Origin of the sequence: Streptomyces sp. NPDC004539 (genome assembly GCF_040610055.1) — a bacterium.
In the GTDB taxonomy this organism is placed as follows: Bacteria; Actinomycetota; Actinomycetes; order Streptomycetales; family Streptomycetaceae; genus Streptomyces.
In genome coordinates, this window is sequence record NZ_JBEXLS010000029.1 from 1 (window position 1) to 55,742 (window position 55,742).

General features: G+C 71.7%; 53 protein-coding genes (1 of these 53 running past the window's edge). 27 read left to right on the forward strand and 26 right to left on the reverse strand.

Annotation, left to right across the window (positions count from 1 at the left end):
- Positions 1 to 660 precede the first annotated feature (660 nt).
- Positions 661 to 2,691: an LCP family protein gene (locus ABZX85_RS40670; protein WP_355880967.1), complete on the forward strand. Its 2,031-nt coding sequence runs from the start codon at positions 661 to 663 to the stop codon at positions 2,689 to 2,691.
- Here ABZX85_RS40670 and ABZX85_RS40675 read toward each other — a convergent pair.
- Complete coding sequence (locus tag ABZX85_RS40675) at positions 2,681 to 3,709, reverse strand: glycosyltransferase family 2 protein (RefSeq protein WP_355880969.1); 1,029 nt, start codon at positions 3,707 to 3,709, stop codon at positions 2,681 to 2,683. The two genes, ABZX85_RS40670 and ABZX85_RS40675, sit on opposite strands and share 11 nt — an antisense overlap.
- 122 nt (positions 3,710 to 3,831) lie before the next feature.
- On the opposite strand from ABZX85_RS40675, the gene ABZX85_RS40680 reads away from it, so the two are divergent.
- The 4 genes from ABZX85_RS40680 (at position 3,832) to ABZX85_RS40695 (ending at position 10,499) form a co-directional block, all read left to right on the forward strand.
- On the forward strand, positions 3,832 to 5,256 hold the full coding sequence (locus ABZX85_RS40680; protein ID WP_355880970.1) for an LCP family protein: 1,425 nt from the start codon (positions 3,832 to 3,834) through the stop codon (positions 5,254 to 5,256).
- A gap of 135 nt (positions 5,257 to 5,391) precedes the next feature.
- A complete protein-coding gene (locus ABZX85_RS40685) occupies positions 5,392 to 6,714 on the forward strand; it encodes an LCP family protein (protein WP_355880972.1) in 1,323 nt (440 codons plus the stop codon).
- Complete coding sequence (locus ABZX85_RS40690) at positions 6,707 to 7,333, forward strand: HAD-IA family hydrolase (RefSeq protein WP_355880974.1); 627 nt, start codon at positions 6,707 to 6,709, stop codon at positions 7,331 to 7,333. Before ABZX85_RS40685 ends, ABZX85_RS40690 begins: the two co-directional genes overlap by 8 nt.
- Before the next feature lie 121 nt (positions 7,334 to 7,454).
- Positions 7,455 to 10,499 carry a S8 family serine peptidase gene (locus ABZX85_RS40695; RefSeq protein WP_355880976.1) on the forward strand — a complete coding sequence of 1,015 codons (3,045 nt, stop codon included), beginning with the start codon at positions 7,455 to 7,457 and terminating at the stop codon, positions 10,497 to 10,499.
- 61 nt (positions 10,500 to 10,560) lie between these two features.
- On the opposite strand, the gene ABZX85_RS40700 is transcribed toward ABZX85_RS40695, so the two are convergent.
- On the reverse strand, positions 10,561 to 11,352 hold the full coding sequence (locus tag ABZX85_RS40700) for an SAM-dependent methyltransferase (RefSeq protein ID WP_355880977.1): 792 nt from the start codon (positions 11,350 to 11,352) through the stop codon (positions 10,561 to 10,563).
- 258 nt (positions 11,353 to 11,610) lie between these two features.
- Between ABZX85_RS40700 and ABZX85_RS40705 the strand changes: the two genes are divergently transcribed.
- Positions 11,611 to 13,044, forward strand: coding sequence for a DUF4157 domain-containing protein (locus tag ABZX85_RS40705; protein WP_355881280.1), 1,434 nt, complete (start codon positions 11,611 to 11,613; stop codon positions 13,042 to 13,044).
- Positions 13,045 to 13,062: 18 nt separating this feature from the next.
- Here the strand turns inward: ABZX85_RS40705 and ABZX85_RS40710 are convergent, their stop codons facing one another.
- Positions 13,063 to 13,422, reverse strand: coding sequence for a VOC family protein (locus ABZX85_RS40710; RefSeq protein ID WP_355880979.1), 360 nt, complete (start codon positions 13,420 to 13,422; stop codon positions 13,063 to 13,065).
- A 197-nt stretch (positions 13,423 to 13,619) separates the two neighbouring features.
- On the opposite strand from ABZX85_RS40710, the gene ABZX85_RS40715 reads away from it, so the two are divergent.
- Positions 13,620 to 14,117 (forward strand): CGNR zinc finger domain-containing protein, encoded by a 498-nt coding sequence (locus ABZX85_RS40715; RefSeq protein WP_355880986.1) that lies wholly within the window; start codon positions 13,620 to 13,622, stop codon positions 14,115 to 14,117.
- 291 nt (positions 14,118 to 14,408) lie between these two features.
- Here the strand turns inward: ABZX85_RS40715 and ABZX85_RS40720 are convergent, their stop codons facing one another.
- On the reverse strand, positions 14,409 to 15,752 hold the full coding sequence (locus ABZX85_RS40720; RefSeq protein WP_355880988.1) for a UDP-glucose/GDP-mannose dehydrogenase family protein: 1,344 nt from the start codon (positions 15,750 to 15,752) through the stop codon (positions 14,409 to 14,411).
- A gap of 168 nt (positions 15,753 to 15,920) precedes the next feature.
- On the opposite strand from ABZX85_RS40720, the gene ABZX85_RS40725 reads away from it, so the two are divergent.
- The 3 genes from ABZX85_RS40725 (at position 15,921) to ABZX85_RS40735 (ending at position 17,925) form a co-directional block, all read left to right on the forward strand.
- The gene (locus tag ABZX85_RS40725; RefSeq protein ID WP_355880991.1) at positions 15,921 to 17,084 is read left to right on the forward strand and encodes an acyl-CoA dehydrogenase family protein; all 1,164 of its coding nucleotides are present in this window, start codon (positions 15,921 to 15,923) and stop codon (positions 17,082 to 17,084) included.
- A 67-nt stretch (positions 17,085 to 17,151) separates the two neighbouring features.
- Positions 17,152 to 17,535, forward strand: a complete 384-nt coding sequence (locus ABZX85_RS40730; RefSeq protein ID WP_355880994.1) for a VOC family protein — start codon at positions 17,152 to 17,154, stop codon at positions 17,533 to 17,535.
- A gap of 12 nt (positions 17,536 to 17,547) precedes the next feature.
- Positions 17,548 to 17,925 carry a VOC family protein gene (locus ABZX85_RS40735; RefSeq protein WP_355880997.1) on the forward strand — a complete coding sequence of 126 codons (378 nt, stop codon included), beginning with the start codon at positions 17,548 to 17,550 and terminating at the stop codon, positions 17,923 to 17,925.
- Here ABZX85_RS40735 and ABZX85_RS40740 read toward each other — a convergent pair.
- The 4 genes from ABZX85_RS40740 to ABZX85_RS40755 form a co-directional block, all read right to left on the reverse strand.
- Positions 17,873 to 19,117: a dipeptidase gene (locus tag ABZX85_RS40740; protein ID WP_355881000.1), complete on the reverse strand. Its 1,245-nt coding sequence runs from the start codon at positions 19,115 to 19,117 to the stop codon at positions 17,873 to 17,875. The two genes, ABZX85_RS40735 and ABZX85_RS40740, sit on opposite strands and share 53 nt — an antisense overlap.
- Positions 19,118 to 19,315: 198 nt before the next feature.
- On the reverse strand, positions 19,316 to 20,512 hold the full coding sequence (locus tag ABZX85_RS40745) for a dipeptidase (RefSeq protein WP_355881283.1): 1,197 nt from the start codon (positions 20,510 to 20,512) through the stop codon (positions 19,316 to 19,318).
- A gap of 32 nt (positions 20,513 to 20,544) precedes the next feature.
- Positions 20,545 to 21,069 (reverse strand): 5-(carboxyamino)imidazole ribonucleotide mutase, encoded by a 525-nt coding sequence (gene purE / locus ABZX85_RS40750; protein ID WP_355881003.1) that lies wholly within the window; start codon positions 21,067 to 21,069, stop codon positions 20,545 to 20,547.
- On the reverse strand, positions 21,066 to 22,205 hold the full coding sequence (locus tag ABZX85_RS40755) for a 5-(carboxyamino)imidazole ribonucleotide synthase (protein WP_355881006.1): 1,140 nt from the start codon (positions 22,203 to 22,205) through the stop codon (positions 21,066 to 21,068). The genes purE and ABZX85_RS40755 overlap by 4 nt, the downstream gene beginning before the upstream one ends.
- Positions 22,206 to 22,402: 197 nt before the next feature.
- Between ABZX85_RS40755 and ABZX85_RS40760 the strand changes: the two genes are divergently transcribed.
- Positions 22,403 to 22,930: a GtrA family protein gene (locus ABZX85_RS40760; RefSeq protein ID WP_355881009.1), complete on the forward strand. Its 528-nt coding sequence runs from the start codon at positions 22,403 to 22,405 to the stop codon at positions 22,928 to 22,930.
- A gap of 40 nt (positions 22,931 to 22,970) precedes the next feature.
- Here ABZX85_RS40760 and ABZX85_RS40765 read toward each other — a convergent pair whose 3' ends face one another.
- A complete protein-coding gene (locus ABZX85_RS40765; protein ID WP_355881012.1) occupies positions 22,971 to 24,245 on the reverse strand; it encodes an ATP-binding protein in 1,275 nt (424 codons plus the stop codon).
- 72 nt (positions 24,246 to 24,317) lie between these two features.
- Positions 24,318 to 24,995, reverse strand: coding sequence for a response regulator transcription factor (locus ABZX85_RS40770; RefSeq protein ID WP_355881015.1), 678 nt, complete (start codon positions 24,993 to 24,995; stop codon positions 24,318 to 24,320).
- 281 nt (positions 24,996 to 25,276) lie between these two features.
- On the opposite strand from ABZX85_RS40770, the gene ABZX85_RS40775 reads away from it, so the two are divergent.
- Positions 25,277 to 26,782, forward strand: a complete 1,506-nt coding sequence (locus ABZX85_RS40775) for an oligopeptide:H+ symporter (RefSeq protein WP_355881018.1) — start codon at positions 25,277 to 25,279, stop codon at positions 26,780 to 26,782.
- 51 nt (positions 26,783 to 26,833) lie between these two features.
- Here the strand turns inward: ABZX85_RS40775 and ABZX85_RS40780 are convergent, their stop codons facing one another.
- The 5 genes from ABZX85_RS40780 to ABZX85_RS40800 form a co-directional block, all read right to left on the reverse strand.
- Positions 26,834 to 28,039 carry a hypothetical protein gene (locus tag ABZX85_RS40780; RefSeq protein ID WP_355881286.1) on the reverse strand — a complete coding sequence of 402 codons (1,206 nt, stop codon included), beginning with the start codon at positions 28,037 to 28,039 and terminating at the stop codon, positions 26,834 to 26,836.
- 62 nt (positions 28,040 to 28,101) lie between these two features.
- Entirely contained in the window at positions 28,102 to 29,106 is a 1,005-nt protein-coding gene (locus ABZX85_RS40785) for a hypothetical protein (RefSeq protein WP_355881021.1), read from the reverse strand.
- Positions 29,096 to 29,743: an LPXTG cell wall anchor domain-containing protein gene (locus tag ABZX85_RS40790; RefSeq protein ID WP_355881024.1), complete on the reverse strand. Its 648-nt coding sequence runs from the start codon at positions 29,741 to 29,743 to the stop codon at positions 29,096 to 29,098. The genes ABZX85_RS40785 and ABZX85_RS40790 overlap by 11 nt, the downstream gene beginning before the upstream one ends.
- Positions 29,744 to 29,749: 6 nt before the next feature.
- Complete coding sequence (locus tag ABZX85_RS40795; protein WP_355881027.1) at positions 29,750 to 30,316, reverse strand: ATP-binding protein; 567 nt, start codon at positions 30,314 to 30,316, stop codon at positions 29,750 to 29,752.
- Positions 30,313 to 30,627, reverse strand: coding sequence for a recombinase family protein (locus ABZX85_RS40800; RefSeq protein WP_355881030.1), 315 nt, complete (start codon positions 30,625 to 30,627; stop codon positions 30,313 to 30,315). Before ABZX85_RS40800 ends, ABZX85_RS40795 begins: the two co-directional genes overlap by 4 nt.
- Before the next feature lie 55 nt (positions 30,628 to 30,682).
- On the opposite strand from ABZX85_RS40800, the gene ABZX85_RS40805 reads away from it, so the two are divergent.
- Both ABZX85_RS40805 and ABZX85_RS40810 read left to right on the forward strand, forming a co-directional pair.
- On the forward strand, positions 30,683 to 31,477 hold the full coding sequence (locus ABZX85_RS40805; RefSeq protein ID WP_355881033.1) for a helix-turn-helix transcriptional regulator: 795 nt from the start codon (positions 30,683 to 30,685) through the stop codon (positions 31,475 to 31,477).
- Positions 31,474 to 31,671 (forward strand): DUF397 domain-containing protein, encoded by a 198-nt coding sequence (locus ABZX85_RS40810; RefSeq protein WP_355881036.1) that lies wholly within the window; start codon positions 31,474 to 31,476, stop codon positions 31,669 to 31,671. Before ABZX85_RS40805 ends, ABZX85_RS40810 begins: the two co-directional genes overlap by 4 nt.
- 54 nt (positions 31,672 to 31,725) lie before the next feature.
- Here ABZX85_RS40810 and ABZX85_RS40815 read toward each other — a convergent pair whose 3' ends face one another.
- Together ABZX85_RS40815 and ABZX85_RS40820 are read right to left on the reverse strand one after the other, a co-directional pair.
- Positions 31,726 to 32,190 carry an ATP-binding protein gene (locus tag ABZX85_RS40815; RefSeq protein WP_355881039.1) on the reverse strand — a complete coding sequence of 155 codons (465 nt, stop codon included), beginning with the start codon at positions 32,188 to 32,190 and terminating at the stop codon, positions 31,726 to 31,728.
- Between the two features lie 144 nt (positions 32,191 to 32,334).
- Entirely contained in the window at positions 32,335 to 32,718 is a 384-nt protein-coding gene (locus ABZX85_RS40820; RefSeq protein WP_355881041.1) for an STAS domain-containing protein, read from the reverse strand.
- Positions 32,719 to 32,990: 272 nt separating this feature from the next.
- On the opposite strand from ABZX85_RS40820, the gene ABZX85_RS40825 reads away from it, so the two are divergent.
- Positions 32,991 to 33,881: an RNA polymerase sigma factor SigF gene (locus tag ABZX85_RS40825; RefSeq protein WP_355881044.1), complete on the forward strand. Its 891-nt coding sequence runs from the start codon at positions 32,991 to 32,993 to the stop codon at positions 33,879 to 33,881.
- 44 nt (positions 33,882 to 33,925) lie between these two features.
- Here the strand turns inward: ABZX85_RS40825 and hutI are convergent, their stop codons facing one another.
- The 4 genes from hutI to hutU all read right to left on the reverse strand — a co-directional run bounded on the left by hutI (position 33,926) and on the right by hutU (position 39,661).
- Positions 33,926 to 35,158, reverse strand: coding sequence for an imidazolonepropionase (hutI, locus tag ABZX85_RS40830; RefSeq protein ID WP_355881047.1), 1,233 nt, complete (start codon positions 35,156 to 35,158; stop codon positions 33,926 to 33,928).
- 23 nt (positions 35,159 to 35,181) lie between these two features.
- Positions 35,182 to 36,519 (reverse strand): formimidoylglutamate deiminase, encoded by a 1,338-nt coding sequence (locus tag ABZX85_RS40835; protein WP_355881050.1) that lies wholly within the window; start codon positions 36,517 to 36,519, stop codon positions 35,182 to 35,184.
- Positions 36,516 to 37,733, reverse strand: a complete 1,218-nt coding sequence (locus tag ABZX85_RS40840) for an allantoate amidohydrolase (RefSeq protein WP_355881289.1) — start codon at positions 37,731 to 37,733, stop codon at positions 36,516 to 36,518. The genes ABZX85_RS40835 and ABZX85_RS40840 overlap by 4 nt, the downstream gene beginning before the upstream one ends.
- A 263-nt stretch (positions 37,734 to 37,996) precedes the next feature.
- Entirely contained in the window at positions 37,997 to 39,661 is a 1,665-nt protein-coding gene (gene hutU / locus ABZX85_RS40845; RefSeq protein WP_355881052.1) for a urocanate hydratase, read from the reverse strand.
- A 151-nt stretch (positions 39,662 to 39,812) separates the two neighbouring features.
- Between hutU and ABZX85_RS40850 the strand changes: the two genes are divergently transcribed.
- The 5 genes from ABZX85_RS40850 to ABZX85_RS40870 all read left to right on the forward strand — a co-directional run bounded on the left by ABZX85_RS40850 (position 39,813) and on the right by ABZX85_RS40870 (position 43,530).
- Complete coding sequence (locus ABZX85_RS40850) at positions 39,813 to 41,219, forward strand: diaminopimelate decarboxylase (protein ID WP_355881054.1); 1,407 nt, start codon at positions 39,813 to 39,815, stop codon at positions 41,217 to 41,219.
- A 170-nt stretch (positions 41,220 to 41,389) separates the two neighbouring features.
- A complete protein-coding gene (locus ABZX85_RS40855) occupies positions 41,390 to 41,785 on the forward strand; it encodes a hypothetical protein (protein ID WP_355881056.1) in 396 nt (131 codons plus the stop codon).
- Entirely contained in the window at positions 41,785 to 42,582 is a 798-nt protein-coding gene (locus ABZX85_RS40860) for a transcriptional regulator (protein ID WP_355881059.1), read from the forward strand. The genes ABZX85_RS40855 and ABZX85_RS40860 overlap by 1 nt, the downstream gene beginning before the upstream one ends.
- A gap of 34 nt (positions 42,583 to 42,616) precedes the next feature.
- A complete protein-coding gene (locus ABZX85_RS40865) occupies positions 42,617 to 43,141 on the forward strand; it encodes a roadblock/LC7 domain-containing protein (protein WP_355881062.1) in 525 nt (174 codons plus the stop codon).
- Positions 43,142 to 43,155: 14 nt separating this feature from the next.
- Complete coding sequence (locus ABZX85_RS40870; protein WP_355881065.1) at positions 43,156 to 43,530, forward strand: hypothetical protein; 375 nt, start codon at positions 43,156 to 43,158, stop codon at positions 43,528 to 43,530.
- A gap of 112 nt (positions 43,531 to 43,642) precedes the next feature.
- Here the strand turns inward: ABZX85_RS40870 and ABZX85_RS40875 are convergent, their stop codons facing one another.
- Positions 43,643 to 44,227: a hypothetical protein gene (locus ABZX85_RS40875; RefSeq protein ID WP_355881068.1), complete on the reverse strand. Its 585-nt coding sequence runs from the start codon at positions 44,225 to 44,227 to the stop codon at positions 43,643 to 43,645.
- Between the two features lie 107 nt (positions 44,228 to 44,334).
- On the reverse strand, positions 44,335 to 45,177 hold the full coding sequence (locus ABZX85_RS40880) for a MurR/RpiR family transcriptional regulator (RefSeq protein ID WP_355881071.1): 843 nt from the start codon (positions 45,175 to 45,177) through the stop codon (positions 44,335 to 44,337).
- Between the two features lie 248 nt (positions 45,178 to 45,425).
- On the opposite strand from ABZX85_RS40880, the gene ABZX85_RS40885 reads away from it, so the two are divergent.
- The 3 genes from ABZX85_RS40885 to ABZX85_RS40895 are packed head-to-tail and all read left to right on the forward strand — an operon-like array spanning position 45,426 to position 48,297.
- Positions 45,426 to 46,106, forward strand: a complete 681-nt coding sequence (locus ABZX85_RS40885; RefSeq protein WP_355881074.1) for a carbonic anhydrase — start codon at positions 45,426 to 45,428, stop codon at positions 46,104 to 46,106.
- 46 nt (positions 46,107 to 46,152) lie between these two features.
- Positions 46,153 to 47,823 (forward strand): SulP family inorganic anion transporter, encoded by a 1,671-nt coding sequence (locus ABZX85_RS40890; protein ID WP_355881077.1) that lies wholly within the window; start codon positions 46,153 to 46,155, stop codon positions 47,821 to 47,823.
- A 36-nt stretch (positions 47,824 to 47,859) separates the two neighbouring features.
- Positions 47,860 to 48,297, forward strand: coding sequence for a hypothetical protein (locus tag ABZX85_RS40895; protein ID WP_355881080.1), 438 nt, complete (start codon positions 47,860 to 47,862; stop codon positions 48,295 to 48,297).
- Here ABZX85_RS40895 and ABZX85_RS40900 read toward each other — a convergent pair.
- Together ABZX85_RS40900 and ABZX85_RS40905 are read right to left on the reverse strand one after the other, a co-directional pair.
- Entirely contained in the window at positions 48,251 to 48,643 is a 393-nt protein-coding gene (locus ABZX85_RS40900) for a hypothetical protein (RefSeq protein WP_355881082.1), read from the reverse strand. The two genes, ABZX85_RS40895 and ABZX85_RS40900, sit on opposite strands and share 47 nt — an antisense overlap.
- A gap of 380 nt (positions 48,644 to 49,023) precedes the next feature.
- Positions 49,024 to 50,412, reverse strand: coding sequence for a cystathionine beta-synthase (locus ABZX85_RS40905; protein WP_355881085.1), 1,389 nt, complete (start codon positions 50,410 to 50,412; stop codon positions 49,024 to 49,026).
- Between the two features lie 141 nt (positions 50,413 to 50,553).
- Here ABZX85_RS40905 and ABZX85_RS40910 point away from each other — a divergent pair, with 141 nt between their 5' ends.
- Both ABZX85_RS40910 and ABZX85_RS40915 read left to right on the forward strand, forming a co-directional pair.
- On the forward strand, positions 50,554 to 51,591 hold the full coding sequence (locus ABZX85_RS40910; protein ID WP_355881088.1) for an SGNH/GDSL hydrolase family protein: 1,038 nt from the start codon (positions 50,554 to 50,556) through the stop codon (positions 51,589 to 51,591).
- A gap of 186 nt (positions 51,592 to 51,777) precedes the next feature.
- Complete coding sequence (locus ABZX85_RS40915) at positions 51,778 to 52,527, forward strand: maleylpyruvate isomerase family mycothiol-dependent enzyme (RefSeq protein ID WP_355881091.1); 750 nt, start codon at positions 51,778 to 51,780, stop codon at positions 52,525 to 52,527.
- A gap of 236 nt (positions 52,528 to 52,763) precedes the next feature.
- On the opposite strand, the gene ABZX85_RS40920 is transcribed toward ABZX85_RS40915, so the two are convergent.
- Entirely contained in the window at positions 52,764 to 53,252 is a 489-nt protein-coding gene (locus tag ABZX85_RS40920) for a GNAT family N-acetyltransferase (protein ID WP_355881094.1), read from the reverse strand.
- A 225-nt stretch (positions 53,253 to 53,477) separates the two neighbouring features.
- Between ABZX85_RS40920 and ABZX85_RS40925 the strand changes: the two genes are divergently transcribed.
- Together ABZX85_RS40925 and ABZX85_RS40930 are read left to right on the forward strand one after the other, a co-directional pair.
- Positions 53,478 to 54,698 carry an acetyl-CoA C-acetyltransferase gene (locus ABZX85_RS40925; RefSeq protein WP_355881097.1) on the forward strand — a complete coding sequence of 407 codons (1,221 nt, stop codon included), beginning with the start codon at positions 53,478 to 53,480 and terminating at the stop codon, positions 54,696 to 54,698.
- Between the two features lie 292 nt (positions 54,699 to 54,990).
- Positions 54,991 to 55,742 carry the 5' portion of a hypothetical protein gene (locus ABZX85_RS40930; RefSeq protein ID WP_355881099.1) on the forward strand. Its footprint extends 37 nt past the window's final position, so only the first 752 of its 789 coding nucleotides appear in the window; the start codon lies at positions 54,991 to 54,993; the stop codon falls past the right edge of the window.

Genomic DNA, 55,742 nt, shown 5'->3' on the forward strand with positions numbered 1-55,742 from the left:
CCACCCCAGCGGGGGGGCCCCCCCCCCTGCCCCCCGGCCGGGGTACCGCCCCGGTGGCCCACGCCCAAAATCCCCGGCCGGGGGGGGGGGGGGGGGGCCGGGGTGTGTGGGGCGGGGGGGGGTGTTTCCGGGTGCCGTTCTCGGGTGCTCTCAGGTGCTGCTCGGGTGTCCGTTCCCGGGTCCGCCCGGGTGCCGTTCCCGGGTCCGCCCAGGTGCCGTTCCCGGGTCCGCCCGGGTTCGCTCGGGTGCCGTTCCCAGGTCCGCCCAGGTGCCGTTCCCAGGTGGCGGGGCTGCGGACGGGGTCGTGTCGTGCTCGTGTCGGAAAGTGTTGGCACGGGCGGGGTGCGGAGGCTGGCGGCTTGGGCTTGGCACCGGGGGAACTGGAGGTCCGGAGCCGCCGGCTTCGGCGGGGTCTCGGCCGGTGCGGTCGGTCGGTCCGTGATCCGTCGGTTTGCCCGGGAGCTGTGTGGGCGTGGGGTTCGCCCATGCTCTCGGTAAGAGAACGGTAAAAGGGTCGTGGTGTCGCCAGGGGTGGGAACCCGGGGCGCTGTCGGCCGTCTTGTACAACGCGCGGGCGCTCCCGTGTGTCTCAGAAGGTGACGCGGGCGACGCACCGGGTCGGGCGGGCTCGGGGTGGTCTCGGGCCGGGGAGGGCAGGGGATGGCGCAGAGCAGTGCGGTAGAGGGGGAGGCGTCCGCGGAGGAGACGCCGTCGGAGAAGGCGGCTGTCGCCGAGGGCATCGCCGGAGGGGCGTCCGCGGAGGAGACGTCTTCCGAAGGGGAGTCCGGGGGGAAGGGGTCCGCCGGGAAGGAGTCCGCCGCGGAGGTGTCCGGGGCTGAGGTGTCTCCCGAGGATGCCTCCTCCGAACACGCCTCGGCCAAGGGTGCCACCTCCGAGAACGCCCCGGCCAAGGACGCCTCCTCAGAGAACGCCACCTCCGAGAACACCGCCTCCAAGAGCACCTCGGCCCAGAACGCCGGCTCCAAGGGCGCCACCTCCAAGAACACCTCGGCCAAGGCCCCCTCCTCCAAGAACGCCTCGGCCGAAACCGACGCCCCCGACGCCGAGGCGGTCTCCGGCAAGGGCGCCCCCGTGGCCTCCGCCGTCGCCAAAGCCGTACCGCCCAGCAAGTCCACCCCCGCCGACCCGCCCCCCACCTCCAAGCGCCGGACCCGGCGGCGGCGGATACTTCGCTGGTCCGCCAGCGTGCTCGCCGTCGTCATACTCGGCACCGCCGGCGCGGGCTACCTGTACTACCAGTACCTGAACGGCAACATCCGCAGCGAGGATCTGAATCTGGGCGATGCCAAGGACAGAGCCGCGACGACGAAGGCCAACGCCGCAGGGCAACGCGCGTTGAACATCCTGCTGATCGGGTCGGACGCGCGGGACACGGCGGAGAACCAGAAGCTGGGCGGGGCGAAGGACACGTTCGGGGGGCCGCCGCTGGCGGACGTGCAGATGCTGCTGCACGTGTCGGCGGACCGGAGCAACATGTCGGTGGTGAGCATGCCGAGGGACACGCTGCTGGACATCCCCAAGTGTTCCGATCCTGATGGCAAGAAGACGTACGAGGCCAGTACGCGGGCGATGACCAACGAGTCACTCGGGCGAGGCGGGCCCGGCTGCACCGTCGCGACCTGGGAGAAGCTCACCGACATCCACATCGACCACTTCATGATGATCGACTTCGCCGGCGTCGTATCGATGGCGGACGCGGTCGGCGGCGTACCCGTCTGTGTGGACGCGAACGTCTACTCGCACACCTCGACCGGCAAGGGCTCGGGGCTGAAGCTTCCCGAGGGCACGCACTCCGTGAAGGGGCAGCAGGCGTTGCAGTGGCTGCGGACCCGCTACGGCTTCGAGGACGGCAGTGACCTCGGCCGGGCCAAGGCGCAGCACATGTACATGAACTCGATGGTCCGCGAGCTGCGCTCGAACGCGAAGCTGACGAACCCGAACACGCTGCGCAAGCTCGCGGAGGCCGCGACGAGCGCGATCACCGTGGACACCGGCCTGGACAGCATCACGAAGATGTACGACCTGGCGACGGAGCTCCAGAAGGTCCCGACCGACCGGATCACGATGACGACGATGCCGAACCGGTACGTCGGCGCCCGCGTCGAGCCGACGGAGGACGCGGACAAGCTGTTCCGCCTGGTCCGCGAGGACATCGCGCTGGACGGCAAGGACACGGCGAAGGCGAGCGGCTCACCGAGCCAGAGCGCGAGCCCGAGTCCGAGCGCCCCCGCCGTCACCCCCGTCTCCTCCCCCGACGGCCAGATCGCGGTGCAGGTCCACAACGGCACCCGTACCGACATGCTGGGCTCCGTCCGGGGCCGGGCCACGGCGGTCACGCAGACGCTGACGTCGAAGGGGTTCACGCAGGCCGTGGCCGACCCGTCCGCCGCGACCTCCGAGCCGACGACCGTCGTCCGCTACCCGAGCGCCGACCTCCAGGGCAACGCGCTGCGGATCGCGCAGGCGCTGGGCATCCCCGCGAGCGCCGTACAGAAGTCCACCGACGTCTCCGGTGTGACGCTGGTCGTCGGGGCGGACTGGCGGACGGGGACGACGTACCAGGCGCCGAAGGCCGAGCCGGTGGACAACACCGCGCCGGACACGGCCCAGGCGATCAACGCGGCGGACACGAGCCAGTGCATGCACGTGGACCCGTCGTTCAGCTGGTGAGGACCGCCGGTCGGCGGGACGCGATGACCTTCCTGGCCAGCGATTTGGGGCTGGTCAGGAAGCCGAGGCCCCAGCACATGTGCATGGTGGCGAGGGCGACCGGGATCTGCGCGCGGGCCTTGAGCCCGAGCCCCTTCCCGGCGGGCAGCGACCCGGCAACGATCGCCGCGAGGTAGGCGCCGGGGACCGCGAGGGCGTACGGGGTGACGAGGGCGCCCAGCACGACGCCGAGGGCGATCGCGACGACGGCCGTGGGCGGCGCCAGGTACCGGAGATTGATGGAACCGGCGTGGTAGCGGGCGACGACGTGCCGCCAACGGCCGTAGTCCTTGTACTGCTTGGCCAGCGCCTTGACCGACGGGCGGGGGCGGTACGACACCCTCAGCTCCGGCGAGAACCAGATCAGGCCGCCCGCCTCGCGGATGCGGAAGTTCAGCTCCCAGTCCTGGGCGCGGATGAACTCCTCGTTGTAGCCGCCCTGTTGCTCCAGGGCCTCGCGGCGGAAGACGCCGAGGTAGACCGTCTCCGCCGGGCCCGCCTGACCGCCCGTGTGGAACGCCGCGTTGCCCACGCCGATCTTCGACGTCATCGCGGCGGCGACGGCGCGCTCCCAGTCGTTCTCGCCCTCGGCGTGCATGATCCCGCCGACGTTCTGCGCGCCGGTCTCCGCCAGCAGGCGGACGGCGGTGGCGATGTAGTTCGGGGAGAGCATGCCGTGGCCGTCGACGCGGACGACGATCGGGTGGCGGGACGCCTTGATCGCGGCGTTCAGCGCGGCGGGGGTGCGGCCGGTCGGGTTCGGGACCGTGTGCACGCGCTTGTTCTTGTTCGACGCGGTTTCGGCGACGAGCTGGGCCGCGATCTCGTCCGTACGGTCCTGGGAGGGGCCGAGGGCGATCACGACCTCCATCTCACCGTCGTAGGCCTGGGCGAGGATCGCCTCGACGGCGCCACGCAGGTGCCGCTCCTCGTTGAGGACCGGCATGATCACGGACACAGCGGGGGGCATGGCGTTCATAGGGGGCTCACGTTACCGCGAACGGGGGACAGCGATGCGCGCCGCCGTCGTCCGAAGATCGTATGGGCCTACGGTGCTCACGGCTCCCCCACGTACGGCCGCCGCCCGGAGGTGTCCCCCACATGCCCGCTTCCCCCCGCCCCCGTCGTCGCCGCCCGCCGCGCCGCCGTACGCGTCCGCGCTGGGCGCTGCGGCTGACGACCACCCTGTCCGTCGTCGTGCTGGCCTCGGCCGGGATCGGGCACTCGGTGGTGGCCACGCTGGACGCGGACATCGCGCGCGTGGACCCGTTCAAAGACATGAAGAACCGGCCGCGCGCGGGGCACGGGATGAACGTGCTGCTCGTCGGGACCGACGGGCGGGACAAGATCAGCGAGGACGAGCGGCGGAAGTACCGGCTCGGCGGGGCGCCCTGCCACTGCACGGACACGATCATGATCGTGCACATCTCGGAGGACCGGGACCGGGCCAGCGTCGTCAGCCTGCCGCGCGACAGTTACGCGGAGACGCCGCCGCACACCGACGAGACCACCGGGCAGCACCACAAGGGGCACCCGATCCGGATCAACGCGGCGTACGCGGAGGGCGGGCCGCAGCTGACCGTGCGGACCGTCGAGCACATGACGGGCGTGAAGATCGACCACTACATGGAGGTCGACTTCACCAGCTTCATGAAGACGGTGGACGTTCTCGGCGGGGTGAAGATCTGCACGTCGGAGCCGTTGCGGGACTCCTACACCGGGCTGAACCTCTCCCCCGGCACGCACACCCTGCTCGGCGGCGAGGCCCTCCAGTACGTCCGCTCCCGGCACGCCGACGCCTCCTCCGACCTCGGGCGGATGAAGCGGCAGCAGCGGTTCCTGGCGGCCCTCGTGGACCGGACGACGTCCTCCGGCATCCTCTTCAACCCGCTGCGGTTCCGGGACGTGACGCGGGCGGTGCTGGGGTCGGTGCGCGCGGACCGGGGGTTCGGGACGGACGAGCTGATCGACCTCGGGCGGGCGATGCGGAACTTCTCGCCGTCGTCCTCGGAGTTCATGACCGTCCCCATCGGGCAGATGGGGTTCGCGGTCAAGGGCATCGGCTCCACCCTCAAATGGGACCCCGTCCGCTCCGCCCGCGTCTTCCAGGCGCTGCGTGACGACAAGCCCCTCGCCACCGCCCGCCCCCGTGCCGCCGCCGTCCCCGTCGTGGACGTCGCCCCCTCCGAGATCCGCGTCCAGGTCGAGAACGGGTCCGGCACCGACGGCCTCGGCCGGCGCGCCGACACCGCCCTCTCCTCGGCCGGCTTCCACACCACCGGCAAGCCGGTCACCTCCGCCTCCCGCGTCACCCACACGGTCATCCAGTACGACCCCCGCTGGGACCGCTCCGCACGATCGCTCGGCGTCGCGCTGCCGGGCAGCGAACTGCGCGCCGTGAAGGGGCTGGGGGCGACGCTGAAGGTGATCGCGGGGGCGGGGTTCGAGGTGCGGAAGGTGCGGGTGCGGGAGGGGGAGGTGGGGGTGGTCCGGGGGGACGAGGTGGGATGCGGGGGTCAGGGGTGATTGTCGCGACCGTCACGTTGCCCCCTGTATGAACCCGTGAACGAAGCGGGACTTTGTGTCGGCTTGGCAACAGGGGGGGTGTGATTTTCCGACGGGTCTTGTATGGGGTGCGGGACCGACCGGCAGACTGTGCGTATGAACGATTGGCCCGAGGGATGGTCCGGTGACGACCGAGGTGGCCGTGGTGGCGCCGGTGGCGGTCACGGTTACGGCAGTGCGAGCGCACAACCCGAGGGTGCTCGGGTGATGCGGCAGGTGCGGAGGGGCGGGCAGTCGGCTCCGCCGCCGCCGGGGTACGGGGTACCGCCTCAGCAGCAGTCGTATCCGGGGCAGTCGTACCAGGATCAGTATCAGGGGCAGGGGCAGCCCCAGTACCTCGATCAGGGCGGGCCCCAGAGCGACGGGTACGACGGGTACAACACCGGCCAGGTGTACGGCGGTGGCGGCGGCGGTCAGGGTGCCGGGAGCGGGCGGCCCGCTCCCAACTGGCGCAAGCGCGTCAAGTGGGGGGCCATCGTCGTCGTCGGCGTGCTTGTCGTCACGACTGTTGGGACGTACTTCTGGGCCGATGGGAAGCTTCGGCGGGAGGTCGATCTGTCGAAGGTCATCGACCGGCCCTCCGGCGGGGACGGGACGAATTATCTGATCGTCGGGTCGGACAGCCGGGAGGGCATGTCCGCCGAGGAGAAGAAGAAGCTGCACACCGGGTCCGCCGAGGGGAAGCGGACGGACTCGATGATGATCCTGCACGTCGGGGGGAACGGCGACACGCTGATCTCGCTGCCGCGCGACTCGGACGTGGAGCTGCCCTCGTTCGTCGGGTCGGAGTCCGGCAAGACGTTCCCGGGGACCGGCAAGCGCATCAAGCTGAACGCCGCGTACGCCACGGACGGTCCCGAACTGCTCGTGCGGACCGTGGAGTTCAACACCGGGCTGCGTATCGACCACTACGTCGAGATCGGGTTCGCCGGGTTCGCCAACATCGTCGACGCGGTCGGCGGTGTCGAGATCACCATCGACAAGGCGTTCAAGGACAAGTACTCCGGCGCCGACTTCCAGGCCGGCAAGCAGAAGCTGAACGGCGAGGAGGCGCTCGCCTTCGTCCGTACCCGGCACGCGTTCGCCGCCTCCGACCTCCAGCGGACGAAGAACCAGCAGAAGTTCCTCGCGGCGCTGGCGCACGAGGTCGCGACGCCGGGGACGATCCTGAACCCGTTCGCGCTGTACCCGACGCTGGGCGCGGGGCTGGACTCGCTGATCGTCGACAAGGACATGTCCCTGTGGGACCTCGGCTCGATGTTCTTCGCGATGAAGGGCGTCAACGGCGGCGACGGCACGTCCATGAACATGCCGATCTCCGGCTCCTCCGGCGGCAACCTCGTCTGGGACAAGGCGAAGGTCAAGCAGCTCGTGCAGGAGCTGAACAACGACGAGAAGGTCACCGTCACCAGTGAGTGAGGCCACCCCCGGCAGACCGTTCGACGCGGTCCTGTGCGACGTCGACAACGTCGTCCGACGCTTCGACAACTCCGGCGTCCACGCCCTGGAGCGCGCGGCGGGCCTGGCGGAGGGGACGACGTTCAAGGTCGCGTTCGCCCCGGAGACCGCCCGCCCGCTGGTCCTCGGCCACATCACCGGCCAGGAGTGGGTCGGCGTCATCGCCGAGGGGCTGACCGGTCTGGTCGACGCGTCGACCGCCTGGGATCTCGGCCGCGCCCTCCTGGAGTCCCCGTTCCAGGCGGACGACGCCGTCGTCACCCTCCTGCGCCGCGCGCGCGTCCACGTCCCGCTGGTGCTGGTCACCAACGCGTCGGTGGAACTGGAGGCGGACCTCGCCGAGATGCAGCTCACCGACCTCGCCGACCACGTCGTCAGCAGTGCGCGCGTCGGTCTCGCGAAGCCCGATCCGCGGATCTACCACCTCGCCGCCCAGTCGGCCGGAGTGCCCCCGGAGCGCTGCCTGTTCGTGGACGACACGCTGGAGAACGTCGAGGCGGCGACGGCGCTCGGGATGTCGCCGGTGCACTTCCGGGAGGCGGCGGACCTGGAGCGGGCGCTGGAGCCGCTGTTCGCGTGAGCTGTGAAACTCCTGTGAAGCTCTTGAGTTCTCAAGATTATCTGCTTTCCCCGCCAGCTCCCGCGTAACAGGATGACGGTCGACTCGGGGGACTCGACCACTCCTAGGGGGAAGGCACACCTTGTCCCAGCACCACCCCGGCCGGCGCCGCAGAGCGGCCCTGCTGGTTCCTCCCACACTCGTCGGCGCCCTCGTCCTGGCGTCCGGCACGCCCGCACTCGCGCAGCCGACGCAGGATCAGCCCGTCGCCGGCGCCGCGCAGAAGTCGTACTCGGCCGGCATCTACTTCGTGCAGCTCGCCGAGCAGCCCGTCGCCACCGACCCGGCGACCGCGGCGAAGCCCGGCACCCGGCTGAACACCGCGACCGCCGCCGTCCGCGACCACGTCCGCAAGCTGAATCAGGAGCGCGACGAGGTCCTCGACGCGGTCGAGGGCGTCAAGCCGCTCTACAGCTACCACCTCCTCCTCAACGGCTTCGCCGCGAAGCTGACGGCGAACCAGGCGGCGGAACTCGCCCGCACGCCCGGTGTCCTCGGGCTGACCCGGAACGTGATGAGCCACCCCACGGCCACCACGACCACCGGCGCCGGCGCAAAGGCCGGTGCCAAGGCCGGTGCCCTCCCCGCCGCCGACACCGCCGACTTCCTCGGCCTGAAGAAGCCCGGCGGCCTCTACTCGAAGATCCCCGGCGGGCAGGCGAACGCGGGCGCGGGCGTCATCCTCGGCGACCTCGACACCGGCATCGACACCGCCAACCCGTCCTTCGCCGCGCTCCCCGAGCCCCGCCCCGACCAGGCGGTCATCGACGCGAAGTGGAAGGGCGTCTGCGACCCCGGCCAGGACCCGGCGCACCGCGTGACCTGCAACAACAAGGTCATCGGCGCCCAGTACTTCAACAAGAGCATCACGGACCCGAAGGAGAACGACTGGCCGTCCCCGCTGGACGGCGAGTCGCACGGCTCCCACACCGCGAGCACCGCCGCGGGCAACGCGGACGTCGCCGCGAGCGTCCCCGACAGCGGGATATCCGGCACGGAGATATCCGGCATCGCCCCGGCCGCCCGGATCGCCGCCTACCGCGTCTGCTACACGGACGGCTGCGGGACCGTCGACATCGTCGCCGCCATGGAGAAGGCGGTCGCGGACGGCGTCGACGTCATCAACTACTCGCTCGGCGGCCCCAACACCGAGCTCGCGAGCCGTCCCGAGTACCTGGCGATGCTGAACGCGGCCCGCGCCGGCGTCTTCGTCTCCGCCTCGGCCGGCAACTCCGGCCCCGGCACCGCCTCCAACGGCGTCCCGTGGGTGACGACCGTCGCCGCCTCCAGCCACGACATCGGCTACCAGGGCGCGGTGACCCTCGGCGACGGCAAGAGCTACAGCGGCGTCAGCATCGCCGGTGCCGGTGTGCCGTCCGCCCCGCTCGTCGACGGCGCGAAGGCCGCGAAGAGCGGCGGGGACGCGGCCAAGTCGGCTCAGTGCCTGCCGGACAGCCTCGACCCGGCGAAGGTCGAGGGCGCGATCGTGGTCTGCGCGCGCGGCGGCAGCGCCCGCACCGACAAGAGCGCGCAGGTGAAGGCGTCCGGCGGGGTCGGCATGGTGCTGTACAACCCCCTCGCGACGGACGAGGAGATCGCCGACGCGCACACGATCCCGAGTGTCCACCTGAACAAGGCGGACGGCGAGGCCGTGAAGGCGTACGCGGCCGGCGCCGGCGCCACCGCGACGCTCGCGGCGGCTCGGTCCGTGCACCAGGAGGCCCCGGTGGTCGCCGGGTTCTCCTCCTCGGGCCCCGACCTGAACAGCGGCGGCGACCAGCTGAAGCCCGACATCACCGCGCCCGGCGTGGACGTCGTCGCGGCCGTCGCCCCCGGCACCCCCGGCTTCGCGGGCGAGCAGGGCATCATGTCCGGTACGTCCATGTCGGCCCCGCACGTCTCCGGGCTCGCGCTGCTGCTGCGTCAGCTGCACCCGAAGTGGACGCCGATGGAGGTCAAGTCGGCGCTCATGACGACCGCGACCACCAAGGACAACGCGGGCAAGCCGATCCAGCGGGCCGGCGGCACCGTCGCCACCCCGCTCGACTACGGCTCCGGGCACGTCGTGCCGAACAGCGCGGCCGACCCCGGGCTGGTCTACAACTCGACGGCCGCGGACTGGGTCTCCTACCTCTGCGCGATCGGCCAGCCGCCGGTGACGACCGACGGGCGCGACGTCTGCGCCCAGGTGCGCAAGACCGACCCCAGCGACCTGAACACGCCGTCGATCTCGATCGGCGACCTGGCGGGCGTCCAGACCGTGACCCGCACGGTCACGAACGTCTCCGGCACGACCGGCGTCTACACGGCGAGCCTGGAGACCCCGGCCGGGTACAGGGCGACGGTCTCCCCGAAGACCCTGACCGTGCTGCCGGGCCGCTCGGCGACGTACAAGGTGACCTTCACCCGGACCAGCGCCGCGTACGGCAAGTGGGCGTTCGGGTCGGTCAGTTGGGCCGACAAGCAGCACAAGGTGCGCTCCGTGGTCGCGCTGCGGGCGGCCGAGGTGAACGCGGCGGCCTCGGTCTCCGCGCGGGGTGCCAAGGGGTCCGTCGCGCTCACGCCGAAGGCGGGATTCGCCGGGACCCTCACGACGGCCGTGAACGGGCTGTACGCCGGGACGACGAGGACGGGCACCCTCACGGGGGCCGGTGACGTCGACCCGTCCAAGCCGTCCGCGCACACCGCCGCGAGCACGCTGACCGTCCCCGCCGGGACCGCTCTCGCGCGGGTCGCGATCGTGTCGTCCGACTTCAAGGCCGGCAGCGACGTCGACCTGTGGGTCGTCGACAAGGACGGCAACGTCGTCTCCTCGCCGGCCGCCGGGAACAGCGAGCACGCCGACCTGGCGCCGGGCACCTACGACGTCTACGTCAACCAGGCGCTCGCGCCGGCCGGTTCCGGCAGCCAGAAGTACACGCTGCACACCTGGCTGATCGGGAAGAACGGCAAGCCGGAGCAGAAGGCGGGTGTCGCGCCGGCCTCGCAGAAGGTGAAGCAGGGGGCGCTCGCGAAGTCCACGGTGTCCTGGAAGGGGCTGAAGTCCGGGCGGGTCTATCTCGCGCTCGTGACATACGCGGACGGGAAGAAGAACGTCGGGAGCACGACGCTGACGGTCACCCCGTAAGGGGAGTCACCCAAGGGGGGCGGACGTCCGGTCATCGCACTGGGGGTCCGCCCCTCCCGTGTCACTTCTTGCGGGCCACCCCCGCGAAGTGCGTCACCGCCCCGATGTCCGCCCCCGGCCCCTCCGGGCGCCAGCGGGTGCAGGTCACCACGCCCGGGTCGAGGAGTTCGGTGCCCTCGAAGAGGCGGATCAGCTCGGCGCGGCTGCGCAGGGCCATCGGGGCCGAGCCCTGGGCGTTCCAGTAGCCGACGGCCTCGCTCATCGCCGGGCCGTCGACCTCGGTCGTCGGGTGGGAGATGACGATGTGGCTCCCCGGGGCCACGGCGTCCAGGAGGCGGCGGACGATCGAGGCGGCCTCGTCGGTGTCGAGGACGAAGTTGAGGATGCCGAGGAGGGTGAGGGCGACCGGGCGGCCGAGGTCGAGCGTCGCGGACGCCTTCCGCAGGATCGTCTCCGGGTCGTGGATGTCGCCCTCGACGAAGACGGCCGCGCCTTCCGGTGTGCTCGTCAGCAGCGCGTGCGCGTGGGCGAAGACGAGCGGGTCGTTGTCGACGCAGACGACCCGGCAGGCGGGGTTCACGCGCTGCGCGATCTCGTGCGTGTTGTCGGTGATGGGCAGTCCGGTCCCGATGTCCAGGAACTGCCGGATGCCGATGTCCCCGGCCAGATGGCGGACGGCCCGCGCGAGGAAGCGCCGGTCCGCGACCGCGGAGCGGGGCAGCGCCGGGACCAGCGCGACGATGTGGTCACCGACCTCCGCGTCGACCGGATAGTGGCCCATCCCGCCGAGCCAGTAGTTCCATATCCGGGCGGAGTGCGACACATCGGACCGGAAGTGAGAAGTCCCGAGCATGGGTTCCAAGGTAGATCCGGAAAGCCGTTTCCGGGGTCGTCTTTCGGACACCAGTTTCCCGTTCCCGGCCCTCGGACGGGCGTCCGTGCCGTGCGGCACCCCTCCGGATCACGTGACGGTCTGCCCCTGAGGGAAGCCGGACTGCCCCTTCGTCCCTCGTGTCCGGAATACGTGTGCTGGTAGACAGGGAGGGTCGACCACAGGAAGCAAGGAGCCGGTGTGCGAGCACGCAGCAGTCGGGATGACGCGCGGGAGAGCGTGACGGGGCCGGCGGCGGGGGCGGCGAGACGGCCGGCGGTCGCCGCCGGCGGGCCGCTGGGCTTGCAGCCGGTGATCGGGAACGCCGCCGTCGTCCAGATGCTGCGGGGCGCCGGGGAGGCGGACGGGCACCGGCACGGCGCGGGGTGCGGGCACGACGAGGAGACCGCCGTGCAGCGGTCCGCCGTGCACGGGGTGCTGCGCGGGAGCGGGCGTCCGCTGGACCCGACCGTCCGCAGCGACATGGAGGGGCGGCTCGACGCGGACTTCTCCGACGTACGGCTGCACACCGGGGCCGCGGCGAGGCGGTCCGCCGCGGAGATCGGGGCGCGGGCCTACACGTCCGGGAACCATGTCGTCATCGGGCAGGGGGGCGGGGACCGGCACACGCTCGCGCACGAGCTGACGCATGTCATCCAGCAGCGGCAGGGGCCGGTGTCCGGGACGGACCACGGGAACGGGCTGTCGGTCTCCGATCCGGGGGACCGGTTCGAGCGGGAGGCCGAGGCGAACGCGCGGCGGGTGATGCGGGGGCCGGGGGTGGTGCGTGAGGGGGGCGCCGAGGGTGCCGGGGGTGCCGGGGCTGTTCAGCGGGCTGTCGGCGGGGAGCTGGAGGGGGCTCGGGGGCTGGAGGGGGCTCGGGCTTTCGAGGGGGCCGGGGCCGCCGTGCAGCGGATGAAGCGGACCCGGGACGAGCAGGAGAACGCCGGCGGGCAGGTGTCCGCGGACGCGGTGAACCTGATCGCCGCGTCCGACGAGGACACGTACGCCGGCGGGAAGGGGCGGAAGATCCCCAAGACGCCGGAGGAGGCGGCCTGTTGGGAGTGGGCCGTGCGGGCCGCCGCGGACTCCGGCGGGCTCGACCGGGGCGAGTACTGGAGCTACCTCATCAGCCTCGGCGACGAGGAGAGCGTGCGGGAACTCGACCAGGTGGAGCCCGCCGTCCGCGCGGACCTGAACCGGCTGCGGGGGGACGTGACGGCCGCGGGCATGAACATCGACTTCGACAATCTCGACCCCCAGCACGACGAGACCCAGATCCGGACCCTCATGGACCGGGCGGTCCGGGTCTTCGTACGGGCCCACGGGCTCCAGATCGACGACGCGAATCCGGCGGGCTGGATCATGTGCCACTACAAGATGGACGGTTCGTTCGGCACGCCCGAGCACTTCTGGATCGAGCTGCCGAAGCCGAACGGGGGGCGGGTCCTGCTCCAGACCGTCCCGGACATCCCCTACATCGAGGCGGGCGGCACGAACCTGCGCTGGCACGACCCCGACAGCGTGGAGGAGCGGCAGCACGACCACGAGGCGTACGCGACCATCGAGGTGCCGGTCGCGGCGCTCAAGGGGCGGCACTCCGAGATCATCAACGGGATTCTGGAGCGGCAGCGGCGGACCCGGCGGAAGGCGGGGACTTCTTCGGGGTCGTAGGGGTGGGGTGCGCGGGCGTCAGTCCCGGCAGAGGCAGAACGGGTGCCCCGCCGGGTCCGCGTACACCCGAAAACCCCGCTCCCTGTCCTCCGCGTCCAGCGGTTTCGCCCCCAGCGCGAGGGCCTCCTTCTCGGCCGTGTCCAGGTCGGAAACGGTCAGGTCGAGGTGGAACTGCTGGGAGTGGTCGCCCGAGGGCCAGGCCGGGGCGGTGTGGCCGGGGGCCTGCTGGAAGGCGAGGGCCGGGCCGGTGGGGAGTATGAGGGTGATCCAGTCGTCGTCGCCCTCCAGCGTGCCGCCGAGGAGGTAGGCGTAGAAGCCGGCGAGTGTCCGGGGGTCGGGGCAGTCGAGGACGACGGTGCCGAGGGCAGCTGTGGGCATGGGGTTCCTCCGTGAGTGTTACCTGTTGGTGGCACCTTGCGGTAACCGCGTTACCTGATGCTGCCCCATAGGGGGTAACGTCGCAAGGGGGATCACAGAAGGCGGTTAGCGTTCAGCCATGAGTGAGAGTCGCGCGCGGGAGTCGTACGAGGCCGCGGGGCAGGAGTCGTCCGCCGTCGAGGGCCGGAGTGTCGGCCGTGGCTGAGAGATCCCCCGCCCCGGGGGGCCTCGCGCTCATCGAGGCCCTCGTCAACACGCTGGACATCGAGACGGGTGCGGACGCGCTGGACCGGCCGGAGATCAGGCGCGAGCTGGGTGTGACCGATCTGCCGGCGGCCCGCGAACTCCGCGAGTCGCTCCGTGCCGTCCTCCTCGCGCACGCCGGCCATCCCCCGCACCGCGCGGTCACCCCCCTCACGGACCTCCTGTCCACGGCCCCCCTCACCCTCGCCGTCGCCCCGGACGGCACCGCCCACCTCACCCCCGCCGACCCCCACTCCCTCCCCTCCCGAGTCGCCTCCGCCATCACCGACTCCCTCCTCACCCACACCTGGCCCCGCCTCAAAGCCTGCGAGTCCCCCACCTGCCACTGGGCCTACTACGACCGCAGCCCCGCGGGGCGCAGCCGCTGGTGCTCGATGCAGGTCTGCGGGGCGCGGGCGAAGATGCGGCGCTACCGGGCGAAGGACGCCTGACGCGGGCCCCGGCGGCGCCCCGCCGAGCGGTGCGGAGGTTCCTCTTGCCGGCTTCACGGGCCGAGGCCGCGATCGTCCTGGCGACCGCGCACAGGGCGGGCCTGGCGCCCTGACCGGCTCAGGCGGCGGCGCGAGGGGCCATCAGCCGCGCCGACCACACATCACTCACCCCTCAGGGGCGCGGGGAACTGCGCGAACACCCCCCACCCACCCGCACGCACGTCTCCTCCCGCCACCCACCGGCCACCCCCGAACCCACCGGGCCCGCACCCACCCCAAAACCCAGCCCCCTCAAGCCGTAGGCCGCCCCATCCCCCGGTAGACCCACCCCGCCTTGCGCCACACCGCCGGGTCCAGTGCGTTGCGGCCGTCCAGGATCACGCGTTCGCGGGCGACCTCTCCCAGCGCGGCGGGGTCGAGTTCGCGGAACTCTCGCCATTCCGTGAGGTGGAGGACGACGTCGGCGCCGCGGACGGCGTCCAGCGCCGAGTCCGCGTAGGCCAGCGTCGGGAAGAGGCGGCGGGCGTTGGGCATGCCCTTGGGGTCGTAGACGGTGACCTGCCCGCCCTGGAGGTGTATCTGACCGGCGACGTTGAGGGCGGGCGAGTCGCGGACGTCGTCCGAGTCGGGCTTGAAGGCGGCGCCGAGGACGGCGACCCGCTTGCCGAGGAAGGCCCCGCCGCCGAGCGCCTCGCGGGCCATCTCGACCATCTGCCCCCGCCGCCGCATGTTGATGGAGTCGATCTCGCGGAGGAAGGTCAGCGCCTGGTCGGCGCCCAGTTCACCGGCGCGGGCCATGAAGGCGCGGATGTCCTTGGGGAGGCAGCCCCCGCCGAACCCGATCCCGGCCCGCAGGAACTTGTGCCCGATCCGGTCGTCGTACCCGATCGCCTCCGCGAGCTTGACGACGTCCCCGCCGGCGGCCTCGCACACCTCGGCCATCGCGTTGATGAACGAGATCTTCGTCGCGAGGAACGAGTTCGCGGAGGTCTTGACCAGCTCGGCGGTGGGGAAGTCGGTCACGACGAACGGCGTCCCGGCGGCGACCGGCGCCGCGTACACCTCGCGCAGCAGCCGCTCGGCCCGCTCGCTGCGCACCCCGACGACGACCCGGTCGGGCCGCAGCGTGTCCCGCACGGCGAACCCCTCCCGCAGGAACTCGGGGTTCCAGGCCAGCTCGGCACCGGCCCCGGCGGGCGCGTGCGCGGCGAGGTACGCGGCGAGCCGCTCGGCGGACCCGACGGGCACCGTCGACTTCCCGACGACCAGCGCGGGCCGGTCCAGATGCGGCGCGAGCGAGGCGACCGCGGACTCGACGTACGACATGTCGGCGGCGTACTCGCCATGCCGCTGGGGCGTGTTGACGCACACGAAGTGGACGTCCCCGAAGGCCGCGACCTCGGCGAAGTCCATGGTGAACCGCAGCCGCCCGGACGACCCCTCGATCCCGGCGACGTGCCTGCGCAGCAGCTCTTCGAGACCGGGCTCGTACATCGGGACCTCGCCCCGCTGGAGCATCTCGATCTTCTCCGGCACGACGTCGAGCCCGAGCACCTCGAACCCCAGTTCGGCCATCGCCGCCGCGTGCGTCGTACCGAGGTAACCGGTGCCGATCACGGTGATCTTGAGGCTCATGGGGGCTCCACAGGGTTCGGCCGGACGTGCGCTGCCTGAGCATAGTCGGGGCGTGCGCACCCCCCTCACCGGGCAGATTCCCCCTTGTCGCGTACCTCACGTATCCGTCCTGTGGACGGCCCCCTAAACTTTGAGTTACTTAACGGTAATTAGCGTCGTCTGGAGTGAATGACCTTGGCCGGATCGGCTGATTTCGACCTGTACCGCCCGTCCGAGGAGCACGACATGCTCCGCGACGCGGTCCGCGCGCTCTCCGAGGCCAAGATCGCGCCGTTCGCCGCCGCGGTCGACGAGGAGGCCCGCTTCCCCCAGGAGGCGCTGGACGCCCTCGTCGCGAACGACCTGCACGCCGTGCACGTCCCGGAGGAGTACGGCGGTGGCGGCGCCGACGCGCTGGCCACGGTCATCGTCATCGAGGAGGTGGCCCGCGTCTGCGTGTCGTCCTCCCTGATCCCGGCGGTCAACAAGCTCGGCTCGCTCCCGGTGATCCTCTCCGGCTCCGAGGAGCTGAAGAAGAAGTACCTCGGCCCGCTGGCCAAGGGCGACGCGCTGTTCTCGTACTGCCTCTCCGAGCCGGACGCCGGTTCGGACGCGGCCGGGATGAAGACCCGCGCGGTCCGCGACGGCGACCACTGGATTCTCAACGGCGTCAAGCGCTGGATCACCAACGCGGGCGTCTCCGACTACTACACGGTCATGGCGGTCACCGACCCCACGCAGCGGTCCAAGGGGATCTCCGCGTTCGTCGTCGAGAAGTCGGACGAGGGCGTCTCCTTCGGCGCCCCCGAGAAGAAGCTCGGCATCAAGGGGTCCCCGACCCGCGAGGTCTACTTCGACAACGTCCGCATCCCCGCGGACCGCATGATCGGCGAGGAGGGCACCGGTTTCGCCACGGCGATGAAGACCCTCGACCACACCCGCATCACCATCGCCGCCCAGGCCCTCGGGGTCGCCCAGGGCGCCTTCGACTACGCCAAGGGCTACGTCAAGGAGCGCAAGCAGTTCGGCAAGGCCATCGCCGACTTCCAGGGCATCCAGTTCATGCTCGCGGACATGTCCATGAAGATCTCCGCCGCCCGCGCCCTGACCTACCAGGCCGCCGCAGCCTCCGAACGCCTCGACGCCGACCTCACCTACCTCGGCGCCGCCGCCAAGTGCTTCGCCTCGGACGTCGCGATGGAGGTCACCACCGACGCGGTCCAGCTCCTCGGGGGGTACGGGTACACCCGTGACTATCCGGTGGAGCGGATGATGCGGGACGCGAAGATCACGCAGATTTATGAAGGCACGAACCAGGTCCAGCGGATCGTCATGGCGAGGAACCTGCCGTAAATCGGTTCCGCCGTCCGGCCCCCGGTGTCCATGATGCCGGGGGCCGGACTCTGTTCAGGGGGACCTCGTGAAGCTCACCGCCGTCACGCTCGACTGTGCCGATCCTGTCGCGCTCGCCGCGTTCTACCGGGAGGCGACCGGGTGGGAGACGCATCCGGAGTCCGATGCGGAGTTCGCGGGGCTGGTGACTCCCGACGGGCTCTTCGTCGGGTTCCAGCGGGTGGCGGGGTATCGCGCGCCGACCTGGCCGGACCAGTCGGGCGTGCCCCAGCAGTCGCATCTCGACTTCGACGTGGAGGACGCGGAGGACCTGGAGGCGGCGGTGCGGCGGCTGCTGGCGCTGGGGGCGGTGCGGGCGCCGAACGGTCCGCGGGAGGGCCGGTGGCGTGTGCTTCTGGACCCGGCGGGGCATCCGTTCTGTCTGTCGGAGCGCAAGGGCTCGTCGAGCTGAGGGGTGTGTCCCATGTCCGCTGTCGGGCGTTTCCGTTCCGTGGTCGTCGACTGCCCCGATCCGCTGGGGCTCGCCGAGTTCTACGCGGCGGTGCTCGGGGGTGAGGTGGCGGCAGAGGCGGACGACTGGGTCGTCCTGTACGTCACCGGCGGGCCCCGCCTCGCGTTCAACCTCGCCCCGGACCACGTCCCCCCGGTCTGGCCCGCCCGCGCCCACGACCAGCAGCAGTTTCACATCGACGTCGACGCCGGGTCCACGTGGGCGGAGGTCGACGAGGCCGAGCGGCGGGTGCTGGCGCTGGGGGCACGGGCCGTGCGGCGGGCGGACGAGGACGGGTTCAGGGTGTTCCTGGACCCGGCCGGGCATCCGTTCTGCCTGTGCCGGATCTGACCGGCGCGGGGCCCGTACCGGTGCCCGGCCGGCCGTCCAGTTCCTCCCTGGTCGCCGTCGACGGTTCCCGGCGGTCCTGGGCGGCGCGGGAGAGGAAGTCGGCGCTGCGCAGGACGCGTTGGAGGTTCTCCCAGGTGAGGAGGGCGATGTCGGAGTCGGGCCAGCCCCGGCGGAGGAGTTCGGTGATGAGGTGGGGGTAGGCGGAGGGGTCGGGGAGGCCCTCGGGGTGGGCGGCCGGGGAGTCGTAGACGCCGGAGAGGGCGACGGACGCCGGGCCCGCGACCGCGCGGATGTGGTCGAGGTGGTCGGCGACGTCCTCCAGGGCGGGGCCGGTCTGGTCCGCCGTCAGCGGGACCATGCAGACGCCCTTGGCGCGGCCGAGGGCGGCGAGGAGGTCGTCGGAGAGGTTGTCGGGGTGGGGGCGCAGCGCCCGGGCGGCCGAGCGGGTGCACAGCACCGGGCTCTTGGAGAGGGCCAGCGCGCGGACGATCGTCGCGTCGGAGGCGCCGGAGAGGTCCGGGACGACACCGAGGCGGTTCATCTCGCGCACGACCTCCTCACCGAACCGGCTGAGCCCCGCCTCGCTGGCCCAGCTCGTGCCGGCGAGGGTGAGGGCGCGCAGCCCGAGGGAGTGCAGGACGCGCAGGACGGCGAGGGAGTCGTCCAGGGCGGGGGCGCCGGCGGGGCCGAGGAGGACGGCGACGCGGCCACAGTTGCGGGCGTCGATGACCTGCCCGGCGGTGCGGGCCGTGCGCAGGCCCTCGGGGTGGGCGGCGACGATCGCGCGGACGAGGTCGATCTGCTCCAGGGTGACGGCGACGGGGCGGTCGGTGGGCCTGGGCAGGTGCAGGGCCCAGAGCACGGCGCCGACCTGGCCCTCTCTGAGGCGGGGGATGTCGGTGTCGACGCCGGTCTCGCCGAGTTCGAGGTCGTACCAGGGGAGTCCGCGCAGGGCCCAGGGGAGGGTGCCGTGGCCGTCGGCGACGGGGTGGTCGGCGAGGAGCTGCCGGGCTCGGGCGAGGGGGGCGGGGGGATAGGGGGTGTCGGTGGCGGTGTCGTTCTCAGCGACGCCGGACGCCTCGCCCACGTTCATACCGGCCGGCATCTCGTCCGTCACGCCCCCGAAGGGCTCCTCCAGCGGCGTCTCGCCGACCGCGGTGGTGGGGTGCAGTTCGTCCTGGAGTTCTGCCATGAGGGGGCTCCGTACGTCGTGATCGGCGTCGTGATCAGCGGTACGGCAACCGTCGCACGGGGCGGGGCGGGTCTCACGGTGGACGGGGCGTTCGGGGGTACGCGACCTGTTTTCGCCGCGCGCCCCGCGGTACGCCCCTCAAGAGACCCCGCCGGGCGCCCCGCAGGAGACCCCGCCGCGCGCCCGGCGCCCCCTCCCCTACCCGACCCCGTCCAGCTCCTCGATCCGCGCCGTCGACGCCCCCCGCGTCCCTTGAGTCCCCCGCGCCACGTCCTCCGCCGCGCCCAGTACGCGGACCGCGTTCTGCCAGGTCAGCTTCGCGAGGTCGGTGCGGGACCAGCCTCGGTCGAGGAGTTCGGTGAGGAGGTTGGGGTAGCCGGAGACGTCCCGGAGGCCGTCCGGGGTGAAGGCGGTGCCGTCGTAGTCGCCGCCGATGCCGAGGTGGTCGACGCCCGCGGCCTCACGCATGTGGTCGAGGTGGTCGGCGACGGTGGAGACGGTCGCGACGGGGCGGGGGTTCGCCTCCTCGAAGGCCCGGTGGAGGGCCATCGCCTCGGGCGTGGTGGCGAGGTGGTGGAAGCCGTGGGAACGCAGGTTCTCGTCCGCCGCGACCGTCCAGTCGACCGCCGCCTGGAGGACGAACTTCGGAACGAACGTCACCATCGCCATGCCGCCGTTCGCGGGGAGGCGTTCGAGGACGTCGTCCGGGATGTTGCGGGGGTGGTCGCAGACCGCGCGGGCGGAGGAGTGCGAGAAGATCACCGGCGCGGACGACGTGTCGAGGGCCGCCCTCATCGTCGTGGGCGCCACGTGGGAGAGGTCGACGAGCATGCCGAGGCGGTTCATCTCGCGGACGACCTCGTGCCCGAACGGCGAGAGCCCGCCGACGTTCGGGACGTCCGTCGCGGAGTCGGCCCAGGCGATGTTGTCGTTGTGGGTGAGCGTCATGTAGCGCACGCCGAGGGCGTACAACCCCCGTAGCGTGCCGAGGGAGTTGGCGATGGAGTGCCCGCCCTCCGCGCCCATCAGCGACGCGATCCGGCCCTCCGTACGCGCCGCCTCCATGTCCGCCGCGCTGTACGCGGCCCGCAGGGCGTCCGGGTGGCGGTCGATGAGCCGCCGTACGCAGTCGATCTGCTCCAGCGTCGCCGGGACCGCGTCGGGCAGGTCGGAGCGGACGTACACGGACCAGTACTGCGCCCCCACCCCGCCCTCCCGCAGCCTCGGCAGGTCGGTGTGGAGGTGAGCGTCCTGGCGTACGGAGATGTCGCGCGCGCCGAGGTCGTAGTGGACCTGCTCGCGCAGCGCCCAGGGGAGGTCGTTGTGCCCGTCGACGACGGGGAACTCGGCGAGAAGCTCCGCCACGGCCTCCCGCGACCGGCTGCCGCCCGCCACCCCCGCGTCCCCGGTCCCGCCCGCCCCGGCGCTCACTTGCCGAACCCGAAGGACCCCTTGGCCCCCTCGACCTTGGCGCGCAGGCGCTTGCCCTTCTCGGTGGCCTGGTCGTTCAGCTCCTGCTGGAAGTCCCGCATGCGCCCGAGGAGTTCCTCGTCGTGCGCGGCGAGAATCCGCGCGGCGAGCAGCCCCGCGTTGCGCGCGCCCCCGACGGACACGGTCGCCACCGGCACCCCGGCCGGCATCTGCACGATCGACAGCAGCGAGTCCATGCCGTCCAGGTACTTCAGCGGCACGGGCACCCCGATCACCGGCAGCGGGGTGACCGACGCGAGCATCCCCGGAAGGTGCGCCGCTCCCCCGGCCCCCGCGATGATCACCTTCAGCCCGCGCTCCGCCGCCCGCTCCCCGTACGCGATCATCTCGTGCGGCATACGGTGCGCCGAGACGACGTCCACCTCATAGGCGACCTCGAACTCGTCGAGCGCCTGCGCCGCCGCCTCCATGACGGGCCAGTCGGAGTCGGAACCCATGACGATGCCTACGACGGGGCTCATTCGGTGATCGTGCCTCTCAGGTAGCCGGCCGCATGGTGGGCGCGGTCGAGGGTGTCGGCGAGGTCGGTGCCGTAGGTGTTGACGTGGCCGACCTTGCGGCCCGGCTTGACGTCCTTGCCGTACATGTGGATCTTCAGCTGGGGGTCGCGGGCCATGCAGTGCAGGTACGCGGAGTACATGTCGGGGTAGTCGCCGCCGAGGACGTTGACCATGACGGTCCACTTCGCGCGGGGGCGGGGGTCGCCGAGGGGGAGGTCGAGGACGGCCCGGACGTGGTTGGCGAACTGGGACGTGATCGCGCCGTCCTGGGTCCAGTGGCCGGAGTTGTGGGGGCGCATCGCGAGTTCGTTGACGAGGATGCGTCCGTCGCGGGTCTGGAAGAGCTCGACGGCGAGGTGGCCGACGACGCCGAGTTCCTTGGCGATCGTCAGGGCCATCTCCTCGGCCCTCAGGGCGAGTTCCTCGTCCAGCTCGGGGGCCGGCGCGATGACGGTGTCGCAGACGCCGTTCACCTGCCGGGACTCGACGACGGGGTAGGCGACGGCCTGGCCGTGCGGGGAGCGGACGACGTTGGCGGCGAGCTCGCGGACGTAGTCGACCTTCTCCTCGGCGAGGACGGGGACGCCGGCGCGGAAGGGGTCCGCCGCGTCCTCGGGGCCGTCGACGACCCAGACGCCCTTGCCGTCGTACCCGCCCCGGACGGTCTTGAGGACGACGGGGAAGCCGTCGCCCTCGGCGGCGAACGCGGCGACGTCCGCCGGGTCGCTCACGATGCGGTGCCTCGGGCAGGGGACGCCGATCGCGGTGAGCTTCGCGCGCATCACGCCCTTGTCCTGCGCGTGCACGAGCGCGTCCGGGCCGGGGCGGACGGGGATGCCGTCGGCCTCCAGGGCCCGGAGGTGCTCCGTGGGCACGTGTTCGTGATCGAACGTGATCACGTCGCAGCCCCGGGCGAAGTCGCGCAGCGTGTCCAGGTCGCGGTAGTCGCCGATGACGACATCGCTCACCACCTGGGCCGCGGAGTCCTGCGGGGTGTCACTGAGAAGCTTGAACCTGATGCCCAACGGGATGCCCGCTTCGTGCGTCATACGCGCGAGCTGGCCGCCGCCGACCATGCCGACTACCGGAAACGTCACACCCCCAGGGTATCGGCCACGCCGTCCGGCCGGTCCGCCGCGCCTCTTACCGCCGGTTTCCCTCGCTCATACCCGCAGTTTCCCCACTGCTTCCCGAGCTGTTTCCAACCCGTGAGGTCGACCACAGGAAACCTCCATCGGGGGTGGTTAGCATGGCTGGGTTGACGAAACCGACCCGGACGGGGGCTTGTACGAGCATGGAACACGGTTCCACGGGGCATGCTTCCGGATTCCGCCGCATCATCCGCGAGGTGGCGAAGTTCGGTGCGGTGGGAGGGGCCGGGCTGCTGGTCAACCTCGCCGTCTTCAACCTCGTACGGCAGGTCACCGACCTTCAGGTGGTCCGGGCGAGTGTGATCGCGACGGTCGTCTCGATCATCTTCAACTACGTCGGGTTCCGGTACTTCACGTACCGTGACCGGGACAAGAGCGGGCGGACCAAGGAGCTGACGCTCTTCATGTTCTTCTCGGTGATCGGGATGGTCATCGAGAACGGTGTGCTCTACGTCGCGACGTACTCGTTCCACTGGGACAGTCCGCTCCAGAGCAACGTCTTCAAGTTCGTCGGCATCGGGATCGCGACGCTGTTCCGGTTCTGGTCGTACCGGACGTGGGTGTTCAAGGCGACGCCGGGGGCGGAGGCGGTGGCCGGGGCCGAGGCGATCCTGGAACAGCGGTCGGCTACGACGACGACTGCTGCGGCACGGGTGGGCGAGCGGGCGTAACCGCCACCTCACCGAACCGCCACCTCACCGAACCGCCCTCTCACCTGACCGTCGGCTCGTCCGACTCCGTCGGCTTCTTCGAGGGCGGCGTGCGTGACAGGAACAACCCGAACACCGGCGGCTGTGCCTGGAGCATCTCCAGACGCCCCCCGTCCGCCTCCGCGAGGTCCCTGGCCACCGCCAGGCCGATCCCCGTCGAGTTGCGCCCGCTGATCGCCCGTTCGAAGATGCGCGCGCCGAGGTCGCCGGGGACGCCGGGGCCCTCGTCGGTGACCTCGATGACGGACTGGTTGCCGGTGACGCGGGTGCGGAGGGCGACCGTGCCGCCGCCGTGCATGAGGGAGTTCTCGATGAGGGCGGCGAGGACCTGGGCGACCGCGCCGGGTGTGCCGACCGCCTGGAGATGGCGTTTGCCGGAGCTGACGATGGCGCGGCCCGCGGAGCGGTAGGCGGGGCGCCACTCCGCGAGCTGCTGCTGGATGACCTCGTCGAGGTCGAAGGAGACGGCGTTGCCGGTGCGGGGGTCGCGGGAGTTCGTCAGGAGGCGCTCGACGACGTCCGTGAGCCGCTCGACCTGCGTCAGCGCGACGTTCGCCTCCTCCTTCACCGTCTCCAGGTCGTCGGTGAGGGTGATCTCCTCCAGCCGCATCGACAGGGCCGTGAGCGGCGTACGGAGCTGGTGGGAGGCGTCGGCGGCGAGGCGGCGCTCCGCCGTCAGCATGCGGCCGATCCGCTCGGCGGAGGAGTCGAGGACGTCCGCGACGCGGTCCAGCTCGGGGACGCCGTACCGCTTGTGGCGGGGGCGGGGGTCGCCGGAGCCGAGGCGTTCGGCGGTCTCGGCGAGGTCGGTCAGCGGGGAGGCCAGCTTGTTGGCCTGGCGGACGGCGAGCAGGACGGCGGCGATGACGGCGAGCAGCGCGACGAGGCCGATGATCAGCAGGGTCCGCCCGACCTCACGGGTCACCGCGGACTTCGGCTCCTCGACGCGGACGGTCTCCCCGCCCTCGCCCGGCTCCTCTGCGTGGATGACCTCGCCCTCGGGCTTCTCCCCGATCTCGATCGGCGCCCGCCCGGGAATCCGGATCACCGCGTACCGGTCCTGCGTCACCTGGTCGCGCAGTATCTCGGCGTTCACGTCCTCCGAGCCGAGCAGCCGGCTGTCCACGATCCCCACCAGCCGCACGGCCTCGGAGTCGACCCGCTCCTGGGCGCTGTTGCTGATGGTCCGGCTCTCGACGATGACCAGGGAGACGCCGAAGACGGCGATGACGACGAGAACGACGGCAAGGGTGGACTGGATGAGACGACGACGCACGGTCCTACTCCGACGGAAACTTTCGAGGCCACCCCTGCGACGGCGCCCCCTGTGATGTGACGCGCGTAGTGCCTAACTCTTCTCGAACCGGAAGCCGACGCCTCGCACGGTGGCGATGTACCGGGGGTTCGCCGCGTCGTCGCCCAGCTTTTTGCGCAGCCAGGAGATGTGCATGTCGAGCGTCTTGGTGGAGGACCACCACGTCGTGTCCCAGACCTCGCGCATCAGCTGATCCCGGGTCACCACCCGCCCGGCGTCCCGCACCAGGACCCGCAGCAGGTCGAACTCCTTGGCGGTGAGCTGGAGTTCCTCGTCCCCCATCCACGCGCGGTGGGACTCGACGTCGATCCGCACGCCGTGCGTGGCGGGCGGCTGCGCCGGCTCCGCGGCACCGCGCCGCAGCAGGGCCCGTACCCGTGCGAGGAGTTCGGCGAGCCGGAACGGCTTGGTGACGTAGTCGTCGGCCCCCGCGTCGAGCCCTACGACGGTGTCGACCTCGTCGGCCCGGGCGGTGAGGATGAGGATGGGCACGGTGTGGCCCTCGGAGCGGAGCCGGCGCGCCACTTCGAGCCCGTCCATACCGGGGAGTCCGAGATCGAGCACGACCAGGTCGATCCCGCCCTGCATCCCGGCGTCGAGCGCGGTGGGTCCGTCCTCGCGCACCTCGACCTCGTACCCTTCCCGGCGCAGGGCGCGGGCCAGCGGTTCCGAGATGGACGCGTCGTCCTCGGCTAGCAGTACACGGGTCATGAAGCTGATGGTAGTCCGCACGGAGCGCGGCCAGGGGTGTGATCGCCCTGACTGTTTCTTACCAAGGGGCAAGAAGGGGCGTACCGGGCGCCCAGCCGGCTCACAGCATTGGTCCGGACCTTGTGATCCATGCCTCAAACGCTTCCATTTCGCCCCCTACTCTGCCTTAGGGTGGCCAAACGCCTGTTGCACTGCGGGGACCTTCGGCGAAGACGCCGGGGGTCCTTTTTCGTGCGTACCGGTGTAAGCGACCTGTAAACAGCAGCAAGGATCGATCCATCATGGCGACCAGCCTGACGAAGGACTCGGCCCGTCGGGACACCCCTGGCTCCGAGCAGACCTTCTTCGGCCACCCGCGCGGCCTGGCCACGCTCTTCCTGACGGAGATGTGGGAGAGGTTCTCGTACTACGGCATGCGGGCCCTGCTGCCGCTGTACCTGGTGGCACCGGGCGGTATGCACCTGAGCGCGGGTACGGCGACGGCGATCTACTCCGTGTACGTCTCCCTCGTGTACCTGCTCGCCCTGCCCGGCGGCTGGTTCGCGGACCGGGTCCTCGGCCCGCGCCGGACCGTCGCCGTCGCCGGTCTGATCATCATGGTCGGCCACCTGTGCCTCGCCGTCCCGGCCTCCGGCACCTTCTACGGCGGTCTCGGCCTCGTCGCGCTCGGCTCCGGTCTGCTGAAGGCCAACATCTCGACGATGGTCGGCCACCTCTACGACGGCCCGGACGACCCGCGCCGCGACGGCGGCTTCACGCTCTTCTACATCGGCATCAACCTGGGCGCGTTCGCCGCGCCGCTGGTGATCGGCACGGTCGGCGAGAACGTGAACTGGCACTTCGGCTTCGCGCTCGCCGCGGTCGGCATGGCGCTGGGCCTCGGCCAGTTCCTGCTGGGCACGCGCCATCTGAGCGAGCGCAGCGACGTCGTACCGACCCCGCTGTCCGCCGCCGAGAAGGCGGCCACCCTGCGCAAGGGGCTGGTCTGGCTCGCGATCGCGGCCGTGTTCTACGGCGTCGTCGGCTTCACCGGGCACTTCACGCTGAACTGGGCGCTGATCCCGCTGACGGTCGTCGGTCTCGTCGTGCCGGTCCTGGTGATCGGACGGATCAAGCGGGACAGGGAGCTGGACGCGGCCGAGCAGTCGAAGATGTCGGCGTACGTGTGGTTCTTCATCGCGGCGGCGGTCTTCTGGATGATCTACGACCAGGGCGGCTCGACGCTGTCGCTGTTCGCGGAGGGCAAGGCCGACAACACGGTCTTCGGCTGGGAGTTCCCGGTCTCCTGGTACCAGTCGGTCAACCCGGTGATGATCATGGCGCTGGCGCCGGTCTTCGCCTGGCTGTGGCTGTGGCTGAACCGGCGGGGCCAGGAGCCGAGCACGATCGTGAAGTTCGCGGCCGGGCTGGTGCTGATCGGCGCGTCGTTCTTCCTGTTCCTCGCGCCGCTGTCGATCGCCGAGGGCGGGCACAAGGCCGCCGCGCTGTGGGTCGCCGGGATCTACTTCGTGCAGACGCTGGGCGAGCTGACCCTCTCCCCCGTCGGCCTCTCGGTCACGACGAAGATGGCGCCCACGAAGTACGCCTCCCAGATGATGGGCGTCTGGTTCCTCGCGGTGACCGCGGGCGACTCCGTGACGGCCCTGCTGTCCAACCCGGCCGTCGGCGGCGTGGACCTGGACCGGATGGGCTTCGTCGCCCTCGAAGCCGTCCTCGCCGTGATCGCCGGCGGCGCCGTGTGGATGTACCGCAAGCGGGTCAACTCCCTGATGGGCGACGTCCACTGACCTGACGCGCATCGAGGGCCGTCCCGGCAGGGGACGGCCCTCGTCGCGTCTCTACCGCGTCCTGCGCCCCGGCAGGAACGTGAACACCGCGCCCCCGAGCAGGATCGCCGTCCCCGCGACCAGCCCCAGCGCCTTCAGCCCGCCGTGGTCCTCGGCCCCGGTGTTCGCGAGCCCCCCGCTCGTACTCGTACTCGTACTGGACCCGCCGGACGCCCCGCCCTCCTGCTTCTCGGTCGTCAGCGTCAGCGACACCAGGCTCTGGGCCGGCGTGCAGATCGTCTTCGTGCTGAGCGCCTCGATGAGCAACACCCCGGGCGCCAGGGTCGATTCACCGGTCGCCCCCGGTTTGTACGTCCCCTTCAGATCCGGGAGTTCGATCGGATCGCCCGTCTTGATCGCCCCGGAGTTCAGCGGGCCCTCGACATGGACCGTCCCGGTGTCCGCGCCGCCGAGCTTCACCTCCATGGACGGCTTCACCGAACCGGCCGGGATGTCGGCGGGACTGTTCATCACCGATCCCTTGAACTGGACGGTGAGGTCGTAACTCCCGCCGTTCTTCGAGGCGTTGATCTGGACGGGCGAGGTCGCCTTCTTCTCGCCCAGAGGCGACTGGCAGGTGTAGGCGACGTCGACGGTCTTGCCGGTGAAGTCGGTCTGTTCGGGGGAGGACGAGGGTGAGGGCGTCGAGGACGACGTGCCGGTGGGGGTCGGCGTGCCGGTGGGGGTCGGCGTGCCGGTGGAGGTCGGCGTCCCGGTCGACGTAGGTGTGCCGGTGGACGTCGGTGTCCCGGTCGACCCGCCGGTCACCGTGATGGTCGCGGCCGGCGAAACCGCCTGCTTGGGCGCGCAGTTCGTCTTCGTCCCGAACGCGTCGACGACGTACGCGTCCGGCGTCAGCTTCACCTCCCCCGGTGCCGTCAGCTTCAGCGAGCCCTTCATGTCCGACAGGACCATCTCCCCGCCCTTGGGGATCGCCGGGTTCACCCGCGTCCCGGTCATCGGCACGTCCCCGGTCTGCACCCCGGACGCCTTCAACGTCCCTGTCGGCAGTACAGAGTTGGCGGGCAGGTCGATGATGTTCGGGTTCTTGGACGCGGCCTGGACGAACTTCCAGACGACGTCCACGGTGTCGCCGACCTTCGCGGTGGCCGGTGCGGTGATCTGGACCTTGGTGGTCCCGTCGACAGGCTCGATGCCGGCTGGGGGGACGCAGTGGGTGGCGTACGACACCTCGGCGGCCGTGGCGGGGACGGTCATGAGGCCCAGCAGGGCGCCCGTCCCGACCGCGACCACTGCGACGGCCGCTCTCCTGGTGGTTCTCACTGAATGCCCTTCCTGCCGTGGGTGGTTCGGTCGTCGTGCGGTGCGGAGAGGCGGCCCTGGGTGTCCGGGGTGAACCACGGCAGGGTCTGGGTGACGGTCGGGGGCGGCTCCGGCTCGCGGGCACGGCCACGCCGGTGGGGGCGGGGGCGGACGTGGTCGACGACCGCCATCCCGATGCGGAACAGGGCGGAGGGGACGACGATCGCGGCCAGGGCCCAGAAGAGGACGACGCCCCAGGGGCGGCCCACGTCCCAGGAGCGATCGGCGAGGATCTTGCCGCCGTATCTCAGGGAGACCGTGTAGTCGCCGTGCGCGCCGCTGCCCAGCTCGAACGGCAGCTCCAGCTTGGCGCGTTGGCCGGGGGCGAGGGTGCCGTTCCACTGGTGGTCGTCCCACTCGGGGGCGAACACGCCGTGCGCGGTGCCGACTTGGAAGACGGGGTTGGTGACGGAGGTGGTGCCGGCGTTGCCGACCGTCACGGTGAACTTGCGGGCGGGCGGGGCGCCGAACCAGGTCAACAGGCCGCTGGAGCCGGTGAGTCGGGGGTCGTTCAGCACGCGCAGCGCCCCGGTCCCGGTGTCCTCGGGCAGCGCCTTCTCCTCGTGCCCCGCGACGTTCAGCACGGCGTCGGCCTGGGCCTTCTCGCCGGTCGCCGTCGCGACGTGCACGACGCACGGGCAGGGCACCGGGGGGTCCACGACGGGGAGTTGGCGGCTGAAGCGGCCCTGCGCGTCGGTCGTGACGGCCCTGCCGTCCGCGTTGGCGCAGGAGTTGGTGCCGCCGAGCACGCCCCGGGCCGGGCTGGACTGACCGCACAGCAGCAGCGTCAGCAGCGTGTTCGCGGGCCAGCCCGCGCCGCTGACGCCGATCGAACTCCCCTTGCCCGCCGTGGACTTGCCGAGCTGGACCGTCGGTCCGGGCGCGGCGCCGGCCGCCCCCGGCAGCGTCAGGCACAGCACGAGGGCGGCGACGAGCGCGGCGGCGGCCCTCCTAACGAGCACGGCGACTCAGCCACAGGGCGCCGGCCGCGCCGGTCAGCAGGACCGTCCCGCCGAAGGTCGCGAGCGCCACGAACGAGTCCTCGGGGCCGGTCTGCGGCAGCTGGGGCTGCGGGGTGTCGCCCCCGCCCGACGCCGTGACGTCCAGCGTGAGGGCGGGGCCCGGGGAGTTGGTGGGGGTGCAGGTCGTCGTCGTACCGAGCGCGACGATCGTCAGGACGCCGGGGGTGAAGGTGACCTTGCCGGACTTCCTCGGGGTGTACGTCCCGCTCAAGTCGCTGATCTTTATGGGGGTGTTGGCGGGGATCGCGGCCTGGTTGGCGGCGCCGGTGACGGTGAGCGTCCCGCTGTCGGCGCCGCCCACCTTCACCGTCGCCCTCGGCTTCATCGCCCCGGCCCCGAGCTCGACCGGGCTGGACGAGACGCCCTTCTGCCAGGACATCGTGATCCGGTAACCGCTCCCGCTCTTCTCCCCCGTGACGTCGATCGGCGACACCGCGCTCTTGTCCCCGATGGGCGTCTTGCAGGCGTAGTTGACCTCGACGACGGCGGCCCTGGCGAGCGGCGCCGCACTCAGCACCCCCACCCCGGCCAGGACCGCGCCCGACGCGAGCACGACACTCCGCTTCCGCTTGGCCACGATCCCTCACCCCTGACGCTCCATCAGATTTGGTGCGTCAAGGTACGCCGGAGGGCTTGAGGAGGGAAGAGAAAGGGGGGTGCGGAGTGCAAGGGGCCAGGTCGTCTCCGCGCGGCCGTCAAGCCGTTGCCGCGACGGGTTCCCCTGAACGGCGATCTCCGCCCAGACGACTTTGCCGTCCGGCAGCGCGCAGGACCCCCAGCGGGCCGCCAGCTCCCGGACCAGCAGCAGTCCCCGCCCGCCCTCGGAGTATTCGTCCGGCTCAGTCGGTACCGGCTCCTTCGGCGAGCCGTCCCCCACCTCGACGACGAGACCGGTGCGCAGACCGAGCAGCCGGACGGTCACGAGGCCGAGGTCGTCCGGGGTGGCCAGGACGGCGTTGGTGACGAGTTCAGAAACGACGAGGAGGGCGTCGTCCTCGATGAGCCGGGCGGGCCACTTGGCGAGAGCGAGCCGGGTGAAGTCACGGGAGAGGCTCACCGAGGAGGGGACGGCGGGGAGGGAGAGGCGGTCGGCGAAACGGGGCCGGTGGGAGAAGTAGAAGGGAACGGCGCCGTCCGGGCACTGGTTCACGCGCGCTCTTCCAGACTCACGACCTCCACGGAGGCGTGCTCGGCGGCCAGGACCATGGCGTCCTGGAGCGCCCGGCTGAAGGCCAGGTCGCCGTAGGACGGCACGAGCAGGTGGTGGGACTCGGCACGCCGGATGGCCTCGACCGTCTCGGCGAAGGCGTCCACCCTGCCGTCGGCGAACTCGTGGTGGACGGTCGCCAGGACGAAGCCGTTGGCCTCCGCGTAGACGGTCATGCCGTCCTGTTTCCGCTTCACCTCCTCGTCGCTCATGTCGTCGGGGACCCGCATGTAGCCGAAGATCAGCGGCTTCATGGCCCTGCCTCCTTGCCGTCACGCTCACGGACGGTGTTTGTTCCGTCCGCTCACGGTGCGGGCGGCGGCCTCCAAGCTGGAGTGGTCGGAACCGAAGCTCTGGCGCATCGAGACCGGGCAGACCTCTCTGCGCAGCCTCGACGTGGAGGCCATGTGCAAGGTGTACGGGGCGCCTGCCGAGTTGACGCAGGCACTGATGGGGCTCGCGAAGGAGACGAAGAGCAAGGGGTGGTGGCACTCGTACGGGGATGTGATCCCGGATTCCTTCGATCTCTACGTCGGCTTGGAGGAAGCCGCCACCTCCATCCAGTGGTACGAGTCGGAGGTGATCCCCGGCCTGCTCCAGACGCCGGACTATGCCCGCACCGTGATCGGCCTCGTCCCCGATCGGGACGAGGAAGAGATCGAGCGACGGACGCACGTACGCATCACCAGGCAGGTGTTGCTGACCCGGGTCACGGATGCGCCCAAGGTTGACGTTGTCCTGAACGAAGGGGTGTTGCATCGCCCGGTCGGGAGCGCGAAGATCATGGCCGGTCAGTTGAACAGGCTGGCGGAGCTGGACGAGTTGGACAACGTGAACATCCGCGTCGTGCCCTACTCCGCAGGGCTGCACACGGGAGTCATGTCCGGCCCGTTCGTCCTGATGCGATTCCCGGTCACCGGCGACGGCCGGGACACCGAACCCCCCACGGTCTACGTGGAGGGGTTCACCGGTTCTCTGTACCTCGACAAAACCGATGAGATCGAGCGCTACGACGCGGCGTTCAAGGACATCTGGGGCTCGGCGCTCGACGGGACGGGCAGCACGCGCCTCCTCAAGCAAGTAGCGAAGGAGCTAGGCAAGTGAACAGTGCCGACCTGACCGGCGCGGTCTGGCGCAAGAGCACCCGCAGCGACGCCAATTCGAACTGCGTCGAGGTCGCCTTCCTCGGCAACGGACAAGTCGCCGCACGCGACACCAAGCACGACGGCCACGGCCCCGCCCTGGTCTTCACCCCCGCCCAGTGGGCCGCCTTCACGGGCAACACCGCGCGGGTGTGAGGGAGTTGGAGTGCGCCCGGTCCCCGGTGGGCCGGGCGTGCTTCGTGTTGCGGGTCAGACGGGGGCGCCCACTTCGGCCCAGACCGTCTTGCCGGCCACCCCCGACGTCCGCACGACCCCCCAGTCCAGACAGAGCCGCTGCACGATGAACATGCCGTGTCCGCCGGGGCGGCCGGCGCGGTGCGGGGTGCGGGGGGCCGGCTGGCCCGTGCCGCGGTCGACGACCTCGACCCGGATCACCTTGTTGTCGCAGGAGATGCGGATCTCGTCGGGCCCCCCGGCGTGCAGGCAGGCGTTGGTGACCAGTTCGGAGACGACGAGGAGCACGTCCTCGGCCGCGGCCCGCCGGTCCGCGCCGTCCGCCGGCAGCCACCCCCACGCGTGCAGGGCCTGCCGGGCGAAGTCCCGGGCGAGCGGCACGACCCCGCTGGCCCCGTCGAGCCGCAGTCGGCGAACCCCGCCGGACGACTCCCGTTCCGGGCCGCGGTCACTCGGCACAGGGGGCCGGGTGGTGCTCATCAGCGCTTCACCTCACCAGTTCACCGGGTCCAGAAGTACCGGTCGCTCTAGGGGTCGACGGCGCCCGCCCGCGTGCCGCCGACATGTTCACGAAGTCTCCTGCCCGGCCCGGCGTGCGGAACACACCCCGGCGGGCGGGCGGTCTCAGCCGTCCGCGTCGGGCCCCGGCACCGCGTCGGCGACCGAGGCGTGCACGGTGAAGACGGCCTCCGCGCCGGTGATCTCGAAGACCCGGGCGACGACGGGGAGCATCCCGGCGAGATGAACTCCCCCGCCGGCGGCCTCCGCCTTGAGACGGGCGCCGAGCAGCACGTTCAGCCCGGTGGAGTCGCAGAACTCCAGCCGCGAGCAGTCGATGACGAGACGGCTGAAACCCTTCGCCAGACAGGCGTCCAGCGGATCGCGCAGCAGGTCCGCGGTGTGGTGATCGAGCTCACCCGCGGGTGTCACGACCGCGCTGGCACCCGCTTCCCGGACCTCCACCAGCAGCCGGCCCGACTGTGCGCTGCCGACCGTCCCGTGGTCCATGCCGTCTTCTCTCCCGAGGTCGTCCGCCGCGTACCGATGCCCTCGCACACTACGCCCTGCGCACCGGCTCCGAACAGCCGAACAACCGCACGGAGCTTGACAAATGGTGCATATCGGACTTGCGGTCTGGTCGGGGAACCAGGTAGGGCTAGTAGGAAGCCCCGGTTCCAGGGGAGACGACCGGACGGCCTCGGAGGCGCCGCACACCGCAGTCCACATGTACTGGCTTCGGCAGCCATTCGCGACACCTGCCGAGAACGATGGAGGACGACATGTCACCCCGGCTCGACGCATCCCGGCCCCCGACGGCGGCGTCGACACCCCCACCGGAACAGCTTGATCCCCACGACCTCGACCCCCTCGCGGATCTCCCCGAGATCCCGCCCTACGACGAGATCGGCGCCGTCGACGCACGCGCGCTGTCCAAGACGCTGTTCGCCCGGCTCGAATCCCTCGAAGAGGGCACCTACGAGCACGCGTACGTCCGCAACACCCTCGTCGAACTCAACCTGGCGCTCGTGAAGTTCGCGGCGTCCCGGTTCCGCTCGCGCAGCGAGCCCATGGAGGACATCGTCCAGGTCGGCACGATCGGGCTGATCAAGGCGATCGACCGGTTCGAGCTGAGCCGGGGCGTGGAGTTCCCCACCTTCGCGATGCCGACCGTCGTCGGCGAGATCAAGCGGTTCTTCCGGGACACGTCCTGGTCCGTCCGGGTGCCCCGGCGGCTTCAGGAGCTGCGGCTCGAACTCGCCCGTGCGGGCGACGAGTTGGCCCAGCGGCTCGATCGGGCGCCGACCGTCGCCGAGCTGGCCGAGCGGCTTGGCATCAGCGCCGACGAGGTCGTGGAGGGGATGGCCGCGTCCAACGCGTACACCGCCTCCTCCCTCGACGCGCAGCCCGACGACGACGAGTCCGAAGGGGCGTTGGCCGATCGGATCGGGTACGAGGACCATGGGCTCGAAGGGATCGAGTACATCGAGTCGTTGAAGCCGCTGATCGCCGAACTGGCGCCCCGCGACCGGAAGATCCTGTCGCTGCGCTTCGTCGCGGGGCTCACTCAGTCCGAGATCGGGGAGGAGTTGGGGATTTCGCAGATGCATGTGTCTCGGCTGCTGGCTCGGACATTGGTGCGCCTGCGGAAGGGGTTGACTTTGGAGGAGTAGCGGGTGCGGCAGCGTTGTGGCTGATCGCGCAGTTCCCCGCGCCCCTAAGAAACTCGCTTCCCTCGTCTCCACACTTCCGCCGTCAGTGGTACCCCCGGGCGGTACGCCAGGTGTACGTGGCTCGGGGCGTCCAGGAGGAGCAAGTCCGCCTGGGCGCCCGGGGTTACGCGGCCCACGTCCGTGCGCCTCAGTGCCGCCGCCCCTCCCGCCGTCGCCGACCACACCGCCTCGTCGGGGGTCATGCCCATGTCCCGTACTGCCAACGCGATGCAGAACGGGACCGAGGACGTGTACGACGAGCCCGGGTTGCAGTCGGTGGAGAGGGCGACCGTGACGCCCGCGTCCAACAGGCGGCGGGCGTCCGGCCATTCGGCTCGGGTCGAGAACTCGGCGCCCGGGAGGAGGGTGGCGACGGTGTTGCCGCTCGCCAGGGCGTCGACGTCCGCGTCCGTCAGGTGGGTGCAGTGGTCGGCGCTGGCCGCGTCCAACTCCACGGCGAGCCGGACGCCCGGCCCGTAGGTCAACTGGTTGGCGTGGATGCGGGGTTGGAGGCCCTTGGCCCGGCCCGCTGTGAGGATCGTGCGCGCCTGGTCCTCGTCGAACGCGCCCTTCTCGCAGAAGACGTCGATCCAGCGGGCGTGCGGGGCGCAGGCGTCGAGCATCTCGCCGGTGACGAGGGCGACGTACGCGGCGGGGTCGGCGGCGAGGTCGGGGGAGACGATGTGGGCGCCGAGGTAGGTGACCTCGTCGGTGTGGCGGGCGGCGAGGCGCAGCGCGCGGGACTCGTCGGCGACCGTCAGGCCGTACCCGGACTTGGTCTCCATCGTCGTCGTGCCCTGGCGGAGGGCTTCCGTGAGGTGGCGGACGAGGTTCGCCTCCAGGTCGGCGTCGCTCGCGGCGCGGGTCGCCGCCACCGTCGTACGGATGCCCCCGGCGGTGTAGGGGCGGCCGGACATGCGCGCGTTGAACTCGGCGGTGCGGTCGCCCGCGAAGACGAGGTGGGAGTGGGAGTCGACGAAGCCGGGCAGGAGGGTGCGGCCGGCGGCGTCGAACCGATTGTCAGTGGCGGGTGCTTTGCTTTTCTCACCGGTCCACACGACGCGGTCGCCTTCGATGACGACGGCCGCGTCCTGGATCAGTCCGAGTGGAGACCTGTCGCCGAGGGAGGGGTCGTTGGTGACCAGAGTGCCGATGTTCGTGATGACAGTCGTCGTGCCGGTCGTGCTGTTCGCCTGGTTCGGCCCGGCGGGGCTGGTCGGCGTGGTGGGGGTGTTCATGGCGTCCTCGTGGGTGGCGAAGGTCAGGAGCGCAGGTCGGCGACGGCAGCCGCGAGGGCTCGCGGCACATCGGGGAGAGCTGTGTGAACCCCGTCCCGTACGACGTGCCGGCCGCCCACGACCGTATGGCGCACATCTGCCGCCGACGCGGCGAATACGGCCGTCTCCGCGCCCAGTCGCGGCAGCGGGCCCGCGGTTCTGACGGAGTCGAGGGCGACGGTCGTGAAGTCGGCGAGGGCGCCGGTTTCCAGGACGCCGGCCTCGTCCCAGCCGAGCGCGGCGTGGCCGTCGGGGGAGGCGGCCCGCAGCAGGGCCGCCGCTGTCCAGTGGCCCCGGGTGCGGGTGCGCAGCCGCTCGTTCAGCTCCATCGCGCGGGCCTCCTCGAACAGGTCGACGACGGCGTGGCTGTCGGAGCCGAGGGAGAGCGGGGAGCCGGCCCGCTGGAGGGCGACGGCCGGGCCGATGCCGTCGGCCAGGTCCCGTTCGGTCGTCGGGCACATGCAGGTGCCGGTGCCCGAGCCGCCGATGAGGGCGATGTCCTCGGGGGTGAGGTGGGTGTTGTGGACGCCGGTGGTGCGGGGGCCGAGGACCCCGTGGTCGGCGAGGAGCCGGGTGGGGGTGCGGCCGTGGGCGGCGAGGCAGGCGTCGTTCTCGGCGGTCTGTTCCGAGAGGTGGACGTGCAGGGGGGCCCGCCGCTCCTCGGCCCAGGCGGCGACGGCCGACAGCTGGTCGGCGGGGACCGCGCGGACGGAGTGGATCGCGGCGCCGATCTTCGCGTGGTCCCGTTCCTTGAGTTCCGAGGAGCGGGCCGCCCAGCGTCCGGCGTCCCCGTCGGAGAAGCGCCGCTGGTGGGCGCTGGGCGCCTCGCCGAACCCGGCGGAGAGGTAGCAGGTGTCGAGGAGGGTGATCCTGATCCCGGCGTCCGCCGCCGCCTGGATCAGCGCCTCGCCCATCGCGTTGGGGTCGGCGTAGGGGGTGCCGTCGGGGTTGTGGTGAACGTAGTGGAACTCGCCGACGGCCGTGATCCCGGCCAGCGCCATCTCCGCGTACACCGCGCGGGCGAGGGCGTGGTAGCTGTCGGGGGTGAGCCGGCCGGCGACGCCGTACATGACCTCGCGCCAGGTCCAGAAGGTCCCGGAGCCGACCTGGACGGTGCCGCGCAGGGCGCGGTGGAACGCGTGGCTGTGGGCGTCGGCCAGCCCGGGGAGCGTCAGCCCGCGCAGGATCTCGGCGCCGGGGGGCGGGGTGTCGACGCCGGTGCGGACGGCGGTGATCCGGCCGCCCTCGGTGTCGAGGGCGACGCCCGGTTCGACGACCGGGTCCAGCCAGGCGTGCTCCAGCCAATACGTCCGTGTCGTCACCTGCTGATCAGCCCTTCCAGGATGTCGGCGAGCGCTGTCACCCCGGCCACGCAGTCGTCCTCGGCCGCGAACTCGGCCGGGGAGTGCGAGACGCCGGTGGGGTTGCGCACGAACAGCATGGCGGTCGGGACGCGTCCCGAGAGAATCCCGGCGTCGTGTCCGGCGCCGGTGCCGAGGACGGGGACGGTGAGGCCGGTGAGCGCGGGGTCTCCGTCCTTGCCGAGGATGCGGGCGAGTTCGTCGCGCAGGGCGTGGTCGAACTCGACGACGGGGGTGAACGACTCGCGGACGACGTCCAGTTCGACGCCGTGCTCGGCGGCGTGGGCCTGCGCGGCCTTCTCGATGCCGGCGATGACCGTGTCGAGGGTCTCCTGCTCCGCCGCCCGCGAGTCCAGCCAGCCCCGCACGAGCGAGGGGATCGCGTTGACGCCGTTGGGTTCGACGGCGATCTTCCCGAACGTGGCGACGGCCCCGGCGAGCCGAGCCTCGCGGCGGGCGGCGAGGACCGTCTCCGCGTACGACAGCATGGGGTCCCGCCGGTCGACGAGACGGGTCGTGCCGGCGTGGTTGGCCTCGCCCCGGAAGTCGAAGCGCCAGCGGCCGTGCGGCCAGATCGCGCTGGCGATGCCGACCCGGTCGCCGGAGAGGTCGAGGGCGCGGCCCTGTTCGACGTGGAGTTCGACGAAGGCGCCGATCCGGTCGAGGCGTTCCCCGTCCCCGCCGATGGCGTCGGGGTCGTATCCGGCGGTCTCCATGGCCTGCGGGAGGGTGATCCCGTCGCCGTCGGTCAGCTTGAACGCCTGCTCGCGGGTCAGCTGTCCCGAGGCGAGCCGGGACCCGACGCAGGCCAGGCCGAACCGGGCGCCCTCCTCGTCCCCGAAGTTGACGATGCCGAAGGGCTTGCGGAAGTCGACGCCCCGCGCGCGGAGTTCGTCGAGCGCGGCGAAGGAGGAGACGACCCCGAGGGGGCCGTCGAAGGCGCCCCCGTCGGGCACGGAGTCGAGATGCGAGCCGGTGACGACGGCGTCGCCCGCCGCGGGGTCGCCCAGCCAGGCCCACTGGTTCCCGTTCCGGTCGACCTCGTACGCGAGGCCCCGGGACTCGGCCTGCTCCCTGAACCACTGCCGGCACTCGGCGTCGGCGGGCGTCCACGCGAACCGGCGGTAGCCGTGGGAGTCGGGGTGGCGGCCGATGGGGCGCAGTTCGCGCCACATCTCCTGGAAGGAGGGGGGAGTGGGCAGGAGGGCAGCTTCAGCCCCCGCCGCACCAGCCCGCACCGCTCCTGCCACCGCCGCTCGGGAGGAGGGAGGCGCGGGCAGGAGGGCCGATTCAGCTCCTGCCGCACCAGCCCCCGCCGACCCGGCCTTCGGCGATCCGGCCCGCGCCACTCCGCCCTCGGCCGCTCCAGCCCGCGCCGCGCCAGCTTCCGCCGTGCCGGCCTCCACCGTTCCAGCCCCCATCGAAGAATTCCCGCCCGTCACGCGTCCCCGCCCTCACGCATCGGCACCCGCACGCCCCGCTCCTGCGCCGCCTGCTCCGCGATGTCGTACCCGGCGTCGACGTGCCGGATGACGCCCATGCCGGGGTCGTTGGTGAGGACGCGGCGGATCTTCTCGCCGGCCAGCTTCGTGCCGTCGGCCACCGTGACCTGGCCCGCGTGGATGGAGCGGCCCATGCCGACGCCGCCGCCGTGGTGGATGGAGACCCAGGACGCCCCGGAGGCCACGTTGACCATCGCGTTCAGCAGCGGCCAGTCGGCGATCGCGTCGGACCCGTCGAGCATGGCCTCGGTCTCCCGGTAGGGGGAGGCGACGGAACCGGAGTCGAGGTGGTCGCGCCCGATGGCGAGCGGCGCGGCCAGCTCCCCGCTCGCGACCATGTCGTTGAAGCGCTCGCCGGCCTTGTCGCGCTCGCCGTAGCCGAGCCAGCAGATCCGGGCGGGCAGGCCCTGGAAGTGGACGCGCTCACCGGCCATCTTGATCCAGCGGGCGAGGGATTCGTTCTCGGGGAACAGCTCCAGCATCGCCTTGTCGGTCTTGGCGATGTCGGACGCCTCTCCGGAGAGCGCGGCCCACCGGAAGGGGCCCTTGCCCTCGCAGAACAGCGGCCGGATGTAGGCGGGGACGAACCCGGGGAAGGCGAACGCCCGCTCGTACCCGGCGAGCTGGGCCTCGCCCCGGATGGAGTTGCCGTAGTCGAAGACCTCCGCGCCGGCGTCGAGGAAGCCGACCATCGCCTCGACGTGCCGGGCCATGGACTCGCGGGAGCGGGCCGTGAAGCCGGCCGGGTCCTTGGCGGCGGCGTCGGCCATGTCGGCGAAGTCGACGCCGACCGGCAGGTAGGAGAGCGGGTCGTGGGCCGAGGTCTGGTCGGTGACGATGTCGATGGGCGCGCCCTCGGCGAGCAGCTGCGGCAGCAGCTCGGCGGCGTTGCCGAGGAGGCCGATGGAGAGCGGGCGGCGGGCGTCGCGGGCCTCCACCGCCAGCCTGAGCGCCTCCGCCGGCGACTCGGCCCTGACGTCGAGGTAGCGGTGCTCGATGCGGCGTTCGATGGCGCGGGGGTCGACGTCGATACAGATCGCGACGCCGTCGTTCATGGTGACGGCGAGCGGCTGGGCGCCGCCCATCCCGCCGAGCCCGGCGGTCAGGGTGATCGTCCCGGCGAGGGTCCCGCCGAACTTCTTGGCGGCGACGGCGGCGAAGGTCTCGTAGGTGCCCTGGAGGATGCCCTGGGTGCCGATGTAGATCCAGGAACCGGCGGTCATCTGGCCGTACATGGTCAGGCCGAGCGCTTCGAGGCGGCGGAACTCCTCCCAGTTGGCCCAGTCGCCGACGAGGTTGGAGTTGGCGATGAGGACGCGCGGCGCCCACTCGTGGGTCTGCATGACGCCGACGGGCCGGCCGGACTGGACGAGCATGGTCTCGTCCTGCTTGAGACCCTGGAGCGTGCGGACCATCGCGTCGAAGGAGCGCCAGTCGCGGGCGGCCTTGCCGGTGCCGCCGTAGACGACGAGCTTGTCGGGGTGCTCGGCGACCTCGGGGTCGAGGTTGTTCTGGAGCATCCGCAGGGCAGCCTCCTGCTGCCAGCCCAGGGTGTGCAGTCCGGTGCCGCGGTGGGCTCGTACGGGCCTGGGTCCTGACATGGGCTGCCTCCTGAGGGCACGGCGCGAGTATTCCGGTTCTATTCACATCCTCGCTAGCTGAATAGAACTAGTCAATAGGGCGGGGAACCGACACACACGCCGTACGGGTGTTTGGCTGGGAGGGAGAGCACGCCCGCGCGCAGGACGGGGCATGCTCCGCTGGCGACACCGGACGACCTCGACGGGGGCTGATGTGGGGCAGACGGCGGACGGCGAGCGGGTCACGCGCCGGGACGAAGCGGTCCGGGCGGCCGTGGAACAGGGCCTGCTGGGGGCGGACACCCCGATCGTGGGGCTGCTCGACGCCGTCGGGATCAGGGAGGCGGCGGCACAGCTGCGGGCCGCGTTCGACGGCGTCGTGGCGCCCGGGACCCCCGTCCTGCACGCGTTCGCGGTGAAGGCGACCCCGCTGGTGCCGGTGCTGCGGCTGCTGCGGGAGGCCGGGATCGGGGCGGAGGTGGCGAGCCCCGGGGAGCTGGCGCTGGCCCGGGCGGCGGGGTACGGCCCCGGCGAGACCGTCCTCGACTCGCCCGCGAAGACCCCGGCGGAGCTGCGGGAGGCGCTGGCGCTGGGGATCGCGGTGAACGCCGACAACCCGCAGGAGCTGGCCCGGATCGACGCGCTCATGAGCTCGGCGCCGAGCGCCTCGCCCCTGGGGCTGCGGGTGAATCCGCAGGTCGGAGGCGGTTCCATCGAGTCGACGTCGACGGCCACCCCGACCTCGAAGTTCGGGGTGGCGCTGCGGGACGAGGGGGCGCGGGAGTGGGTGATCGGGGCGTACGAGCAGCGCCCGTGGCTGACCCGGCTGCACGCTCACACCGGCTCGCAGGGGGTGCCGCTGACGCTGCTGGCGCGCGGGGTCGCGGAGGCGTACGCGCTGGCCGAGGAGGTCAACGCGCGCGTCGGGCGGCGGCAGATCGACACCGTCGACATCGGGGGCGGGCTGCCGGTGAACTACGGCTCCGAGGAGACCGCGCCGACGTACGCGCAGTACGCGGGGCTGCTGCGGGAGGCGGTGCCGGGGCTGTTCGACGGGCGGTACGGGCTGGTCACCGAGTTCGGGCGAGCGCTGCTGGCGAAGCAGGGCACGGTCGTGGCGCGCGTCGAGTACGCCAAGAGCGCGGGCGGGCGGCGGATCGCCGTGACGCACGCGGGGGTGCAGGTGGCGGCGCGCACGGTGTACATGCCGTCCGCGTGGCCCCTCAGGATCGCCGCGTACGACGCGAAGGGCCGCGTCAAGGGCGGGCCCGAGGCGGTCCAGGACGTCGCCGGCCCCGCCTGCTTCTCGGGGGACCTGCTGGCGCGCGGGCGGACGCTGCCGTTGCTCGAACAGGGCGACTACGCCGCCGCGTTGGACACGGGCGCCTACTACTTCGCCCACCACTACGCGTACAACTCCCTCCCCCGGCCCGCCATCTACGGGTACGCGCCCGGCGCGGACGGGCGTACCGGGTTCGCGCTCGTGCGGGCGGGGCAGACGGCGGCGGAGATCCTGGCCGAGGCCGGCGGGGCGTACGCCGATGCCCTCACCACCCTGAGCACCCCCGGGCGCCCTTGACACGACCCCCTGACCAGGGGGTTCGATAGCCACGAAACCAGGCAAACTCACCCACCCTAGCTTGCCGTTGGCATTTTCCAAGTGAAAATGCCAAACGGCTCACCTGTCGCACACACGGTCTGTAGCGTCTCTCTCACTCAGCCGTACCGCTGGCAGGAGGGGAGCGAACCGTGCCCGGAATCGACGAGTGCCTGCTGGAGGCCATGCGCCTGCCCGGCGCCCGGGGCGCCGCCCTGGTCGACTGGACCAGCGGGCTCGCCCTGGGAACCGTCGGGGAGTTCCCCGGCGGCGACGCCGAGGCGGCGGCCACCGAGGCGGCCGAGGTGGCCCGGCTGGCCGCCGAACAACGGGCGTTCGCCCCCGAGGACGAGAACTCCTTCGACGACGACCCGCCCGTCGAGGACCTCATCCTCAGCAACCGCGACAGCTACCACCTCCTGCGCTTCGTCCGCACCTCCTTCGACAGCAGCGTCTTCCTCCACGTCTGGCTCACCCGCCGCGACGGCAACCTCGCCCTGGCCCGCATCCGCCTGGAGGAAATGGCCGGAAAGCTGGTACTGGGGTGATGGACTTAATGGAGGCCCTGCCCGTCCGTGAGCACCTCACCGGTGAGGTCGCCCCGCTGCTCGCGCGGCTCGCCGCCGAGGAGGCGAGCGGGGTGCTGAGCCGGGAGGGCGGGGCGCTGCATCTGGTGCGGGGGCGGGTGGCGTACGCCGAGAGCGTGTCGGCGCCGGGTCCGGACGCGCTGCTGCTGGCGCACGGCACGCTCGACGGGGACGTCTGGAAGAAGACCGTCTCGCGGCGGGGCGCCGTACAACTCCTCGTGGACGAGGGGCACTTACCTCGGGGCGCCGTCGAACTCTGCCTGCTGGGGGCGCTGTTCGACGCCGCCTACTTCGCGCTCAGCCCCGGGGACACGCCGGCCCGGTTCCGGTACGACGACACGCAGGACGAGCCCGGAGTCGTCCGGCCCGTCGAGGCGGGCGCGCTGGAGCGGGAGACCGCCCGGCGCCGGGCCCTGCTGGACCGGGTCTGGCCGGACGGCCGTACGGACGACGCGCCGCTGCGGCTCGTCGACCCGCACCCCCCGCCCCGGCTCCCGGCGCGCCGGCGGGCCGTCCTCGACCAGGTCGACGGGGACCGCACCGCCACCGACATCGCCCACCGCCTCGGGCGCCGCGCCTTCCCCACCCTGCTCGACGTCCGGCGGCTCGCGGCGGCCGGGCTCGTCACCCCTCTCGTCACCCCGAACCCCCCGCCGGCGGCCTCGACCTCACCCGTCCCCGCGCCCGGCCCGCTCCCCGACGACGACCCCCACATCACCCTGCTGAAAAGGCTCAGAGATGCGCTGGAGGCCCTTTGAGCGGCAGCGTCCGCAGGCCGAGAGGAGAGACCTGATGGTTGTTCACGAGGCCGAGATACTCGACGAGTTGAGGCGGCTGAGAGCCGGAGTCCCCCAGCTGACCGGGGCGTTGGCCGCCAGCGTCGACGGGCTCGTCCTCGCCGCCGACACCCCCGGCGTCGAACCGGAGGGCGTCGCCGCGCTCACCGCCGCCGCGCTCGGCGTCGCCGTCCGCCTCGCGGACGCCACCGGCCAGGGCGACCTGCGCGAGCTGCTCGTGCGGGGCGTGTACGGATACGTCGCCACGTACGCCGCCGGCGAGTCCGCCGTCCTGACGCTCCTCGCGCAGGACCGGGTCAACGTCGGGCGGCTGCACCTCGAAGGGCGGCGGACCGGGGCGCGGATCGGGGAGCTCGTCGACGCGGCGGCGAAGGAGAACGCCACGAAGAAGCGGGCGCCCGCTCCGGCCAGGAAGCCGGGTCCCGCCAAGTCCCCCGCCGCCGAGGGCGTACCGCTCCCCAAGCTTCCCCCGCTACCTCCCAGACCCGCGCACAACACGCGCGCCAACACAGAGAGTTGAAAGGACCGGATCACATGACCAACACCGAGACCGCCCTCAAGGAAGCGCTCGCCTCCATCGAGGGCGCCACCGCCGCCGCCCTCGTCGACTACACCAGCGGCATGGCCCTCGGCACGCTCGGCGGCAGCAAGGGCTTCGACCTCAACGTCGCCGCCGCGGGCAACACGGACGTCATCCGCGCGAAGATGCGGACGATGGAGCACCTCGGCCTCAAGGCCCAGATCGAGGACATCCTCATCACCCTCTCCGACCAGTACCACCTCATCCGGCTGATCAGCGGGCGCGGCGGGAACGGGCTGTTCCTGTACCTCGTGCTGGACGCGAAGCGGTCCAACCTGGCGATGGCCCGGCACCAGCTGAAGCGGATCGAGGAGGAGCTGGAGGTCTGAACGGCCTCCGGACCCACAGGGTCTGACGGCTCGACGATTCTGCGGCTCGGCGACTCTGCGGCTCCACGGCCGTCAAACAGGTCGCTCGACCGGTTTCAGTCGCTCGGCGCTCTCAGACCGACGCCGTGGTGCGGCGGCGCGCTCCTCCGGGGGCCGCGTCGCCCGCCGCGACGCCGGTGGAGCGGAACGCCTTCACGGCCTTGCCGGTGACACCGGCGCCCCGCGCGTTCAGCCAGTCCACCCGTACCCACAGCAAGTGCCCCTCGGCGCGTTCGCGCCTCCCGAGCCACGCCGCCTTCAGCCGCAGGCCCGCCCCGCAGCCGGCGATCAGCATCCCCGCGGCGGCGGGTACGGCGAACGCGCTGCCGATCCCGGCGGCCAGCCCCAGCAGCAGCCACCACCGGTTCCCCCGCCGCCAGTTCCGCACGGTCACGGCACGGTCCTGGAGGACGTCGTGCTTCCCGGCGCGCACGGCGCCGCGCGCGAGGGCGAGATACCGCTTACGGCGCGAGCAGGCGACGAAGGCGGCGGCGAGGATGAACAGCGCGGCCCCGCCCAGCACTCCGATCCGCCGCCCGGTGATCCCGGGCACGAGCACCCCGACCCCCGCCGCGAACACCCCGCACCACCACCACGGCCCGGCCCCCGCCCTGACGACCACCGCCACCCGAGCAAGCCCTTGCCCACCACGCACCATGCCCGCCTCCTCGTCTCCACCTGCGTACCCCTGCCGCCCGGGAAGCTACCGAGCGAACGTGAGACGAGTCTGAGAGCGGAGGGGTAAGGCTCCTGGCGGGCCGGGGGTCACTCCACGAACAGCCCCCGCGCCACCGCCCCCGCGTCGAACTCCTCAAGCCTCGCCTGCGCGTCCGGCAGGTCGTCGCACATCGCCTCCAGCAGGACCCGGCCCAGCAGCATCGGCGCGCAGGCCGTGTCGAAGGCGAGGCCCGTGCCGACGGCGGCGGGGAGGAGGAGGTCGGAGGTCTTGGCGACGGGGGCGAAGGCGGAGTCGGCGACGGTGACGACGGTGAGGCCCACGGACTTCGCGTGGACGAGGGCGTCGAGGACCTCCTTGGGGTGGCGCGGCAGCGCGAAGCACAGCAGCGCCGTCGCCCCCGCGCGGACCGCCGCGTCGATCCGGTCCTGGAGCATGCTGCCCCCCTCGTCGAGGAGGCGGATGTCGGGGTGGACCTTGGCGGCGAAGTACGAGAACCCGTACGCCTGGGAGGCGGCGGCCCGCAGCCCCAGCACGGGGAGGGGGCGGGAGGCGGCGAGGAGGCGCCCGGCACGCCGTACCGGCTCGGGGTCGGCCAGCACCTCGGCGAGATGCCGGAGGTTCTCGATCTCGGCCTCGACGGCCTGCTGATACGCGTTGTACTGCTGGGAGACGGCCGTCCGCTCGGAGGGCGCGACCTCCCGGAGATGGCGGCGCAGCGCCGGATACCCGTCGAAGCCGAGCGCCACCGCGAACCGCGTCACCGACGGCTGGCTCACCCCCGCCAGCTCCGCCAGCTCGACGCTGGACAGGAACGGCACGTCGGCCGCGCGCCGGACCATGCTGTGGGCGATCCGCCGCTGCGTCGGCGTGAGCCGGTGCCCCTCGAAGAGCGTCTGGAGCCGGGCGGCGGGGCCCTCGGTCACGCTCATCCTCTGCTCCCCCTGGCTATTCAGGCTGCCTCGTTCCTGCATGTTGTTATACACCCAGCCGACCACCCGATTTGCGGTGCCGACCCTCCTCCGCCCCCGTCAAGGGGCCGTATCGGACCGGCGATGATCTGAACACGAAAACACAAAGTGTCGTTAAACAGGCACACGCGGTGACGGATCAGGTGCATACGGTGAACGGGCCCTCCACCGAGGGCCCTTCGTACGACGTACGACCCTGAGGAAGCGTCATGCTCTCCAACCGCCGGGCCTTTCTGACGGCCACCGCCGTCGGCGCCCTGGCCACCGCCCCCGCCGCCGCGGCGGCCCCCGCCCCTCGGCAGCCCAGCCGCACCGGCCCGCCGACCACCGCCCACACCGCCCTGGACGAACTCCTCGCGGGCAACGCCCGCTACGCCGCCGGCCGCTCCAGCCACCCCCACGAGGACCGCCGCCTGCGCCGCTCCCTCGCCGGCGGCCAGCACCCGTACGCGATCGTCCTCGGCTGCATCGACTCCCGCGTCCCGCCCGAGCTGATCTTCGACCAGGGCCTCGGCGACCTCCTGTGCATAAGGACGGCGGGCCCGGTGCTGGACGAGGCGGTCCTCGGCTCCGTGCAGTACGGCGTCACCGAACTCGGCATCCCCCTCGTCCTGGTCCTCGGCCACGAGCGCTGCGGCGCGATCGCCGCCACCCTCGACCACCTGCGCACCGGCGACGACGTCCCCGGCCACCTCGAACTCCTCGTCGAGGAGATCGCCCCCGCCGCCCACCGCACCCGCGCCACCCCCGGCGACTGGGCCGAGCACACCATGACCGCCCACACCACCTGGGTCCGCGACGCCATCCGCACGGACCCGGCGTTCGCCGAGGCCCAGGTGACGGCGGCGAGGTTCGACCTGGACACGGGCGTGGTGTCGCTGTTGCCGTGAAGCGAACCGTCCGGCCCGGCCCCGACCTCGTAGAGAAACGCGTCCGATGAACAGCCTCCCCACCCCCACCCTCGCCGACCTCCGCTCCCTCACCCACGAACCCCGCCGCAACCTCCTGTGCGGGCTGACCGTCGCCGTCGTCGCCCTCCCCCTCGCCCTCGGCTTCGGCGTCAGCTCCGGCCTCGGCGCCGCCTCCGGGCTGGCCACCGCGATCGTCGCCGGCGCCCTCGCCGCCCTCTTCGGCGGCAGCGCCCGCCAGGTCTCCGGCCCGACCGGCGCCATGACCGTCGTCCTCGTCCCGATCGTCCACCACCACGGCCCCACCGGCGTCCTCACGGTCGGCCTCCTCGCGGGCCTGATCCTCCTGGCCCTCTCCTTCACCGGAGCGGGCACGGCGATCTCGTACGTCCCCGCCCCGGTCATCGCCGGCTTCACGGTGGGCATCGCCGCGGTCATCGCCCTCCAACAGATCCCGAACGCCCTGGGCGTACCCCTGCCACACGGCGAACAGGTGGCACTGGTCGCGGCAAGAGCGACAGAGGACTTCGGGACGACCCCACACTGGCCGGCGCTGCTGCTGTCGACGGGGTCGGCGTTGCTGGTACTGGCGGGGGCCCGCTGGAAGCCGGCGGTCCCGTTCTCGCTGGCGGCGGTGGCGGCGGCAACGGGAGTGGCGGAGCTACTGCACCTGGATGTGGGGAGAATCGGCACCCTCCCGTCGTCCCTACCGCTCCCGTCCCTGTCCTTCCTGGACGTATCCCGCATCCCGACTCTCCTGCCCTCTGCGGTAGCGGTGGCGGCCTTGGCCGCACTGGAATCTCTGCTCTCTGCATCGGTAGCAGACCGAATGTCGGCAAACCGGCGTCCGGAAGGGTCTGCCAGGGGCGCGGGGCTGTGTTCATCTGCGGCTCCGCCGCGGGGCGCGACCAGCCACAACGAGCCCGCACCCACCCACAACCCCTCCAAAGAACTCTTCGGCCAGGGCATCGCCAACCTCGCAGCCCCCCTCTTCGGCGGCGTCCCCGCCACCGGCGCCATCGCCCGCACAGCGGTGAACGTGAGAACCGGCGCCACCTCCCGCCTCGCGGCCCTCACCCACGCCGCGATCCTCGCCGGCATCGTCGCCGCAGCCGCCCCCCTCGTCGCCCGCATCCCCCTCGCCGCCCTCGCAGGAGTCCTCCTCGCGACAGCGATCCGCATGGTGGAGGCGGGCCCGGTCCGGGCGATGGCGAGGGCGACGAAGGGCGACGCCCTCGTCCTCGTCCTCACCGCAGCCTCCACCCTCGCCCTGGACCTCGTCCGAGCCGTCCTCATCGGCCTCGCCGTCTCCGTCGTACTCGCCCTGCGCGCCGCCGCGACGAACACCCGCCTCACCCCGGCCGCCGTGAACGAACTCCCCGGCGCCGGATCGGTCAGCTTCCGCTACGACGGCCCCCTCCTCTTCGCCGGCGCCGACCGCCTGCGCCGCGCCCTCACGGACGTGGCGGGGGTGAACGCCGTCGAGCTGAGGCTGTCGGGGCTGACGGCGGTGGACGCGACGGGCGCGCTCGCGCTGAAGGAGGCGGTCGGGGAGCTGCGCGGCCGGGGCGTGGACGTACGCCTGAGCGACGTGGACCCCGCGCACCGCCACACCCTGGAGTCCGTGGGGGTCCTCCCGGAGAGCCCCCGCCCGAAGAGGGGGGCTATCCCCCGTGCGGCGGGGGTCCCGGCTCCTTAGCCTGGAAGAGGTTTCAGGGGATCAGAGGAGACGACGATGACAGCGGGCCGGGACACCGAACTGAAGAAGGAGCTCGACGCGACGCTGCACGCGCGCAGGGAGCTGGGTGAGGAGTACGACTCGGCGCTGGTCGAGTCGTTCCTGGAGAAGGTGGACCAGCGGATCGACGGGGCGGTGGAGCGCCGGGTGCGCCGGCAGTTCGCCGAGCAGCAGATGTCCGCGGCCCGCGACGCCCGCAACCCCGGCGCCGCCGACTCCTGGGGCGAGCGCTTCGGCATCGGCATCGTCACGCTCGTCCTCGCGATCCCCCTCTCGGCGATCGGCGTCGTCAACGCGGGGCTGCCCGGCCTCTTCGTCACCTGGGCCGGCATCGTCGGCGTCAACGCGGTGCACGCGTTCCGGAGCACCCCAGGACTGCTGGACGCGCTCAGGGGGCGCCGGAAGAAGAACGACGAGGACCGCTGGGAGGACTGAACCCCCCGCACAGATAGTCCTCCAGCTCGGCCGCCCCCGAGTTCAGGTGCGCCGACACCTCCGCGAACACCGCCACCGGCACCCGAAGCGTCGCCCCCACGAGATCCTCCAGATCGAGGGCCAGCAACGGATACTCCGGCCCGCGCTGCGCGAGCGCGTCCGCGAGAAAGACGTGATGCAGGTCCTCCCCGAGCAACTCAGGGACGCCGACCCCGTCGTACCGCCGGTCGTCCACACACGTCGCCTCCACCCCCAGCACCTCCCGCAACGCCTCCCACGCGACATCGTCCGAGAAGTCGGTCCGCAGAACGAGCGAGGTGAGGCCGTTGGGCCGGGGAAGGGGCATACGCACATGGTCGCAGTGACCGTCGTCCCCCGGAAAAGAGTTATGCGCGGGGACCGCCGCACCCCCGATTAGGGGGGCGGGACGACGGCGGTCCCCGCGAGGGACGCGGGCTAGGCCCTGCGTCCGTGGCGTCTGTGGAGGTCCGGGAGCCGCTCCGGAGGTCCGTGACGCCGTTTTGGTTGCCGGTTCGGCGGGGAGCCGCTCCCGCCTGCCGACACCCACTAATGTGCCGGACTCGTGTTAAGCGAGTGCTGCGTGGACGTGACGCGCTCGTACCACTTCCGCGAAGTCCACCAAATGACTAGGCAAAGGGAACTTCGACGGAGGAACCGGGAGTTCACCGCAGGTTTCCCCGCGGTGCACCCCCGACGCCGTCCGACTTACTTGCCGCCCTTCGCGAGGAACGCCAGCAGGTCCTGCCGGCTGACGACCCCCTTCGGCTTCCCCTCGACGAGGACGATCGCCGCGTCCGCCTCCCCCAGCACCGACATCAGGTCCCCGACCGGCTCCCCGGAGCCGACCTGCGGCAGCGGCGCGGACATGTGCTTCTCCAGCGGGTCGACGAGGGACGCCCGGTTGTTGAACAGCGCGTCCAGCAGCTCCCGCTCGACGACCGACCCGACGACCTCCGCCGCCATCACGTCCGGATGCCCGGCCCCCGGCTTCACGACCGGCATCTGCGAGACCCCGTACTCCCGCAGCACCTCGATCGCCTCCCCGACGGTTTCCTCGGGGTGCATGTGTACGAGCGAGGGGATCGCCCCGTGCTCCTTGTCGTTCAGGACGTCACCGACACGCGCGCTCGGCCCCTCGTCCTCCAGGAAGCCGTAGTCCGCCATCCACTCGTCGTTGAAGATCTTCGAGAGGTACCCGCGCCCGCTGTCCGGCAGCAGGACGACGACGACATCGTCCGGACCCAGCCGCTCGGCGACCCGCAGCGCGCCGACGACGGCCATCCCGCAGGACCCGCCGACGAGCAGCCCCTCCTCCTTGGCGAGGCGGCGCGTCATCTGGAAGGAGTCCTTGTCGGAGACGGCGACGATCTCGTCGGCGACGGTCCGGTCGTAGGCGGTCGGCCAGAAGTCCTCCCCGACGCCCTCGACCAGGTACGGCCGTCCCGAGCCGCCCGAGTACACCGAGCCCTCCGGGTCCGCGCCGATGACCTGGACCTTGCCGTCACTCGCGTCCTTCAGGTACCGGCCGGTCCCGGAGATCGTGCCGCCCGTGCCGACGCCGGCGACGAAGTGCGTGATCTTCCCCTCCGTCTGCTCCCACAGCTCCGGGCCGGTGGAGTGGTAGTGCGACAGCGGGTTGTTCGGGTTGGAGTACTGGTCCGGCTTCCACGCGCCGGGCGTCTCACGGACGAGCCGGTCGGAGACGTTGTAGTACGAGTCCGGGTGCTCCGGGTCGACGGCCGTGGGGCAGACGACGACCTCGGCGCCGTACGCCCGCAGCACGTTGATCTTGTCGGTGCTGACCTTGTCGGGGCACACGAAGATGCACTTGTACCCCTTCTGCTGGGCCACGATCGCGAGGCCCACGCCGGTGTTCCCGCTGGTCGGCTCGACGATCGTGCCACCCGGCTGGAGCGCCCCGCTCTGTTCCGCCGCCTCGATCATCCGCAGCGCGATGCGGTCCTTCACGCTGCCGCCGGGGTTGAAGTACTCCACCTTCGCCAGGACGGTCGCCTGGATGCCCTTGGTGACGCTGTTGAGCCTGAGCAGCGGGGTGTTGCCGACGAGGCTGATCATCGAGTCGTGGAATTGCACCGTTGTCTCCGGTTGCTTGCAAAAAACGTGGTGGTGATGGTTCCGCCAGCCTAAGGCTCGTTCACTCCCAGGGGAGATTGGCCGGTGGTGCGTACGGGGCAAGGAGAGGTTGTACGGCGACGAGGGAGGTGGCGGCGAGGTATGACCAGCATGTCGAGGGCACGGGTGGCCCGGCGTATCGCGGCGGGCGCGGCTTATGGCGGCGGCGGGATCGGGCTGGCCGGGGCGGCGGCCGTGGGGCTGCTCCTCGCGGAGGCGCAGTGGGCGCGCCGCCATGTGGAACACAGCGGCTCCGCGCGGGTCCCGCAGGCGGACGGCCTGTACGGGGCCGGCTACGCGGCGTCGGGCTCCGGCTCGGGCTCGGGCTCGGGCTCGGGTGAGGAACCGCTGCGTTTCGTGCTCCTCGGGGACTCCACGGCCGCGGGCCAGGGGGTGCACCGGGCCTCCCAGACGCCGGGCGCGCTGCTCGCCTCGGGACTGGCCGCCGTCGCGGAACGCCCGGTGCTGCTGCGCAACGTCTCCCTCCCCGGCGCCCAGTCCGACGACCTCGACCGGCAGGTCGCCCTCGTCCTCGGCTCGGCCGAACAGGTGCCGGACATCTGCGTGATCATCGTCGGCGCGAACGACGTCACGCACCGCATGCCGGCGACCCGCTCCGTCCGCCACCTCTCCTCGGCGGTGCGGCGGCTGCGGACGACCGGTGCGGAGGTCGTCGTCGGCACGTGTCCCGACCTCGGCACGATCGAGCCGGTCGGGCAGCCGTTGCGCTGGCTGGCCCGCCGGGCGTCCCGCCAATTGGCGGCGGCGCAGACGATCGGCGCGGTCGAGCAGGGCGGCCGTACGGTCTCGCTGGGCGACCTGCTGGGCCCCGAGTTCGAGGCCAACCCGCGTGAGCTGTTCGGTCCCGACCACTACCACCCCTCGGCCGAGGGGTACGCGACCGCCGCCATGGCCGTCCTCCCCACCCTCTGCGCCGCCCTGGGCCTCTGGCCGTCCGAGGAGGAGCGCCCCGACGTCTCCCGCCGCGAGGGCTTCCTCCCGGTCGCCCGCGCGGCTGCGGAGGCGGCGGCCGAGGCGGGAACGGAGGTGACGGCGGCGATGCCTACGGGGCCTCGGGGGCCGTGGGCGCTGCTGAAGCGACGGAGGAGGAGGCTGCCGCAGGCGGCGGCTACTTCTTGAGGGGGGTGTGGGCGCCGGGAGGGGGTGTGGGTGGGTTCTGGGGGTGGGGGCCAGGGTGCGGGGGGGGCGGGTGCGGGTCCGGGGTGCGGGGGGGCGGGTGCGGGTGCGGGTGCGGGTTCGGGGTGCGGGATTCGGGGGTCGGAAAATCGTTGTCCGGTTTCCGTGTATCGGTGGTAGACAGCCGACATGTACACGCCCCTGGCCTTTCCCGACCTGCTGCGCCTGATCGACGAGCGGTCCGCCGCGTTCCGTGCCGTCGTCGACTCCGCGCCCGATCTCGGCGTACGCGTCCCGTCCTGCCCGGACTGGAACCTGGCCGAGCTGGCCCACCACATCGGGGAGGGGCGGCGGAGGTGGGCCCTGACCGTCGCCGCCGGGCCCGCGGACGGTCCCGCACAGGTCACCGCCGAGCTGCCCGAGGGGCGTGCGGCCGTCTCCGAGTGGCTGGCCGAGTCCTCCCGGCTGCTGGTGGACGCGCTGCGGGAGGCCGGGCCCGAGCAGGAGTGCTGGACCTGGTGGGGGGATTCGCAGTCGCCGCGGAACGTGGGGGCGGTGGCTCGGCATCAGCTTCAGCAGATGGCGGTGCACACGTACGACGCGCAGCTTGCTGTGGGGCGGGCCGAGCCGTTGGGTGCGGAGATCGCCGTGGACGGGGTGGATGAGTTCCTTACGACGTGCTGTGCGACCAGTTCGCCCTGGCCGCATGCGCCGGCCGATGTCGAGTTCCGGGTTCGGGAGGGGGGTGTGTGGAGGCTGGCGTTGTCCGGTGAGGGGGCTCGGGTTGTGGGGGTTGGGGGGACTGCGGCGACCATGACTGTGACGGGGAGTGCGAGTCAGGTGGTGTTGGGGTTGTACGGGAGGGTGGGGGTGGGGGAGTTGGAGGTTGGTGGGGAGAGTGCGGTGTTTGGGTTGATGGCTGAGTGGGAGCCGGAGTAGGGGGGTTGGGGCTTTAGCTGGGCTGCGTTGAGGGGTGATTTTTGCTGGGCGTTGGCTGGATAGCTGGCGCGGGGCTGGACATTGGCTCTTTCGCCTACGGGGCGCCTTAGTCGGTGTCGAGCGGGCCGACGTGCTCAGCCCTTCGGGCCTGCGCGCGACGGCCCGCTCGACACCGACGCGCCCCTTCGGCTCCTTCGCGGCCGGTGGCCGGAGACCTTGTGGGCGTTGGTGGGCACTTACCGGGTGTTGGTGGGCTTTGTGTGGGCCGTGTTGAAAGAGATCCAGGTGTCTGGGGCTTCGCGGTGTTCTTCTGTCCAGTGGGTGCCTGCTGCGGCTGTCGCTACCCTGCGCCAGAAGGTGGCCGCCTTGGTGTTCGTTTCCTGGAACGGGATTTCCCAGGGGCCGGGGTGGCGGGTTATTACCTCCAGGGCCGTCTTCAGGCCGTGCCCTCTGCGGCGGGCGGCTCTCACCACGAAGAACGTGTTCATCACCGCTGTGGGGCCGTCCAGGCCGCGGACGAAGGCCATGCCTGTGGGGCGGTTGTCCAGGGTGAGGAGGTAGGGGGACCAGCCTGGGTCCTGGAAGGCCGAGTCGACGCGTTCGCTGCGGAAGGTGCCGTCCTCGAAGGGAAGGGTGTTGTGGAACTCGGAGAGGTCGTGGCGGAACATCAGCCAGAGGCGGTCTATGGTCGGGCGGTCGGTGGGGGTGGCGGGGCGTAGGTGCATTTCGGGCCTCTCCGTAGGGGTTCGGGGCACGAAAAAAGCCTCCTCGGCGGGGAAGTCCGGCCGGGAGGCTTGCTACGGGGTAACCATAGCAGTCGACCCCCTCCCGGCCCCAAGCAAGCGCTTAGACAATTGCGGTCAGGGTCACACCGCCATCCCCGTGACCGAGGCCATACGGCCGGGTAACTTCCAATCACCAGCTGATCCGCGAACGCCAATGGAGCCGTGATGCCCGAAGCCGTGATCGTCTCGACCGCCCGCTCCCCCATCGGCCGCGCCAACAAGGGCTCTCTCAAGGACCTGCGGCCGGACGACCTGACCGCGACGATCATCCAGGCCGCGCTGGCGAAGGTCCCCGAGCTGGACCCGCGGGACATCGACGACCTGATGCTGGGCTGTGGCCTGCCGGGCGGTGAGCAGGGGTACAACCTGGGGCGGATCGTGGCCGTGCAGATGGGCATGGACCACCTGCCGGGGTGCACGATCACCCGTTACTGTTCGTCCTCGCTCCAGACCAGCCGGATGGCGCTGCACGCGATCAAGGCGGGCGAGGGGGACGTCTTCATCTCGGCCGGTGTCGAGATGGTCTCCCGGTACCGCAAGGGCAGCTCGGACGGGCTCCCGGACACCACCAACCCTCTCTTCGCCGAGGCGCAGGCGCGGACCGCGGAGGTCGCCCAGTCGACCGGCTCGTCCTGGCACGACCCGCGTGAGGACGGCCTCGTACCCGACCCCTACATCGCGATGGGGCAGACGGCGGAGAACCTGGCCCGGGTGAAGGGCGTGACCCGGCGGGACATGGACGAGTTCGGGGTGCGGTCGCAGAACCTCGCCGAGGAAGCGATCAAGAAGGGCTTCTGGGAGCGGGAGATCACTCCGGTGACGCTGCCGGACGGCACGGTCGTCTCGCAGGACGACGGTCCGCGCGCCGGGGTGACGCTGGAGGGCGTGGAAGGGCTGAAGCCGGTGTTCCGGCCCGACGGTCTCGTCACCGCGGGGAACTGCTGCCCGCTGAACGACGGTGCCGCCGCCGTCGTCATCATGTCCGACACCAAGGCCCGTGAGCTGGGGCTCACCCCGCTCGCCAGGATCGTCTCCACCGGGGTCTCCGGGCTCTCCCCCGAGATCATGGGGCTCGGGCCGGTCGAGGCCAGCAAGCAGGCGCTGAAGCGCGCGGGGCTCGGCATCGGGGACATCGACCTCGTCGAGATCAACGAGGCGTTCGCGGCGCAGGTGATCCCCTCCTACCGCGACCTCGGCATCGACCTGGACCGGCTGAACGTGAACGGTGGCGCCATCGCCGTCGGCCACCCCTTCGGGATGACCGGCGCGCGGATCACCGGCACGCTGATCAACTCCCTCCAGTTCCACGACAAGCAGTTCGGTCTGGAGACGATGTGCGTGGGCGGCGGTCAGGGCATGGCGATGGTCATCGAGCGCCTCAGCTGACGCCGGGGGACGGTTTTCGACGGCCCTGAGTAACCGTCACGGCACCTGAAGTCACCGATCGGCCCGGAGTGCGGGAACCACCCGAACTCCGGGCCGATTTGTGATCCAATCTCCCCCAGGATGTGACCTATCTCCCTGACCACCGCAATTCCCCAGCTCAGGGCCGTTCCACCCACTCTCTCCGGGCCCAAAGTCCTGTCCGTTTCGTGACGTTACGCACTGACAGTGGGAGAGTCCGCCCGCCAAGCTGAGGTAGGAAGTCGGGGGTCGACTTTGAACCGGGAGTACGTCAGTGAGCGCCTTGCCGATCGCCCTGCTGGTCACCACGGCCGCCACCGGCGCCGTGGGTGTCGCCGTCCTGCGCACCCTGCTGGCCCTGCGCCGCCAGGTGAAGGCGCTGAGCGACCAGCTCACCGAGAACCACGCCAGCCTCGCCCACGGTCTCGTACCCGCCGCGCGCAGCTCCGACACCGACGGGATACGCGCCGCCGTCGCGGAGGCGCTCGCGGAGGAGCGGGAGCGGGAGCTGGCGGAGGCCCGCGCGTTCTGGGCCGCCCAGGAGGCGCGTGACGTCTCCGACGCGCCCTCGCTGCTCGGGCTCCCCGACAGCGAGCTGTTCCTCCCCCGGCAGAGCGACTTCGCCGGCCTGGAGCCGGTCGGCGAACTCCCCCTGGACGCCGACGAGCTGTCCACCGGCTCCGGCGACTCCCCCGAACTCGCCGCCGCCCGCCGCCGCCACCCCTCCCACCCCGACTTCGTCCCCGTCCAGTCACCCGTCATGGGCGACCACGAACGCACGGTGAGCACGCTGGAGGAGCTGGCCGCGGGCCGCATCGAACTGACCGACGTCCGCCCCGGCCCCCTCGGCACCCTCGACGTCTACGTCTTCGCCGACGGCACGACCCTCTGCATGACCCCGGGCCACCGCGAAACCGCCGAACGCCTGGCCACCGCCCTAACCGCCGGCCACGCCCCCATCCTCCTCGGCGGCTCCGGCATCTCCGGCGCCTACACCCTCACATTCGAGTGCGGCGAGGAGACGGT

Bases quoted from the DNA above. Each gene is read 5' to 3' on its own strand.
- ABZX85_RS40670 (WP_355880967.1), top strand. From the start codon at position 661: ATGGCGCAGAGCAGTGCGGTAGAGGGGGAGGCGTCCGCGGAGGAGACG.
- ABZX85_RS40675 (WP_355880969.1), bottom strand. From the start codon at position 3,709: ATGAACGCCATGCCCCCCGCTGTGTCCGTGATCATGCCGGTCCTCAAC.
- ABZX85_RS40680 (WP_355880970.1), top strand. From the start codon at position 3,832: ATGCCCGCTTCCCCCCGCCCCCGTCGTCGCCGCCCGCCGCGCCGCCGT.
- ABZX85_RS40685 (WP_355880972.1), top strand. From the start codon at position 5,392: ATGAACGATTGGCCCGAGGGATGGTCCGGTGACGACCGAGGTGGCCGT.
- ABZX85_RS40700 (WP_355880977.1), bottom strand. From the start codon at position 11,352: ATGCTCGGGACTTCTCACTTCCGGTCCGATGTGTCGCACTCCGCCCGG.
- ABZX85_RS40710 (WP_355880979.1), bottom strand. From the start codon at position 13,422: ATGCCCACAGCTGCCCTCGGCACCGTCGTCCTCGACTGCCCCGACCCC.
- ABZX85_RS40720 (WP_355880988.1), bottom strand. From the start codon at position 15,752: ATGAGCCTCAAGATCACCGTGATCGGCACCGGTTACCTCGGTACGACG.
- ABZX85_RS40725 (WP_355880991.1), top strand. From the start codon at position 15,921: ATGACCTTGGCCGGATCGGCTGATTTCGACCTGTACCGCCCGTCCGAG.
- ABZX85_RS40735 (WP_355880997.1), top strand. From the start codon at position 17,548: ATGTCCGCTGTCGGGCGTTTCCGTTCCGTGGTCGTCGACTGCCCCGAT.
- ABZX85_RS40740 (WP_355881000.1), bottom strand. From the start codon at position 19,117: ATGGCAGAACTCCAGGACGAACTGCACCCCACCACCGCGGTCGGCGAG.
- purE (WP_355881003.1), bottom strand. From the start codon at position 21,069: ATGAGCCCCGTCGTAGGCATCGTCATGGGTTCCGACTCCGACTGGCCC.
- ABZX85_RS40760 (WP_355881009.1), top strand. From the start codon at position 22,403: ATGGAACACGGTTCCACGGGGCATGCTTCCGGATTCCGCCGCATCATC.
- ABZX85_RS40770 (WP_355881015.1), bottom strand. From the start codon at position 24,995: ATGACCCGTGTACTGCTAGCCGAGGACGACGCGTCCATCTCGGAACCG.
- ABZX85_RS40775 (WP_355881018.1), top strand. From the start codon at position 25,277: ATGGCGACCAGCCTGACGAAGGACTCGGCCCGTCGGGACACCCCTGGC.
- ABZX85_RS40780 (WP_355881286.1), bottom strand. From the start codon at position 28,039: ATGACCGTCCCCGCCACGGCCGCCGAGGTGTCGTACGCCACCCACTGC.
- ABZX85_RS40800 (WP_355881030.1), bottom strand. From the start codon at position 30,627: ATGAAGCCGCTGATCTTCGGCTACATGCGGGTCCCCGACGACATGAGC.
- ABZX85_RS40815 (WP_355881039.1), bottom strand. From the start codon at position 32,190: ATGAGCACCACCCGGCCCCCTGTGCCGAGTGACCGCGGCCCGGAACGG.
- ABZX85_RS40820 (WP_355881041.1), bottom strand. From the start codon at position 32,718: ATGGACCACGGGACGGTCGGCAGCGCACAGTCGGGCCGGCTGCTGGTG.
- ABZX85_RS40825 (WP_355881044.1), top strand. From the start codon at position 32,991: ATGTCACCCCGGCTCGACGCATCCCGGCCCCCGACGGCGGCGTCGACA.
- hutI (WP_355881047.1), bottom strand. From the start codon at position 35,158: ATGAACACCCCCACCACGCCGACCAGCCCCGCCGGGCCGAACCAGGCG.
- ABZX85_RS40840 (WP_355881289.1), bottom strand. From the start codon at position 37,733: ATGTGGCGCGAACTGCGCCCCATCGGCCGCCACCCCGACTCCCACGGC.
- hutU (WP_355881052.1), bottom strand. From the start codon at position 39,661: ATGTCAGGACCCAGGCCCGTACGAGCCCACCGCGGCACCGGACTGCAC.
- ABZX85_RS40850 (WP_355881054.1), top strand. From the start codon at position 39,813: ATGCTCCGCTGGCGACACCGGACGACCTCGACGGGGGCTGATGTGGGG.
- ABZX85_RS40860 (WP_355881059.1), top strand. From the start codon at position 41,785: ATGGACTTAATGGAGGCCCTGCCCGTCCGTGAGCACCTCACCGGTGAG.
- ABZX85_RS40865 (WP_355881062.1), top strand. From the start codon at position 42,617: ATGGTTGTTCACGAGGCCGAGATACTCGACGAGTTGAGGCGGCTGAGA.
- ABZX85_RS40870 (WP_355881065.1), top strand. From the start codon at position 43,156: ATGACCAACACCGAGACCGCCCTCAAGGAAGCGCTCGCCTCCATCGAG.
- ABZX85_RS40875 (WP_355881068.1), bottom strand. From the start codon at position 44,227: ATGGTGCGTGGTGGGCAAGGGCTTGCTCGGGTGGCGGTGGTCGTCAGG.
- ABZX85_RS40880 (WP_355881071.1), bottom strand. From the start codon at position 45,177: ATGAGCGTGACCGAGGGCCCCGCCGCCCGGCTCCAGACGCTCTTCGAG.
- ABZX85_RS40885 (WP_355881074.1), top strand. From the start codon at position 45,426: ATGCTCTCCAACCGCCGGGCCTTTCTGACGGCCACCGCCGTCGGCGCC.
- ABZX85_RS40890 (WP_355881077.1), top strand. From the start codon at position 46,153: ATGAACAGCCTCCCCACCCCCACCCTCGCCGACCTCCGCTCCCTCACC.
- ABZX85_RS40895 (WP_355881080.1), top strand. From the start codon at position 47,860: ATGACAGCGGGCCGGGACACCGAACTGAAGAAGGAGCTCGACGCGACG.
- ABZX85_RS40900 (WP_355881082.1), bottom strand. From the start codon at position 48,643: ATGCCCCTTCCCCGGCCCAACGGCCTCACCTCGCTCGTTCTGCGGACC.
- ABZX85_RS40910 (WP_355881088.1), top strand. From the start codon at position 50,554: ATGACCAGCATGTCGAGGGCACGGGTGGCCCGGCGTATCGCGGCGGGC.
- ABZX85_RS40915 (WP_355881091.1), top strand. From the start codon at position 51,778: ATGTACACGCCCCTGGCCTTTCCCGACCTGCTGCGCCTGATCGACGAG.
- ABZX85_RS40920 (WP_355881094.1), bottom strand. From the start codon at position 53,252: ATGCACCTACGCCCCGCCACCCCCACCGACCGCCCGACCATAGACCGC.
- ABZX85_RS40925 (WP_355881097.1), top strand. From the start codon at position 53,478: ATGCCCGAAGCCGTGATCGTCTCGACCGCCCGCTCCCCCATCGGCCGC.